Annotated in this window: 43 protein-coding genes, 1 tRNA gene and 1 pseudogene; 20 read left to right on the top strand and 25 right to left on the bottom strand. The window is 64.6% G+C overall.

The annotated features are described in order from the left end of the window. Window positions 1-174: 174 nt before the first annotated feature. The 3 genes from ACG2LG_RS17345 to ACG2LG_RS17335 all read left to right on the top strand — a co-directional run bounded on the left by ACG2LG_RS17345 (window position 175) and on the right by ACG2LG_RS17335 (window position 1,627). A tRNA-Lys gene (locus ACG2LG_RS17345) sits at window positions 175-247 on the top strand. A 583-nt stretch (window positions 248-830) separates the two neighbouring features. Further along, a complete protein-coding gene (locus tag ACG2LG_RS17340; protein WP_396261096.1) occupies window positions 831-1,256 on the top strand; it encodes a hypothetical protein in 426 nt (141 codons plus the stop codon). Continuing rightward, complete coding sequence (locus ACG2LG_RS17335; protein WP_396261095.1) at window positions 1,256-1,627, top strand: DUF5615 family PIN-like protein; 372 nt, start codon at window positions 1,256-1,258, stop codon at window positions 1,625-1,627. Before ACG2LG_RS17340 ends, ACG2LG_RS17335 begins: the two co-directional genes overlap by 1 nt. Before the next feature lie 113 nt (window positions 1,628-1,740). Here ACG2LG_RS17335 and ACG2LG_RS17330 read toward each other — a convergent pair whose 3' ends face one another. Continuing rightward, window positions 1,741-2,142: a hypothetical protein gene (locus ACG2LG_RS17330; protein ID WP_396261093.1), complete on the bottom strand. Its 402-nt coding sequence runs from the start codon at window positions 2,140-2,142 to the stop codon at window positions 1,741-1,743. Window positions 2,143-2,270: 128 nt separating this feature from the next. On the opposite strand from ACG2LG_RS17330, the pseudogene ACG2LG_RS17325 reads away from it, so the two are divergent. Together ACG2LG_RS17325 and ACG2LG_RS17320 are read left to right on the top strand one after the other, a co-directional pair. Further along, window positions 2,271-2,768: pseudogene (locus ACG2LG_RS17325) on the top strand (hypothetical protein); the annotation flags it as partial. A gap of 49 nt (window positions 2,769-2,817) precedes the next feature. Next, window positions 2,818-4,551 (top strand): sulfatase, encoded by a 1,734-nt coding sequence (locus tag ACG2LG_RS17320; RefSeq protein ID WP_396261092.1) that lies wholly within the window; start codon window positions 2,818-2,820, stop codon window positions 4,549-4,551. A 197-nt stretch (window positions 4,552-4,748) separates the two neighbouring features. Here the strand turns inward: ACG2LG_RS17320 and folP are convergent, their stop codons facing one another. The 4 genes from folP to ACG2LG_RS17300 are packed head-to-tail and all read right to left on the bottom strand — an operon-like array spanning window position 4,749 to window position 8,537. After that, window positions 4,749-5,660 (bottom strand): dihydropteroate synthase, encoded by a 912-nt coding sequence (gene folP / locus ACG2LG_RS17315; protein ID WP_396261090.1) that lies wholly within the window; start codon window positions 5,658-5,660, stop codon window positions 4,749-4,751. Further along, window positions 5,657-6,391 carry an alpha/beta hydrolase gene (locus ACG2LG_RS17310; RefSeq protein ID WP_396261088.1) on the bottom strand — a complete coding sequence of 245 codons (735 nt, stop codon included), beginning with the start codon at window positions 6,389-6,391 and terminating at the stop codon, window positions 5,657-5,659. The genes folP and ACG2LG_RS17310 overlap by 4 nt, the downstream gene beginning before the upstream one ends. Beyond that, window positions 6,384-7,268 carry an NAD(P)-dependent oxidoreductase gene (locus ACG2LG_RS17305; protein WP_396261086.1) on the bottom strand — a complete coding sequence of 295 codons (885 nt, stop codon included), beginning with the start codon at window positions 7,266-7,268 and terminating at the stop codon, window positions 6,384-6,386. Before ACG2LG_RS17305 ends, ACG2LG_RS17310 begins: the two co-directional genes overlap by 8 nt. Before the next feature lie 42 nt (window positions 7,269-7,310). Beyond that, window positions 7,311-8,537 carry an alpha/beta hydrolase gene (locus ACG2LG_RS17300; protein ID WP_396261084.1) on the bottom strand — a complete coding sequence of 409 codons (1,227 nt, stop codon included), beginning with the start codon at window positions 8,535-8,537 and terminating at the stop codon, window positions 7,311-7,313. A gap of 98 nt (window positions 8,538-8,635) precedes the next feature. On the opposite strand from ACG2LG_RS17300, the gene ACG2LG_RS17295 reads away from it, so the two are divergent. Together ACG2LG_RS17295 and ACG2LG_RS17290 are read left to right on the top strand one after the other, a co-directional pair. After that, window positions 8,636-10,915, top strand: a complete 2,280-nt coding sequence (locus ACG2LG_RS17295; RefSeq protein WP_396261082.1) for a DUF1592 domain-containing protein — start codon at window positions 8,636-8,638, stop codon at window positions 10,913-10,915. A 36-nt stretch (window positions 10,916-10,951) separates the two neighbouring features. Beyond that, a complete protein-coding gene (locus ACG2LG_RS17290; RefSeq protein ID WP_396261080.1) occupies window positions 10,952-12,256 on the top strand; it encodes a DUF1552 domain-containing protein in 1,305 nt (434 codons plus the stop codon). A gap of 94 nt (window positions 12,257-12,350) precedes the next feature. On the opposite strand, the gene ACG2LG_RS17285 is transcribed toward ACG2LG_RS17290, so the two are convergent. The 9 genes from ACG2LG_RS17285 to ACG2LG_RS17245 form a co-directional block, all read right to left on the bottom strand. Then, window positions 12,351-12,773: a DUF4019 domain-containing protein gene (locus tag ACG2LG_RS17285; RefSeq protein WP_396261078.1), complete on the bottom strand. Its 423-nt coding sequence runs from the start codon at window positions 12,771-12,773 to the stop codon at window positions 12,351-12,353. A 383-nt stretch (window positions 12,774-13,156) separates the two neighbouring features. Next, entirely contained in the window at window positions 13,157-13,468 is a 312-nt protein-coding gene (locus tag ACG2LG_RS17280) for a type II toxin-antitoxin system RelE/ParE family toxin (protein WP_396261076.1), read from the bottom strand. Continuing rightward, window positions 13,456-13,713, bottom strand: coding sequence for a type II toxin-antitoxin system Phd/YefM family antitoxin (locus tag ACG2LG_RS17275; RefSeq protein WP_396261074.1), 258 nt, complete (start codon window positions 13,711-13,713; stop codon window positions 13,456-13,458). Before ACG2LG_RS17275 ends, ACG2LG_RS17280 begins: the two co-directional genes overlap by 13 nt. Before the next feature lie 415 nt (window positions 13,714-14,128). Then, window positions 14,129-15,187: a glycosyltransferase family 4 protein gene (locus tag ACG2LG_RS17270; RefSeq protein ID WP_396261073.1), complete on the bottom strand. Its 1,059-nt coding sequence runs from the start codon at window positions 15,185-15,187 to the stop codon at window positions 14,129-14,131. A gap of 212 nt (window positions 15,188-15,399) precedes the next feature. Then, the gene (locus ACG2LG_RS17265; RefSeq protein ID WP_396261071.1) at window positions 15,400-16,074 is read right to left on the bottom strand and encodes a CPBP family intramembrane glutamic endopeptidase; all 675 of its coding nucleotides are present in this window, start codon (window positions 16,072-16,074) and stop codon (window positions 15,400-15,402) included. A gap of 31 nt (window positions 16,075-16,105) precedes the next feature. After that, window positions 16,106-16,924, bottom strand: coding sequence for a patatin-like phospholipase family protein (locus ACG2LG_RS17260; protein ID WP_396261069.1), 819 nt, complete (start codon window positions 16,922-16,924; stop codon window positions 16,106-16,108). After that, entirely contained in the window at window positions 16,917-17,921 is a 1,005-nt protein-coding gene (locus ACG2LG_RS17255; RefSeq protein WP_396261067.1) for a lysylphosphatidylglycerol synthase transmembrane domain-containing protein, read from the bottom strand. Before ACG2LG_RS17255 ends, ACG2LG_RS17260 begins: the two co-directional genes overlap by 8 nt. A 25-nt stretch (window positions 17,922-17,946) precedes the next feature. Beyond that, window positions 17,947-18,201 carry an acyl carrier protein gene (locus tag ACG2LG_RS17250; RefSeq protein WP_396261065.1) on the bottom strand — a complete coding sequence of 85 codons (255 nt, stop codon included), beginning with the start codon at window positions 18,199-18,201 and terminating at the stop codon, window positions 17,947-17,949. 19 nt (window positions 18,202-18,220) lie between these two features. Then, entirely contained in the window at window positions 18,221-18,946 is a 726-nt protein-coding gene (locus tag ACG2LG_RS17245) for an SDR family oxidoreductase (RefSeq protein WP_396261064.1), read from the bottom strand. 196 nt (window positions 18,947-19,142) lie between these two features. Between ACG2LG_RS17245 and ACG2LG_RS17240 the strand changes: the two genes are divergently transcribed. Continuing rightward, window positions 19,143-19,829 (top strand): FadR/GntR family transcriptional regulator, encoded by a 687-nt coding sequence (locus ACG2LG_RS17240; protein ID WP_396261062.1) that lies wholly within the window; start codon window positions 19,143-19,145, stop codon window positions 19,827-19,829. Window positions 19,830-20,125: 296 nt separating this feature from the next. On the opposite strand, the gene ACG2LG_RS17235 is transcribed toward ACG2LG_RS17240, so the two are convergent. The 4 genes from ACG2LG_RS17235 to ACG2LG_RS17220 form a co-directional block, all read right to left on the bottom strand. Then, window positions 20,126-21,100 carry a hypothetical protein gene (locus tag ACG2LG_RS17235; RefSeq protein WP_396261060.1) on the bottom strand — a complete coding sequence of 325 codons (975 nt, stop codon included), beginning with the start codon at window positions 21,098-21,100 and terminating at the stop codon, window positions 20,126-20,128. A gap of 67 nt (window positions 21,101-21,167) precedes the next feature. Further along, entirely contained in the window at window positions 21,168-22,211 is a 1,044-nt protein-coding gene (locus ACG2LG_RS17230) for an AsnC family transcriptional regulator (protein ID WP_396261059.1), read from the bottom strand. A gap of 253 nt (window positions 22,212-22,464) precedes the next feature. Continuing rightward, complete coding sequence (locus tag ACG2LG_RS17225; protein ID WP_396261057.1) at window positions 22,465-22,890, bottom strand: hypothetical protein; 426 nt, start codon at window positions 22,888-22,890, stop codon at window positions 22,465-22,467. 306 nt (window positions 22,891-23,196) lie between these two features. Next, window positions 23,197-23,544, bottom strand: coding sequence for a hypothetical protein (locus ACG2LG_RS17220; protein WP_396261056.1), 348 nt, complete (start codon window positions 23,542-23,544; stop codon window positions 23,197-23,199). Window positions 23,545-23,739: 195 nt separating this feature from the next. On the opposite strand from ACG2LG_RS17220, the gene ACG2LG_RS17215 reads away from it, so the two are divergent. From ACG2LG_RS17215 to ACG2LG_RS17205, 3 genes are all read left to right on the top strand, one after another. Beyond that, window positions 23,740-24,630, top strand: coding sequence for an EamA family transporter (locus ACG2LG_RS17215; protein WP_396261054.1), 891 nt, complete (start codon window positions 23,740-23,742; stop codon window positions 24,628-24,630). Window positions 24,631-24,711: 81 nt separating this feature from the next. Continuing rightward, window positions 24,712-26,514 carry an adenylate/guanylate cyclase domain-containing protein gene (locus tag ACG2LG_RS17210; RefSeq protein ID WP_396261052.1) on the top strand — a complete coding sequence of 601 codons (1,803 nt, stop codon included), beginning with the start codon at window positions 24,712-24,714 and terminating at the stop codon, window positions 26,512-26,514. A 64-nt stretch (window positions 26,515-26,578) separates the two neighbouring features. Beyond that, window positions 26,579-27,808 (top strand): 4-hydroxy-3-methylbut-2-enyl diphosphate reductase, encoded by a 1,230-nt coding sequence (locus ACG2LG_RS17205; RefSeq protein ID WP_396261050.1) that lies wholly within the window; start codon window positions 26,579-26,581, stop codon window positions 27,806-27,808. Window positions 27,809-27,826: 18 nt separating this feature from the next. On the opposite strand, the gene ACG2LG_RS17200 is transcribed toward ACG2LG_RS17205, so the two are convergent. After that, entirely contained in the window at window positions 27,827-29,497 is a 1,671-nt protein-coding gene (locus ACG2LG_RS17200) for a tetratricopeptide repeat protein (RefSeq protein ID WP_396261048.1), read from the bottom strand. Between the two features lie 197 nt (window positions 29,498-29,694). Here ACG2LG_RS17200 and ACG2LG_RS17195 point away from each other — a divergent pair, with 197 nt between their 5' ends. The 9 genes from ACG2LG_RS17195 to ACG2LG_RS17155 all read left to right on the top strand — a co-directional run bounded on the left by ACG2LG_RS17195 (window position 29,695) and on the right by ACG2LG_RS17155 (window position 41,127). Next, window positions 29,695-30,621 carry a tetratricopeptide repeat protein gene (locus ACG2LG_RS17195; RefSeq protein WP_396261046.1) on the top strand — a complete coding sequence of 309 codons (927 nt, stop codon included), beginning with the start codon at window positions 29,695-29,697 and terminating at the stop codon, window positions 30,619-30,621. A 14-nt stretch (window positions 30,622-30,635) separates the two neighbouring features. Beyond that, entirely contained in the window at window positions 30,636-31,139 is a 504-nt protein-coding gene (gene lptE, locus ACG2LG_RS17190) for an LPS assembly lipoprotein LptE (RefSeq protein ID WP_396261044.1), read from the top strand. A 68-nt stretch (window positions 31,140-31,207) separates the two neighbouring features. Next, complete coding sequence (gene rsmI / locus ACG2LG_RS17185; RefSeq protein ID WP_396261043.1) at window positions 31,208-31,882, top strand: 16S rRNA (cytidine(1402)-2'-O)-methyltransferase; 675 nt, start codon at window positions 31,208-31,210, stop codon at window positions 31,880-31,882. 82 nt (window positions 31,883-31,964) lie between these two features. Beyond that, window positions 31,965-32,888 carry a sugar phosphate isomerase/epimerase family protein gene (locus ACG2LG_RS17180; protein WP_396261041.1) on the top strand — a complete coding sequence of 308 codons (924 nt, stop codon included), beginning with the start codon at window positions 31,965-31,967 and terminating at the stop codon, window positions 32,886-32,888. Between the two features lie 135 nt (window positions 32,889-33,023). Further along, a complete protein-coding gene (locus tag ACG2LG_RS17175) occupies window positions 33,024-36,614 on the top strand; it encodes a class I SAM-dependent DNA methyltransferase (RefSeq protein WP_396261040.1) in 3,591 nt (1,196 codons plus the stop codon). Between the two features lie 139 nt (window positions 36,615-36,753). Then, window positions 36,754-37,536, top strand: a complete 783-nt coding sequence (locus ACG2LG_RS17170) for a hypothetical protein (protein WP_396261038.1) — start codon at window positions 36,754-36,756, stop codon at window positions 37,534-37,536. Window positions 37,537-37,553: 17 nt separating this feature from the next. Next, window positions 37,554-39,500, top strand: coding sequence for a hypothetical protein (locus ACG2LG_RS17165; protein ID WP_396261036.1), 1,947 nt, complete (start codon window positions 37,554-37,556; stop codon window positions 39,498-39,500). Continuing rightward, on the top strand, window positions 39,460-40,341 hold the full coding sequence (locus tag ACG2LG_RS17160) for a hypothetical protein (protein WP_396261034.1): 882 nt from the start codon (window positions 39,460-39,462) through the stop codon (window positions 40,339-40,341). The genes ACG2LG_RS17165 and ACG2LG_RS17160 overlap by 41 nt, the downstream gene beginning before the upstream one ends. Before the next feature lie 12 nt (window positions 40,342-40,353). Then, window positions 40,354-41,127 (top strand): hypothetical protein, encoded by a 774-nt coding sequence (locus tag ACG2LG_RS17155; RefSeq protein WP_396261032.1) that lies wholly within the window; start codon window positions 40,354-40,356, stop codon window positions 41,125-41,127. Between the two features lie 31 nt (window positions 41,128-41,158). On the opposite strand, the gene proC is transcribed toward ACG2LG_RS17155, so the two are convergent. From proC to ACG2LG_RS17125, 6 genes are all read right to left on the bottom strand, one after another. Further along, window positions 41,159-41,965, bottom strand: a complete 807-nt coding sequence (proC, locus tag ACG2LG_RS17150; protein WP_396261030.1) for a pyrroline-5-carboxylate reductase — start codon at window positions 41,963-41,965, stop codon at window positions 41,159-41,161. Between the two features lie 33 nt (window positions 41,966-41,998). Further along, on the bottom strand, window positions 41,999-43,630 hold the full coding sequence (pruA, locus tag ACG2LG_RS17145) for an L-glutamate gamma-semialdehyde dehydrogenase (protein WP_396261028.1): 1,632 nt from the start codon (window positions 43,628-43,630) through the stop codon (window positions 41,999-42,001). Window positions 43,631-43,724: 94 nt separating this feature from the next. Continuing rightward, window positions 43,725-45,629: a DUF455 family protein gene (locus ACG2LG_RS17140; protein ID WP_396261026.1), complete on the bottom strand. Its 1,905-nt coding sequence runs from the start codon at window positions 45,627-45,629 to the stop codon at window positions 43,725-43,727. A gap of 47 nt (window positions 45,630-45,676) precedes the next feature. Further along, the gene (locus tag ACG2LG_RS17135) at window positions 45,677-46,009 is read right to left on the bottom strand and encodes a hypothetical protein (RefSeq protein ID WP_396261025.1); all 333 of its coding nucleotides are present in this window, start codon (window positions 46,007-46,009) and stop codon (window positions 45,677-45,679) included. A gap of 296 nt (window positions 46,010-46,305) precedes the next feature. After that, the gene (locus ACG2LG_RS17130; protein WP_396261023.1) at window positions 46,306-47,184 is read right to left on the bottom strand and encodes a hypothetical protein; all 879 of its coding nucleotides are present in this window, start codon (window positions 47,182-47,184) and stop codon (window positions 46,306-46,308) included. Further along, complete coding sequence (locus ACG2LG_RS17125) at window positions 47,181-47,870, bottom strand: PEP-CTERM sorting domain-containing protein (protein WP_396261021.1); 690 nt, start codon at window positions 47,868-47,870, stop codon at window positions 47,181-47,183. The genes ACG2LG_RS17130 and ACG2LG_RS17125 overlap by 4 nt, the downstream gene beginning before the upstream one ends. Window positions 47,871-48,035: the final 165 nt, after the last annotated feature.

The following is a 48,035-nucleotide window of genomic DNA, read 5'->3' as shown; positions in this document are numbered from 1 at the left end:
CGGATAACCTGCCGGTTTTGAGGGCAATGTCTAGCAAAAAGGAAACATCCCTTGCAACAGAGGCCCCGCAACTCCTGCGACACAAACGCCCTGCGCGAGCCGGGATTCCCAAGAAATTCGTCTTGCCAAGGCTCCGGAGCCTCCCTACCCCCTCCCCGCCCTCTGGCCCAACAAGCGCGGATAGCTCAGTTGGTAGAGCACTCGGCTTTTAACCGATTGGTCCTGGGTTCGAGTCCCAGTCCGCGTACTTTTTCTCCTTTCTAAGCCGTTTTCCCTCGTGAAACAGCTTTTCTCCCACGGGGTCCGGGGAGACTCGAACCCAGCGGGTTCGAATGCAGGAAGCCGTCCGTAACGGCGGCATTCTTCTGCGAACGCAGAGAGCCAAACTGGCATGGACGGATCCCGCGGACGTCGGAGGAGTCAATCCCAGTCCGCGTACTTCCCCCATCTTTTAATCTTTCGGCGGAATCCGCCGCGTCAGACCACCCAAAGTGGGAACAGGAATGGGAACATTACGGGGCAGATTCGGCCTACCCTATGGCTCCTGAGTGTAGGTGCCGCAGCGACTCAACCGAAGCCCATCGTTCTATTACGAGGAAATCTGCCCTTCACGAAGGCAGCATAAGTTGGAGCTCTGCAAGGGTCCCCAAGGACTCCGGTAATCATTAGCACTCTCTGTTCTTCAGGAAGCAGAATCCGTTGACGATGCGTGGCTTACGGGATTCCGAATCCGTTTGCACAGGTGTCTCTCTGATGCGAGAAACCACGGGACGGGAAACGCTTGCAATAATTGAATGAATTTATTACACTCCCTCCAATAGGACCAGTTCATGAGCAAGACCACCACCATCAGCGTCCGGGTCCCGCCGGACACCCGCGCTTGGCTTGAGCGACGTACTCACAAGATGGGAACCGCGGGCTCGGCGGCAGCCCGCATCCTTGAGGAATCGCGCCGAATGGAAACCTACCGGGGCGTCGACTTTCGGGACACGCCCGACGGCCGGCTGGCCTTTGTATCGGAAACCCGGGTGCCGGTGCATCTTTTCGCCCGCACGGTGCGCGATTATGAGGGCAACCTGCGGGAGGTGGCGACCCACTACGGCTGGCCGCTCTGGAAGGTGGAGTCGGCCTGGGCCTATACCGGAGCCTACCATGAGGAAGTCGCCGAGGATGACCGCACCTTCGACGCCCGCGACGACTTCGCAGCCCTCAAGGCGATCCTGCCAACTCTCGAAAAGGCGGTCGCCAGAGAGTGATGAAACTGCTTCTTGATGAACACCTCTCCCCGAAGTTGGTCGAAGTCGTCCGCTCACTGGCACCTTTGCTCGATATCGTGAGCATCCACCAGTGGCAGGACGGCCAATTCACCAACCAGCCGGACGAGCGCATCCTGCGGTCCGCCGCGGCGGAGGGTCGAGTGCTGGTCACCTTCGACGTGCGCACGATCCCGGCCATCCTGTCTGACTTCGCTGTCTGCGGCGAGAATCATGCCGGTGTCATCTTCATCTCTGCAAAGTCGTTTGCCTCCAACGACTTCAAGTCCCTCGCCCGGGCCATCGCGGAACGCGCTGAGCGGGCCGGCGATGAGGATTGGCGCAACCGCGTGGAGTTCCTCACCAAGCCCTGAAGGCCTGGACACGGGATCTGCTCCTCCCGACAGAATCGGCGATTCCCCCGGTCGCCCCCATCGAGACGGGGTTGTCGGGATCGCGAACATACAGGTTGGTGGTTCATACAGAATCACTCCAGGTTCGCCATCGCTCCCCGAATCCGAGTGTAGCCCCAACCCCGGTTCTCCTCCGCCATCCTGATCACCAGATCCCTCAACTCCTCTTGGGTGGGCGGGCGACCGGACCGGCGGCGTTTCCCGCTCGAATCGTACTTCTTCGCGATCAGTTTCCGGTGCCACGCCAGCAGGGTTTGCGGAGTCGCCAGCCCCACGATCTCCTTCAATCGCCCGAAGCGGATCCGCTTTGCCTTGCGCGCCAGGCGCCTCCTCTGGTCGTCAGTAAACCGCAGGCGTTTCTTTCCCTGAAGTTCCTTCAACACCCTGACCTCTTCACGAAGATACTCGATCACGTCCTGCTGCGGACGGTTCATCCAGCCGGTCAACGCCGCCGCGATCAGGGTCATCACATTCATTGGCGCAGTCTGACCGCCCGAAGACACCGGACACGACCAGAAATCGGCCCCAATACTGGCGGCCCAACCCTACTGGGTATCAGCCGATTCGGTTGTAATCCAATTTCCGGACACTACGCGACCTCCGGAGCTGGCGAACCGGCGTTGCCTTCATTCCCAGGCATCCGGTGATGCTTCCAGGAACGCTGCACCAGAACCTGCTCTACGGCATCGATGACCCCGACGGCCTTGACCAAGCGCTTCACGATGCGGCCTTGGATGCATTCATCCGGCAGCTTCCGGCCGGACTCGATACCCGGGTCGGCGAGAAAGGCCCGGCGCTCAGCGCGAGCCAGTGCCAGCATCTCGCGATTGCATCCGCAATGCTCCGGAAGCCCAGGTTGATCTTCTTCGAGGAAGCCGGCGGCAGGCTCGGTGGAGAAGATGCATGGGCATTTCACACCGCCCTGCGTCGCCTGTTCACCGGGCGGACCGTCATGATGATTCCATGCAGGGAATCGACCTTCGAACTTGCTTCCCGCACCCTGATCTTCCGCAACGGCCGGATCGTGTTCGACGGTGACGCGGCGGACGCCCCGCAAGCGAAGCAATGGCCCAAGGGATGCCTTGAAACGGGCGGGGCGTAGCCGAGAGATTGCTCGCCACCTCCGAAGGCGTCCGGCATGTTTCGGCGCCATGCACCGCTCGATCCACCTCATCATCCAGCTCGCAATGCTTGGCGCCTTGCTGCCTGGCACCGAGGCGTCCGCCGCCCGTCGCCCGGACATCCTGTTTATCGCGGTCGACGATCTCAACGACTGGATTTCGCCGCTCGGGGGTCACCCGCAGACGATCACGCCCCACTTCGACCGCCTCGCCGGACAGAGCGTGCTCTTCACCAATGCCCACTGCATCGCACCCGCCTGCGGCCCGGTCCGCGCCGCGATCATGAGCGGCGTCGCCCCGTGGAGGTCGGGCCTCTATCAGAACACCCAGCCGCTGCGTCAGGTGATGCCCGACGTGACCCTGATGCCGCGCCACTTCTCCAACCACGGCTACCACTCGTCGGGGTCCGGAAAGATCCTCCACTACGTGATCGATCCGCCGAGCTGGGACGCCTACTTCCCGGACAAGAAGGACGACGATCCATTCCCCTTCACCCTCTATCCGGAAAAGCGCCCGGTCTCGCTTCCCCGAGGGGGGCCGTGGCAGTACATCGAAACCGACTGGGGACCACTCGATTGCAGCGACGAGGAATTCGGCGGCGACCACGCGGTGAGCGGATGGGTGGCCGAACAACTCGCGCAGCCACCCGAAAAACCCTTCTTCCTGGCCTGCGGCATCTACCGTCCGCACGAGCCGTGGTTCGTCCCGCGCAAGTACTTCGAGCCGTTTCCGATCGACGAGATCCAACTGCCTCCGGGCTACCGCGCCGACGACCTCGACGACGTTCCACCGGCCGGCCGCAAGCTGGCTCGAAACCGCTATTTCCCGCACATCCTCTGGCACGGCGAATGGCGAGCCGGCGTCCAGGGCTACCTCGCGTCGATCCACTTCGCCGATGCCATGCTGGGCCGCGTGCTCGACGCCTTGGAGAAATCCCCGCGCCGCGACAGCACGATCGTGGTCCTCTGGGGCGACCACGGCTGGCACCTCGGCGAGAAGGAACACTGGCAGAAATTCACCGGCTGGAGGGCCTGCACCCGCGTCCCCTTCCTCATCGCGGTGCCACCGGGTTGCCCGGGCCTGCCCGAGGGCACCAGGCCGGGACGTCGCGACCAGCCGGTCTCGACCTTCGACACCTTCCGCACCCTGCTGACCCTGACCGGGGTCCCCGACCGCGAAGACCTGCCGGTCGGCGGCCGCGACCTCACCCCGCTGCTGGCCGATCCCGACACCGACTGGCCGCACGTCGCGATCACCCAACTCGACCACCCCGGCGACTTCGCCGTTTCGGGAAAAGACTTTCGCTACATCCACTATCGGAACGGCGGCGAGGAACTCTACGACATCCGCAACGATCCCTACGAGCACGTGAACCTGGCCGGGGATGCCGCTCACGCCGCCACGCTGGACCGGATGCGCCAACTCGGGCCGCAGGACCCGGAGCCGCTCAATACTCCCGAGGCCCTTGCCCCGGAACTGGCCAAGGCCCCGCGCATCCGCCTGACCCGCGACGTCGAGGCGCCCCCGTCCGTGGCCGAAGGAGCAGCCGTTCCGGTCATCGTCCGCAACATGAAATCCGAGCCGGTCCGCCTGCTGTGGCTCGATCCCGACGGGAGCCGCGAGCCCCGCGGCGAAATGGCGAAGGCCTCGCAACGCCTGCTCCGAACCCATGTCGGCGCGACCTGGTTGGTGGAGAGTGCCGAAGGGAAACTCCTCGGTCACTTCGTCGTCCCACCGAAAGGGGTGCAGGTGAAGGTGGAGTAGGGCGGAGCGGCGAAATCCCGGTCTTGGTTCGGGACGAACGACACTTCTTCAAGCGGGCAACCCGGTCTGAAGGTCGAAGGTCTGAGCCACCTCGAATCGTGAAAGCACGCCTGAAGTAGTGCCGTTCGGGCCAGGACATTCACGACGTCCTTTCACGAGGTCGGCCGCATCACGCGGATGAAAGCCGCCCCGCCCCGTCATGGCGCTTCCCCCTTCGCCAGGGCTTCGGGGGACGGGTGGAAAGCGCCACTCCCCGTCGCCTGCAGCATCCTCACCGCCTGCCACGCCCCGGCGACCTCGTGGACGCGGACCATCGCCGCCCCGCGGCGGACGGCGGCGGCGATGCAGGCCATGGTTCCGGCGTCGCGGTCCGCGGGCTCGGGGAGGTCGAGCACCTCGCCAATCATGGTCTTGCGGCTCACCGGAACCATCAGCGGACGTCCGAAACGGTTCAGCCGCTCGAGTTCGCGATAAATCGTCAGGTTGTCGTCACGCTGCTTGGCGAAATCGATCCCCGGATCGAGCACGATCGCCTCCCTGGGCAAGCCCGCCTCTTCCGCCATGCGGATCTTTTCGTCGAAAAACTCCTCAAGCGCCGCCATCACATCCGGCCAGCGCTGCTCGAGCTGCGCCACCTTCGGCGGGCCGATGGTGTGCATGATCAGCAGCGACGCGCCGGCTGCGGCGCACAAGCGCGCGTTGCGGTCGTCCGGCAGGCCGCCCATGTCGTTGACCAGCTCGACGCCGAGAGGCAGCACCGCCGCGACCACCTCCGGTCGCCAGGTGTTGGCCGAAACGACCGGCGGCCAGAGCTGATCCGCGTCGCGCCGCTTCGTCTTGGCCACCACCTCCGGCCAGGCCTCGAGGAAGCCCGCAAAGCGCCGGACCTCCTCGTCGACGGCAACCGCCTGGCGGTTGGTGCGGGCGCTTTCCGCCCCCACGTCGATGACGTCCGCTCCGGCCTCGGCCTGGGCCCTGGCGATGGCCAGCGCCTCAGCGAGATCGAGCGTGCCGTCGCCGGAAAAGGAATCGTCGTTGACGTTGATGATCCCCATCACCAGCGGGCGGCGGGGAAAGCGGACTTCACGCTGCGGGAGCTTCCAGATCATCCATCGAGGTGCTCGTCGAGCCAGAGCGCGATTTCATCGACGATCTGCTGGTAGCTGCCATCGCTGAAGGAGTGTCCCTCCCCTTCGATCCGCAGGAGCCGCTTCGGCTCCCGCGCCGCCTCGAAGGCGTCGTCGCTGTCCACCGGCAGCACCACGTCGTCGGCGGTGCCATGAATCAGGAGCAGGGGCCGGTCGAGTCCCGACACCTCGTCGAAGAGGTCGCCGATCGACTCCATGTCGTCGACGTAGCTCCGCGACAGCGGGCAGTCCGGCTCGTCCCACATGTTGCCCTCGTCCGGCGTGACCTCGCCGAACTCCGCCTCGCAGAATTCCTCGGTGCGGATCATGCCGGCGAGGTGCACGAGCACCTCGAGGCGCGGATCGGTCTCCGCGGTCATCAGCCCGACGGCCGCCCCCATACTATGACCGCAGTAGGCAAGGCGGACCCCCTCGGGAAGCTGGTCGAGCAGGTCGCGCAGGTCCTCGCTTTCCTTGGTCACGGTCGCCTCGCGGAAGTCGCCTTCCGAGTCCCCGTTGCCGGAGAAGGAAATCCGCAGGCACGGCCAGCCCTTCGCCGCCAGCCCCTCGGCCACCGCCACCAGCAGTGGCCGGTCCTTGTTGCCGGTCACTCCGTGACCGAGCAGCACCAGCCGGTCCGGCCGGGTCCCCGGATGAAACGCCACGTCCAGCCGCTCTCCGCGGCGGTTCCGGAATTCGATGTTCTCAAGCATCGTCCAGCCTCCCGGGAAAGGTCAGTTCCGCCACCGCCGACTTGTCGAGTTCACCACGGCCGAGATCCATCAGGCGCCGATACTGAGCTTCGGTCGCCTTGGAAAGCGGCACGTCCACCTTCGCCGCCACCGCCAGGGCGTTGGCGATGCCGCTGTCCTTGGCGGCATGGGCGGCAGAGAAATAGCAGTCGTGGTCCCTTACCAGCATGTCCCCGGCATCGGTCTCCAGTACCCGCGAGTTCGCGCCGGTCTGGGAAAAGACCTCGCACAGGACTTCCAGGTCGAGACCGAGCGCCTTGCCGAGCCCTAGGCCCTCGGCGAGCGCGGCGGTGTTGATGTTCATCACCATGTTGACCAATGCCTTCACCTGGGCGGCGCGACCCGTTTCACCGATGTAGCGCAGCGACTTCGACAGATCCTTCAACAACGATTCCAGGTCCCGGAACACCGCCTCGTCTCCGCCGACCATCAGATACAGCGTGCCATCGCGGGCCTGGGGAATGCTCGACGCCATGCAGGCCTCCAGCGCCTTGGCACCGACCGCCTCGCAGCTTGCCGCCACCTCCTCGTGCATCGCCGGGCTGATCGTCGCGCAGTTGACGAACACCGTGCCGGCCGCGTCCTTGAGCAGGGCGTCGTCCGCGAAGATCGAGCGCATCGCCTCGTCGTCGGTGACCACCGTGAAGACCACGTCGGCCGCCGCCGTCACCGCCGCGAGGTCCGGCGCGGCCTCGCATGCGAGTTCCGCGGCGAGTTCGTCCGCCACCTCCTTCCGGAGGTCATGCACGACGACGACCTCGTGACCGCAATCCTTCATCCGGCGGGCCATGTTGGCGCCCATCCGGCCGAGTCCGACCAAACCAATCTTGTGAGCCATGCCCCGACCATGAGGCCGGTCCTCCCGGCTGTCCACCCGCCATCACCAACTTCCGCCGGTGAGACGCCGCGCCGCGGATCCGACCCGCCCGGGGTAGTCCCCGGAAAATTCCCATACGCCGTGGATCGGCGATTCACTGAGTCCCCGCTTCGCCGCGGGCGCCCCGGTTCGCAGCGCGAGAATCAGGTCGCTGTTGACCCACGGATGCTTGAACCAATAGCGATGCCCGGTGATGTCAAACCCGCGCTGTTGCTGGCCGAGTGAGGTATCGATCGCCTCCAAGCGTGGCATGGACCGGAGCACCGCCCGTTCCTCGTCGTTCAGATGCCTCGGGGCAAATCCGAGACGCCGGCCATCCCCCATCAATCGCGCCGACCACTTCAGGGCCCCGTCGGCATCCGACATGTAGACCAGCACGTCATCGCTGAGGCCGTGGATCGCGGGCAGCCGGTCGAGGAAATCCTTCACCGGCACGTCCCCCGCGGCAAAAGCCATCACCCCCAGCCGGTAGCGCTTGCGTGCGGCACCGAGGTCCCCCTGCCCGAGTGCCGCGAGTGCACGCGAATGCACCCGCGCTCCGGCGCTCCAGGAGATGATGTGGATCCGCTGCGCGCAGGTGCCGTCCGCCAGCAGGCGGATCGTCTCTGCCAGGCGGTCCGCGGACCGGCGCGCGTGATCGACATCCACGCCGTCGAGGTAGGAGAGGATCTCCTGGTGCGTCGGCCAGTCGAAGGCCACCGGAGTGAAGTCGCGGCCGGCGAAGTGTCCCAGTTCCGCGGCAAAGGCGCAGGAATGCAGGAAGTCGACCTTGGCCCCGTGGACGTAGATGACGACGTCGCGCGTGCTCGTGCGGCGGACGGCCCGATCCACCGCCGCCGCCCATCGCTTCATGACCGCCGGATCCTCGTCCGTGCCGAACTCGTCGAACCCCGCCAGGCGCAAGGGCATCGGCCGAGGCCGCGGATGGATGGTGGAGACTTCGGCGAGGACCTCCCAAGTGTCGGTCTCCTCACCGATCTCCACGGAGGCCTTTCCAAACCGGAGTGTGGCATCCACCCCGTTTCCGTAATGGTCCCCCGAGGGCCGGCGATTGGTGGAGTAGAACACCTCGACATCGGTGCGCTTTTCCGCCGCCGGGAGATGCCCGAAAGGATCCACCTTCCCGTCGAGATACATCACCGGAGTGGGCATCAACCATTGGGGCTTCGGGCCGGAACCGCAGGAAGTCAGGACGAGGGCCAAGGCGACGGCGGAGAGAAAAGAGCGCATGATGAGCGGCGAACCCTGCCCGTTTCCCGCATCGGTGCAACCTCGAAACAAGCCGCCCCTTGCGAAAGCAACCGGCCCGCCCGACGTATCCACGCATCGTGTCTTGTCTCCGCTCCACCCTTCTCGCCTTCACCGCCGGCCCCGCGCTCGCGGCGTCCCCGGGCGCGGGCTGGGAGGCCGAAGTGCTGCCGTGGCTGGAAAACTACTGCTATGACTGCCACGGCGACGGGGTAGACAAGGGGGAGCTGAGCTTCGACGACTACGACAGCATCGAGTCGATGATTGCCGACCGTGAACGCTGGAAACGCATCCGCGGCCACATCGAGCACCACCTGATGCCTCCTCCGGACGAGTTTCAGCCGCCGGTCGGGGACCGGGAAAAGATCATCCGCTGGATCGATTCCACGATCTTCCCCACCGACCCGGACAACCCGGACCCCGGCCGCGTGACCCTGCGCCGTCTGAACCGCATCGAGTACCAGAACACCCTGCGCGACCTGCTCGGGGTGACCGTGGATGCCGGGGAACTGCTGCCGCCCGACGACTCCGGCTACGGTTTCGACAACATCGGCGACGTCCTCACGCTTTCCCCGGCGCACCTCGACCGCTTTCTCGACGCGGCCCGCCTCGGGCTCGACCAGGCGGTCCGGACCACGCCGATGCCGTTTCCGTCGAAACGATTCGCGGGCAGGCAACTCGAGGGGCCGGGCCATCGCAGCGATCAGGGCCACCTGCTGACCACCAACGGCTCGATCCGCGTCCAGCCCCGCGCCCACAAGCCGGGCCGCTACCGGATCGTGGTCGGGGCCGGAGCCAGTCGCGCGGGCGACGAGGCGGCGCGGCTGGAGTTGGCGATCAACGACCGCAAGGCGGCGCTGTGGGAGATCCGTCAGACGATGGAACAACCGGGCCGCCATCATTTCGAGTTCAAGCTCGGGGAGCCGCGGGAGGTGCCGATCACGCTTTCGTTCATCAACGACTTCTACGACCCCGAAGCGGCCGATCCCGCCCTCCGCGACCGCAACGTGATCGTCAGCGAGATCCGCCTCGAAGGCCCGCTCGACGGACCCCGCCTGCCGAAGCCGGAAAGCCATCGCCGCATCTTCGGCGAGCGCCCGGATGGCGCGGATGACGAAGCCTGGGCGGCCGACATTTTCCGGCGCATGGCGCGCCGGGCCTTCCGGCGCCCTCCCCACGACGGCGAAGCCGAGCGCTACCTGCATTTCGTGCGGCTGGCGAAAGAGGAGGGACGAAGCTTCGAGGAAGGCGTGAGTCACGGCCTGGAAGCGATGCTGGTTTCGCCCGCCTTCCTGTTCCGCGAGGAGCCGCAACCCGAACCGGACAACGCCGAGCGCATCCACCCGATCAACGAACACGCGCTGGCCTCGCGCCTGTCGTATTTCCTGTGGTCGACCATGCCCGACGAGCGACTGATGCGGCTGGCCGACGAGGGCCGGCTCCGCAAGGAACTCGACGCCGAGATCGACCGCATGCTCGACTCGGACCGCTCGCGGGCGCTGATCGAGAACTTCGTCGGTCAATGGCTCCAGCTGCGGGACCTCGAGAGCGCCAATCCCTCGTCGAAGGCCTTCCCGAAATTCCGGCACCGGCTTCGCTCCCACATGAGGACCGAGACCCGGATGCTCGTCGAGCACCTCATCCGCGACGACCGGCCGCTCACCGAGTTGCTCGATGCCGACTACACCTTTCTCAACGAAGAACTGGCCCGGCACTACGGCATCGAGGGCGTCAAGGGGCCGGAGTTCCGCCGGGTCTCGCTGCAGGACAACCCGCGTCGCGGACTGCTCGGCCACGGCTCGTTCCTGCTGGTCACCTCCCATCCGCTCCGCACCTCGCCGGTCCTGCGCGGCAAGTACGTGCTGGAGAACCTGCTCGACACCGCACCCCCGCCGCCGCCGCCGAACGTGCCGCAGCTCACGCCGCCCGCGAAGCACGGCAAAGGCCTGAGCCTGCGCGAACAAATGGAAAAACACCGCGACGATCCCGCCTGCTCGTCCTGCCACGCCCTGATGGATCCGATCGGCTTCGGACTCCAGAACTTCGATGCCGACGGGACCTTCCGCACGGAGGAAAACGGTCGGCCGATCGACGCCTCCGGCCGGTTGGCCGAAGGCCAGCGCTTCCACGGACCGGATGAACTCCGGGAAATCCTGCTGCGCGACCACCGCGACGACTTCCACCGTTCGGTGGCATCGAAGCTGCTCACCTACGCCCTCGGACGCGGCACCGACTGGTATGACCGGCCGGCCATCGACGGCATCATCCGGAAAACCGAAGAGGCGGGTGGCCGCACCCGCGCCATGATCCGGGCGGTCATCCATTCCGCGCCATTCCAGTTTCGCCGGGGAGAAGGTTGAAGGATTTCGAAAAGGAACGACGTTTACACTTAGCCGATGATTCATTCCCGCCGCCGATTTCTCAAAGGTGTGGCCGCCACTCTGGCGCTGCCTTCGCTCGACTCCTTCGCCGCCTCGACCCGGGTTGCGGCCGCCCACCCGACCCGGCTGGGCTTCGTTTACATCCCCAATGGAGTGAACCTCGAAAAGTGGCTGCCGACGGGAAGTGGCCGGGATTTTGAGCTTTCCGAGTCGATGCAGCCACTCGCCGGCCTGCGCGACCAGTTCTCGGTGCTGCGCCACCTCGACCACGAAAAGGCCTTCGCCAATGGCGACGGGGCCGGCGACCACGCCCGCGCCAATGCCACCTTCCTCACCGGCTGCCAGGCCCGCAAAACCGCCGGGGCGGACATCGAGATCGGCATCTCGGTCGACCAGATCGCGGCCCGCCAGATCGGCCACCGGACCCGCCTGTCCTCGCTCGAGCTTTCCACCGATCCGCCCCGCCGCTCCGGCCACTGCGATTCCGGCTACTCCTGCGCCTACCAGTTCAACCTTTCCTGGCTCGACGAAAACACCCCCGCCCCCGCCGAACGCGACCCCCGGCTCGTGTTCGAAAAGCTCTTCGGCTCGGGCGATCCGAAGCAGGACGCCCGTCGCCGCTCCTATCGGAAGAGCATCCTCGACTTCGTGCACGAGGACGCCAAGCGCATGCAGCAGCGGCTCGGATCGACCGACCGCGGAAAGATGGACGAGTACCTGACGGCCGTCCGCGACATCGAGTCGCGCATCGAGCGCGCCGAGAAGTTCCGCTTCGAGGTCCCGGAGGAGAACCGCCCGACCGGCGTCCCCGAATCCTACAAGGAGCACATCCGCATCCAGTTCGAGTTGATGGCCCTGGCCTTCCAGACCGACTCGACGCGGATCTCCACCTTCATGCTCGCCCACGACGGCTCGAACCGCCCCTTCCCCGAACTCGACGTCCACAGCGGCCACCACGAGCTTTCCCACCACCGGGGCAACCAGGACCACCTCGAGAAAATCGCCCGGATCGACGCCTTCTACGTCGAACAACTGGCCGTCTTCCTCGAGAGGCTGAGGAACACCCGCGAGGGCGAGGGCAACCTGCTCGACCACTCGATGATCGTCTATGGCGGCGGCATCGCCGACGGCAACCGGCACAACCACGACGACCTGCCCGTACTGCTCGCCGGCGGAGGCAGCGGCCAACTCGATCCCGGCCGCTTGATCGAGGCCGAGGAGGGCACGCCGATGACCAACCTCTACCTCTCGCTGCTCGACAAGATGGGCGTCGAAGCCGAGCGCGTCGGCGACTCCACCGGCGTCCTCGAGTCGATCTGACGGTGGCGGCCCCGGAAAAGGAGCCCCGCTTCGAGCGGTTGGACCGGACCGCGCGTCGACAGAAAACCTTCCCCGAAGGGAGGCCGGGCTTGCGCTACTTGATGAAGTAGCCCGAGACGCGCCAGACGCCATCCGCCTTCATCGGTGTGATCGTCTCGACGGAATCACGCTTTCCTGAGAATGACGTCTTGAACTGGACGACGACATACTCGCCATCGGGCGCGCCCGGAAGCGAAGTCTTGTGCTCCGCAGTGACCAGCTCGCGCGACTCCACCTTGCCAAAGGGCTTCCGAACCGCAGCGATCATCCCGACCCATTGATCCTCCTTCACCTGGTCCTTGAAAAACGGCGCCGCCTGCTGCCAGCTCTTCTTGTATTCCTTGCCATCCACCAGTGCCAGCCACTCCTTTGCGGCGGAAACTGCGGCATCCGTCCTCTCGTCAGCTCTTGCGTTCCCCGGGAACAGGCTGACGGCGCATGCAAGTAGCAGCGCCCCGATCATTGCTGTCTTTTTCATCGGCTTCTCCTTGGTTGGGCTTGTTCATGTTTCGTGCCAGAAGATGAAGACGCGAAGCATGCCAGCATCCGCATCCTCGGCAACGTAGATGCGGGAAAACTCTCCATCCGGAAGGTTCGCGCTGGCTGCCCAACCGCTCGTTGAAGCCATCCACTTCTTCCACGCCTCTCCTCCAAACTTTGTGAGGTAGGGTTCGGGATCGACACTTCCGTCCCCCGATGCACGAGAGGCCTTCACCCTATCCCAAGGAGCCATATCAACGTCAGAGGACAGGCGACCCCGACCCCACGAGGCGCTGGCGCTGTCCCGTTGCTTGGATTGAATCGTCAAAAGCGGTCTGCGACAAGGGCGCTGTAAGGGGTCGTCCTCATCCGGCTTATACACTATTCCTTGTCTCGCTCTTTGAGGTCCGAAATGTCAAGACGACGTTCGGACCTCATGACATACACGATGAATACCTTCTCGTTCTCGACTCGATGGAAGATCCGTAACGGGCCGACAACGAGATGCCGGTATCGCGAATCGGGAAGATCGTGGGGGACTGGGCACATCTCGGGAAAAGTCTCCAGCAAAGCAGCCTTCTCAAAGACGGTTTGAACGAGGCGGCAGGCCGCATGGTGATCATCGAGTGCGACGTAGTCAGCGATCTGTTCGAGATCTTGAAGCGCCGGCTCGGTCCAAATCAATCGAGCCATCGGGACATCCGCTTCTTCGCCTCGGCGTGGGTGAGCACCCGGCCCTCCTCAATCGCCTTCTCACCCTTAGCGATTCCTTCAAGAAGCCCAATCCTCGCCTGCATTGCTTCGTAGCTCTCCACGTCCACAAGGTAGGCTGCCGGAAGTCCGTGCTGGGTGATCAACACGGGCTCGTGGTCGGTCGCAATCTCGGTGATGAGATCCGTCGCCCTCCGCTTTAGGGTCGTAACGAGTTCTGTTCGCACGAAGTGATACTAAAGTATCACTCGGGGCCCGGCAATCTGATTTCTTGCACAACAGTTTTGTTTGATATCCCGAGTGATCTTGTGGGGAGGATAGTCCGTGAAAGCCTGATTTTTAAGGGAATTGTTCCGGACAGGGTGTTGATATCAAGGCCACCGGACGAGAGTGGCGGTCAGCCGCCAAGGTCGGGTGATATCAACGGCTCAACTGCTGCTCCGACGGGCCGGGCTGGGGATTTCAGAAGGTGGATTTCAGATTTTGGATTTTGTGGGTTGCCTGAAGGGCTGCGCCCGACGCGATGAGCCGCCCGAGGGGATGGCGGTCCTTTTGAGAGAAGAGAAGATGCCGGTTTCATCATCGGCGGTCCTTGGGAAGAGGCCGGTTTCGCCACGGAGATCCTCGGGCAAGGCGATCCGGTCAGCGGGTGGCGAGCACCTCGTGGTAGACCGCCAGCACGCGCTCGGCGGCGCGTTGCCAGCTTGCCCGCCCGGTCTCGTCGCGCGCCTGGTTTCCGAGGGAATCACGCAACCCGGGAGCACGCAGCAGTGCCGACACCGCCCCGGCCATGGCGGCGACATCGCCGACGGGGACGACCCGGGCCGACGAAAGGACCTCGGCAACGCCGCAGTGGTCGGTCACCACCGCCGGCACGCCGTGCGCCGCCGCCTCGAGGGCCACCAGCCCGAAGGGCTCGGACTTCGACGGCAGACACAGGACGGAAGCGTCCGCCAGTTCCGCCATCACCGCGCTCCGACTCAGGAAGCCGGGAAAACGGATTCGGTCTGCGATTCCCTCATCGGCGGCGAGCCGCTTGACCTCCTCCAGCAGCTCCCCGCTGCCCACCATGGCAAACTCCGCCTGCGGCAATCCGCCGGCCACGAGCGCGGCCATCCGCACGAAGTCCTGCGGTGCCTTCTGCGGTGTCATCCGACCGACGAACAGGACCTTGCAGCGCCGCCCGGCCGTCCCGGGCCGCGGCGGGGTGCCCACCCCGTTGGGCACCACCGCGATCTTGTGGGCGGGGATCCGGTAGTACCGCTCGCAGCGTGCGGCGGTGTAGCGGCTAACGGCGATCACCCGTTCGGCCGCCCGCATGCCGGCGCGCTCGATCAGGAAGATGCGGTTGCGCTGCTCCGATCGATCGAGTTCCAGCGAGTGGAGGTGCAGCACGATCGGAAGCCCCCGCTTCCGGGCGAGTTCCATCGCCGCCGGCACCGTCAGCCAGTCGTGGGCGTGGATGAGGTCGAAATCGCCGTCGTGTCCGGTGCCGGCGAAGGCCTGCACCTGGCGCAGCAGATCGCCCTCGTAGTCCCGTCCCCCGCCGTAGGCATCGCCCGTGTCGCCGTCGGGAAGGCGGACGGTCAGGTCGACCTTGTCGCGGAGCGCCCCGGCCAGCGCCGCACAGGCCACCCCGAGGCCGCCGGTGATTTTCGGCGGATACTCCCATCCCAGCATCAGCACCTTCGGAAGACCCATCGGCCGAGCAAAACAGGGACGGCACGAACTTCAACGTTGGAGTGCGGTGGCTTGCCGCCGCTTGGGGAACCACCGACCGGCATGGAGAGCTCCCATCATCATCACGAATCCGGGAAAGCCGGTGGAACAGGTCTCACCTCGCAGATTCCGATGGCGACACCATGGATACCGACAACTCGAAAAGCGGAGGCACGCCTCCGCGGTCCAAATCCTCAGAAAATCAGCCACCAGCCGATCACAAAGATCGGGACGTCGACGATCGCGTGGCTGACCCAGCAGGGCCATACCGAACGGTAACGCAGGTAGAGCCAGCTCCACAGCAGGCCCCCGACGAAAACACCGAGCGAGGCCAGCGCCGTGACCCTCCAGTCGAACTGCGCCCACAGCGCGAAGATGTGATGCAGGGTGAAGCCGAAGGCCGATGCCACCACCGCCGCCTTGCCGCCGATCAGCTTCTCGAACTGGCGGAACACGAACCAGCGCCACACGTATTCCTCCACCAACGAATTCACCGTGATCCAGTAGATCGCGGCGCCGATGAACACGACCGGGTTCGCCAGGCCCGTGAGTTCGGCGCGCTCCCGGATCATTCCGGAGTCGATCCAGCCAAACGGGCGGACCAGGAAATAAGCGCCGAAGATCAGCAGGGAAACTGCGACACCGCTGGCCACCGCCGGACCGAAGCCCCCGTGCTCCGCCGGCGACCGGCTCCACGGCTTCCTTTCGACGAAGCGGTACCAGATCGCCGGCAGGGCCACGATCCACAGTTTCGAGAGCCCGAAAAGCACCTGCCCGACCCCCGACTCCGGCCACCAGAACATCCCCGCCAGCACCCCGAGCGACGGCACGGGCAGGAGCAGGAGCAGGGCTTGGAGCGGACGGGACATCACTGGAATTCTCGTGGCGAAACGTCCGGCCTCAATCGGTGGACTTCGCCCACTGCCGCGCCGTTTCCTTCCCCGACTCAATCATCCTCCTCGCCGATTTGGAACCGTGGAGTGCCTTCGGCTGCGGCAAGCGGGTGGTGAGAAAGACGATTTCCTTCCCCGAAGCCTCGGCGTCCTGCCGCCGCCTGCGCTTCAGTTCGGAGTTCGGAATCGTGTGGCAACAGCCGACCACTTCCGCCAGCGACATCCGCTGCGACCGCTCCAGCGGATAATCGATCTCGTGCACCAGGATCCGGTCCACCCCGGGGTCGTCGAGCCAGTGACTGAACGGAATGGCATCGGAAACCCCGCCATCCGCCAGCCATTCGCCGTCGACGAGCCGGGGACGGTAAAGGACCGGCATCGACATGCTCGCCAACACCAACTCGACGAGAGGCCCCTCGCGTCGAACCTCCCCGCTCCGGCGCGAAAGGTTGGCCACCGCCACCTCAAGGGAGGGATCCGTGATCGCCTCCAGACGCCGGTCGCCGATCAGCCGGCCGAGGCGCTTGCGCATCCGGGTGCCGCCGAAGATACCGTTGGCATAGCTCCAGGTCAGGACTCCCGGCAGCCGCAGCAACACGCCCAGATCGAAGAACGCCCGGCGAAACGACAGGCTGTTGATCTCCCTCTCCAGATCCTCGCCGCGCAGCCCCCCCGCCCACAGCGCCCCCGCCAGCGCGCCGGCCGAGGCCCCGGCGATGCGGCACGGGCGGATGCCGTGCCTCCCGAGTTCATTGAGAAATCCGCAGTGGGCGTAGTGGCCGAGCATCGACGAGGCCAGGCAGATCGCGGTGCGCGCTTCAGACATGACTCCCGGCATTGAGTTCCTTGATCTCCGAGACCTTGACCCGATCCCGCGGGTTGAGGAACAGCAACCCGCCGACCAAGGCCCAGACCAGCGAGCAGAAGAATCCGATCAACCCGGCCGCCACCGCGATGTCGGGCGCCATGCCGGTCAGGTCTTCCATCAGCACCTTCAGCGACGCCTCCCGCACCCCGAGACCGGCGATCGAGAGCGGCAGGGCACCGAGCATGTCGCTCACCGGCATCGCCACCAGCACCGGCTCCAGTCCGACTTCCGAACCCGCCGCCCGCGCACCGCACCAGGTGGTGGCGTAGAAGATCGGCAACATCACGATGGCCACCAGCAGCGAGGTCAGCGCGCGCGGCCAGTCCTTCCGATACATGTCGTAGATCTCCGGGAACCGCCGGAGAAACGCAAAGCGCCCCTCCTTCGCCCGGCCGTGGATCCGGGCGTGCACCGACGGATAGGAAAGGACGAACAGCGTGGTGACGAAGAGCATGCCGCCGATGAAGAAGACCCACGCAAACCTCATGATCGCCTTCGTTTCCACGCTCTGGCTCGCCAGCGCGTCGAAACGCCCGGCCGTCAGCATGAAGAAGACCAGCGCCATCGCCACGAAGCCGACCAGGTGGTCGAACATCACCGTCATGGTGACCGCCATCTTCCGTTCCGGGTGATCGCGGATCAGTAGAATGATCCGGGCCGCATCACCGCCGAGACCGCCGACGGCCGCGAGGTTGAAGAGATTGCCGATGAGGGTCAGCTCGGTCGCCCGCCACAAGGACACGCGGACGCCGGCCGCGGCCAGCAGCAGCCACAGGCGCAGGGCGGTGAGAAACACGGTCACTCCGGCCAGCGCGATCCCCGGCACCAGCCATTGCCATCCGAGTTCCGACGGACGGGCGAGGATCGAGTCCCTGAAATTCTCCCCCCTCAACGCCCACCAGAGGCAGGCGGCGGTCAACACCAGCTTGAGGGCGAACAGCAGCCACTTCTTCATCGCCCTCGATCCATCGCCGCGGCGCTCAGCCTTCGATGGCCTTGGCGATGGTTTCGACACTCCGGAGGACCTCCTTCGCCTTCTCCGCGTCGCCGACCTTGAGGCCGAAATGCTTCTCGATCGCCACCACCAGTTGCAGCGCGTCCACCGAATCAAGGCCCAGGCCCTCCGCCCCGAAGATCGGCGTGTCGTCGCCGATCTCCTCGGGTTCGAAGTCGAGCATCAACTCCTCGACCATCACTTCCTTGATTTTCTGCCGCAGTTCCGCTCCGTCTGACATGGTCGTAATTCCGTGATCCTCAGAAAATTCCGCCGTCGATCTTGATGGCGCAACCTGTGACGTAGCCTGCATCCTGACAAGCGAGAAAGAAGACCGCCGCGGCCACCTCCTCCGGCTTGCCGAAGCGCCGCATCGGGATGCCTGCCCGGGCCCGCTTGGCGGCTTCGGCATCCATGTGGCCCAGCGCCTCGGTCTCGATGTAGCCCGGGAGCACCGAGTTGACCGTGATCCCGGCCCGGCCGACCTCCTTCGCCAGCGTCTGCGACAAGGCCAAGACCCCGGCCTTTGCGGCGGCGTAGTTGGTCTGCCCGGCCGGCGGCAGCACGGCGCTCAGGGAGGCGATGTTGATGATGCGCCCGAAGCGGTTGCCCATCATTGGCCGGATGACCGCCCGGCAGCCGAGGAAGACCGAGTCGAGGTTGCTTGAGAGCACCGAATCCCAGGCGTCGTCCTCCATGGTCGCCAGCAGGGCGTCGCGGTGCATGCCGGCGTTGTTCACCAGCACATCGATGCGGCCATCGGCATCGACGATGGTCGCGACGGCCGCCTCCCAGGCCTCGCGCGAGGTCACCTCGAGATCGACCAGGCGGCAGCGTCCGTCGAACTCCGCCGCCAATGCCTCGGCGGCCTCCCGGCGCGACCGCACCCCCAGCCACACGCGGGCCTCGGGATCCTTTTCCAGAAAATACCGCCCGATCCCCAGACCGAGCCCGCCGTTGCCGCCGGTGACCAGAATGCTTCTCACGCCCCCATCCTTGCCGCGATGGACCACTTGGCAAGCGTGGCGCAAAGCTCTGCTTTGCGAGTGATCGCAGAAGCTCCGGCTTCGGCGCAGCGAACGGGATACGACCACCGCCACGCCCACCAATGCCGGCGGGACGCCGGCGCTTCCCTGCCTTTCCGCTTCCCGCTTCCCGATTCTCGCCCGACACTTTGCCCGGATGGAACGCCTCAGCGCCAGCATCGCGACCAAGCTCGAGCGCGAGATCCTCGCCGGCAGGCTCCCGCCGGGCGAGCGCTTGCCCTCGGAAGAAAAACTGTGCCAGCGCTTCGATGCCAGCCGCACGGTCATCCGCGAGGCGATCCAGCAACTCCGGGGCCGGGGCCTGCTGCGCACGCTCAAGGGCTCCGGCACGTTCATCGAGATTCCATCGCTGAAGGCCCTCGGCAGCGCGATTGGCACCTACTCCGCCCTGGCCGAAGACGCCGACTTCCACGAACTCATCGATTTCCGCATCGTCATCGAGAGCGAATGCGCCCGACTCAGTGCCGTCCGGGCGGGTGAACGGGCCTTGGAGAAGGTCCGTGCCGCCTTCGCCGAGATGGAACGGGCCGTCGGTGACCGCGCCGCCTTCGCCAAGGCCGACATCGCCTTCCACCGCTCCATTGCCGAAGGCTCGGGCAACCGGATCTACTCCACCCTCCTCGGGGCCCTCGAGAAGCGCTGCATCGAGTATGCCCAGGCGACCCGCGGCGACGACGACTGGTTCGACGGCGTCATCGACCAGCACCGCCGCATCCTCGAGGCCGTCGAAGCCGGCCAGGCCGATCCGGCCGCCGCGGCGATGCACCGGCACCTGCTCGAGTCGCGGCGTCGCTTCGTCGACGTGAAGTCGGGAGAGCGCTGAGGCCGCATTCCGAACGAGTGGCAAGTTTCCCCGGGAAAACAAGGGCACTCGGAAGGAATTTCGAATGCCTAATTCCCGAATGCCGAATGGAGTGCTTGGAGAAGACGACCGACCGACGAATCCCGGCGCCATCGTCGAGCGTGCCTGCGGCTCACAGCGCACCAGCAGCCCTCAAGGTTCAACAAGGGCCTTCCCCTCTCCCTTTGACACGACATTCGGCATTCGGCATTCGGCATTGCCCCGACCCGTCTGACCAAAAGCTGCAGTGACACCCGCGCACCGACAGGACGCCGTGCTCAGCGGCTTTCGAAATCGGTCCAGTAAATCCACGCCGCCCGCCGGCCATCCCCGTCGGCCTCGATCTCGATCTCACCTGCCGGGGCAAATTCGACGTCGATCCGGGCCTCGTCGTTCTCCCAATCGAGGGTTTTCTCGAACACCTCCTTGCCATCCGCCTTGATCCGCAGGGTCACGGTCACTTCGGGAAAAGCCCGCCGGACCTTGCCGCGGATCTCACGCGCCGGCCGGTCGGGCTTGAACGAGACGCGCGCTGGTGACGGGGTGACCAGGACATCATCCGCATCCTCTTCATCCCCGCCCGTCAGCAGGCGGCTCCAGAAACCGCGTCCGCCCTTGGCCACCTCACTCAGGGTTCCCACCGGATGCATGCCCTGTTTCTCGACCTTCATTCCCTGCTTGAGCAGCAACTCCCACTCCGCAGGCTTGCCCGCCAGCGCCGCACTGGGCTCGGCGACGGCCCGTTCCCGGGCGGCGAGGATGCCGGCATCCTTCGCCAGGGTCTCCCTCATCCGCTCGACCGCGAGCGCATCATCGATCTTCCCCGCCCGGGTCAGCTCCTTTTCCTCGGCCCGCAGTGCCACCTCCATCTTGTCGGAAAGCTCGATCAAGGTCCCGGCGTGCTGGCGCAGCACCCCGTCGCGGGCGGTCGCGTACTTCGCACGCATGGCCTTCAAATCATCATCCGCCCCGTCCTTGAGCGATGGCAATGAATCCGGCGCTGCCTTCATCGCCTCGATCTCGTCCCGCACCGGCACCACGACCTTGAGGTCGCCGCTCGCCTTGACCTTCTCCAGATGCCGTTCCAGCGCACCGAGGTAGCTGGCCTCAAGCTGCTTGAGTTGCTCGTCGCGGGTTGAATTGGCCTCGTCGTAGCGGGCCATGAAGGAGGTCTGGAGTTTCCCGAGATCCGCTCCGAAACCGGGCGTCATCAGGGCGAAAACAGCGAGAAGAAGGCAGCGGATCGGTTTCATAAGGGGAGCACAATGAGAGATAGAACACCGCTCAACACCAAAGGTTGTGCGAAAAATCCGCCCCGGGCTACCTGAAATCCTCCTCCCACGCCCGTTCCTCCCCGGTGAAGTAGCGGACCCGCACCTTCTTGAATTCCTCGGTCGAGTAGAGTGCCATGCGCTCACGGATTCCGGTTTCCGCCGCGATGGCATCGAGCGTGGCCTCGCACTCCCCGGCGCTCTTGCCGTGGACCATGGTGAAGAGGTTGTAGGGCCAGTCCGGGTAGCTCGGTCGCTGGTAGCAGTGGCTCACCGCCTGGAACTCCGCCATCCGCTCGCCGAGGCGCTGCAGGGCCTCGGCATCGTCCGGCGGTCCGGCCCAGACGCCCATCGCATTCGCCCGGAAACCGGCCTTGCGGTGGTGAAGCACCGCCGCAAACCGCCGCATCCGGCCGTTTCCGAGAAAACGGGCGTGCATCGCCGCCGCCTCGTCAAACCCCATCCCGAGGGTCCCGGCCACCGCAACGAAGGGTTCGGGGACCAGCTCCAGATCCCGCTGCATCAGTCGCACGAACTCGATCTCCGCTCCGGTCAAGGGATCGCTCTCCCGCCGGCTGGCCTCGGTGTAGGCGGGTGCCGCGCGGTCATCCGGCTTCGATTCGTTCCCGACATCGAAGCGGACCCCGATCTTGAAGAGCTTGAGGGTCGGCAGCAAGCGGGTCGACTCCGCCCCGGAAAGCTCGTGGAGACGATCCACCGTGCCCTCCAGCCCCAGCCGGCTGTCCGGCGGAACGGCGATCGTGTACCACAGGTTGAAGTCGTGGTTGCGCAGGTAGTTGTGGCTGACTCCGGGATGGGCGTTGATCACCTGCACCGCGGACTCGATCTTTTCCGGCGCGATCCGGGCGGCGACCAGGCTCGACGCGTAGCCGAGGCTGCGGGTGTCGAAGATCGCGCTGATCTGCCGGATCACCCGCTCCTCCTTCAGCGCCGCGATCCGGTTGAGCGTCTCCGATTCGCTCAGCCCGCAGCGTTCCCCGATCGCCGCGAAGGGCCGGCGGACGAAGGGAATCGACTCCTGCAGGGCCCCCAACAGGGCGGCGTCCTTGCTTTCATCGGCGGCAGCGTTCACGAAAAATGATCATTCGCAGCCATCATCCCAGTGCTGCCCACATCCTCCCAAATGTGGCGCAAGGTTTCACCTTGCGAGCTGCTGCCCGCGCCGCTGGCGTGGGCGCGGAGTCCTGGCACCTTCACCACAGACAGCCTCGCAATCCATCCATGGAATCCCAAGGGCCAAGGGCCCGACAGATACCAGCCCAGGCCAACGGCCTGGGTGGGGCATCACCAGATTTCCGAGAGCTGAAAGCCTGATCCATGCTTCTTCAGTCCCCACCTTTCAGCTGAGCACGAAGCGATCCCGCCGAAATAAAGGCACCCTCATGGGTGATCAAATCATCGATCCGCCAGCCCTCAGATTCGTAGACAAGCCGAACTGATGTAGCTCTGCGATTTCCTTCGTACTGAGTCCCCTCGCCCCAATCGTAGTAAACAGCGACCGTGGCAGAATCGCCATCCTCCGCAACCTCTCCCAGCGAGAACGTCGTGGGGAGATCCCATGAATTGAAGATCGTCCGATTGAACCGATCCTGATTCGCCGGATGTGGCCATGGGTGGTTCGGAGGCGGAGTCCACTCAGCCGCATCCGCGAGACTGTCATCGATCGCCTGACGCAGTTCCTTCGAGAAATAGCGCTTCTTGACGGCTTCATCCGTGAGAATATCGCGCTCACTCTTGAACAGGATCCGCATGAAGTCCCTCGAGACTTCACGAGGTGACCTCAAGTCGGATTCGATTGGCAAGGCGACACACCCGTCTAAGAAAACAGCCACTGCACAAGGGAGCATCCAATCCACCTTCACGCCCGCACCCTAGTCCCTTTTGAGCCTAGTAGAAAAGCGCTGAGTCCCTGCTACAGCCTGTTCGAATCCCGCCCTTGGGAGACCCTGCCGCCACCAAAAATGTGTCAGTCCTTCAGCCCTCGGTATCCTCCCCAATCCATACCCGGGCCGCTGCCCCGGGCTGGTATGTCGCAGGCCTTTGGCCCTTCAACCAATTCACCTGCCGGTATCGAAATTGATCGCCGGACTGACCATCTCCCCTGCAAGGAAGATCGCTGCGATCCCCAGCCCAATCAGCAGCAGCCACCCAAACCCGCGCCATCCACGGGTTGTCAACCAGTAGACAGGGAAAATCACACCTGCCGCAAGGAACCCCCAGTCCGAAGGGAACCCGGGGAGACTCTTCCTCGAATCCCAACTGATCCACCACGCCATAATGTAGCCGATCAGCAGTCGTTGGGATTGCACCGCCGACTGGCCATGAAACTTCCCATCCGAAGAGGCAACGACGTTCATCGTCGCAATGGCCAGGCAGGTCGCGAAAAACCAGAATGGAGGGCTCATCAGCAACCGCTTGCACCACCCCCTCTGCTTCATGCCGACCAATCAACCATTTCTTGAACCAAGCAGCAACAAGGCACCGTTACGCTGGCTCCGTAAAGTCGTGCCTCGGTGCTCCACACGCAGCAGTAGTCTGACTCTCGGAGTTCGATCCGAAATCCCGCTTCCCATCGGCGCGATTCCCGCTAACTCCGCCGGGTGTCCTGGCTCTTGTTGTCCGTCGGATCCGCGCTGCTGCTCGGGTTCTACGATTCGCTCAAGAAAACCGCGCTGCGTGACAACGCGGTAATGCCGGTCCTTTTCGGCGGCGTGGCGGCCTCGGCGCTGGTGTGGATCCCCTTCGCCGCCTGGTCGGCGGTTTCGCCCGGCTCCCTGCCCCACGCCTTCTTCGATGTCGCTTCGATCGGTGGGCGGGAGCATTTCCTGTTGTTTCTCAAGGCCGCACTGGTCGGCACCTCCTGGTGGCTCGGCTACCACGGGCTGAAGTCGCTGCCGCTCTCGATCGCCACCCCGATCCGGGCCACCGGGCCGATGTGGACCATCGCCCTGGCGGTGCTGTTTTTCGGCGAGGCACCGACGCCGCGCCAGTGGGCCGGTGTCTCCCTGATCCTCGTCGCCTTCTTCGTCTTCTCGCTGGTCGGGCGGCGGGAGGGCATCCACTTCCATCGCGACAAGGGCGTGTTCCTGATGATCGGGGCGACGGTGACCGGGGCCGTGTCGGCGCTCTATGACAAGTATCTGCTCCAGACCATCGGCATCGCGCCCTCGGCGGTGCAGGCCTGGTTCACCATCGACCTCGCGCTGCTGCTCGTCCCGGCGGTCATCCTTTCCCGCCGCGGACCCGATCCCCAACCCTTCCGCTGGCACTGGGCGATTCCGGTGATCGGTTTCACCCTGCTGGCGGCGGACATTCTCTACTTCGCCGCCATCAGCCAGCCCGACGCCCTGATCTCGCTGATCTCCCCGGTGCGGCGCAGTTCGGTGATCGTCTCATTCCTGCTGGGCATCTTTCTGTTCCGCGAAAGGCACCGCTACTCGAAGGGGCTGTGCGTGCTGGGGATCATCGCCGGGGTGCTGTTGCTGGCGTAGGCTGAGGAGAGCCGGCCCGGGATGTTTCTTCTCCCGAAATGGGCGGGACAGATCTCCCGCGAGCATGTTGGATGAGGCACCTTGAGCATCCGCTGGAAGCTGTTTCTCTCACTCGTCACCCTCACGGTCGGGTCGAGCGTGCTGGCCTTGTGGCTGGCCGAGCAGGAATTCCGCAACCTGATACGGGAGCGGGTCAACGAACGCTTCGAGGCGCAGGTCAAGGGCTTGCTCGATGCGCGCCGTGAGCGTCTCGACAAGGTGCGGGATGTCTGCTCGGAGCTGGCGGCGCACGAGTCGGTCCGACAACGGCTCAAGAACAAGGGGAGTCCACCCCGGGATGGCGAATTCCTGAGATCCTTCGAGGAACTCCGGGGCAAGGGAGATTTCGACCGCTTGCCCGCCGGTCGCCAGAACCCACCCGGCCGAAGCCGGAACCCGAGCCGCGACGTGCCGCTGATGGGCGTGGTGAATCTCGATGGCGAAACGCTCGCCCTGGGGCGCGCCCTTCCCGATCGCGCCAACCGGCGCCGCCGATCCCCCGAACAACTCCGCCGGCTCGCCCGCCAGCCATCCCAGGAGGTCGCCTACGTGGTGGTTGAGAAGGATCGGGGCGGCCCATCGTCCCGGCATGTGCAGGAGGTGGTCGTCACCCCGGTCACCGACGGGAGCGGCACCGCCCTCGGCTGGTTCTTCATGGGCGTCGACGCCCAGACCCGCGACGAGCAGATCTTCGAGCGTGCCGAGTCCCTCTCGGGCCGCGAGGCCCGGGCCGGGCTGGTCGTCGAGGACGAGTGGTTCGTTCCGAGGCTCTCCGAATCGGACAGGAACACCCTCGCCGCCCTTCGCAGCGAGGAGACCTGGACCGACGACCAGCCGGATCTCGTGGAGCTGAATGGCGAGCCCTTCCTTCTCGCCACCGCGAGCCTGAATCCCGACTCACCTCTCGGCCGCGGCTATCAGGTCACGCTGTTTCCGATCGGTTCACTGCTCGACGCCGTGCATGAACTGCGCTGGAAAATCGCCGGGCTCGGACTGCTGGCGACGCTTGCCGCCTCACTGGCCGCGCTGTGGCTCTCGGCCCGCTTCAATCGTCCGATCGCGGCACTGGTCGACGGCACGGAGCGGCTTCGGCGCGGCGAGTTCGACCAAGCGGTCGAGGTGCGCTCGAAGGACGAACTCGGCCACCTCGCCGAGGCCTTCAACCTCATGACCCGCGACCTCGAGCTGAAGGAACGCTATCACGAGGTGCTCGGAAAGGTCAGCGACCCCGCCGTCGCCCGGCGATTGATGGAGGGCAAACTCGAACTCGGGGGCGAAGTGGTCGAGGCCTCGGTCCTGTTCTGCGACATCCGGGGATTCACCGCCCTCACCGACGGCATGCCTCCGGGCGAGGTGATCGATTTCCTCAACGAGCACATGACCGCCCTGACCCGGACGGTCTACGAGCATGGCGGGGTGGTCGACAAGTTCGTCGGTGACATGGTGATGGCCCTCTTTGGAGTTCCGCGGTCCGGCGGTGACGATGCGCTGCGGGCGGCCCGCTGCGCCATCGCGATGCTCGAAGAGCGGCGGGCGCTGGATGAGCGGACCGGGCGCCACGTCGGGATCGGGATCGGGGTGGCCCACGGCCCCCTGGTCGCCGGCTGCATGGGTTCCAGCGACCGACTCAACTACACCGTGCTCGGCGACCGCGTGAACCTCGCCGCCCGCCTCTGCAGCGCGGCGGGCGACGGCGAGGTGCTGGTTGATTCAGCCGTCGCCGGGGCGGCGGGATCGGAATTCGGGGTCGTCGGGCACGAGCCGGTGACGCTCAAGGGCTTCGCCCGACCCGTGGCCGTCCATTCGCTGCGGACTTCCGGCACCACCCCGGAAGCTTCCGGCTGAAAAGCCCGCGCCGGACCGGGCTTTCTCCCCTTGGCAGCGGGACCTTGCGCCCTACATTGCCGGCATGCCGCAACCCGCCGGAAAGGAGAAACGAAAGCGCGTGAACGTGCGCCGACCCGATGTGATGGAAAAAGTCACCGCCGAGGTCGAGAAGCACTACCGCTCGTCAATCGTCGAGAAGATCCGCAACCACGGGGGCGAGCTGACGATCGACAACACCACCGTGCGCCTCGCCCAGCAGTTCGGTTTTTGCTACGGCGTCGAGCGCGCGATCGACCTCGCCTACGCCGCCCGCCGGGTCTTCCCCGAACAGAACATCTACCTGATCGGGGAAATCATCCACAACCCGGAGGTCAACAAGCAGCTCAGCGACATGGGCATCGTCTCGCTGCCCTGGCAGGAGCTGTCCGACGACTACGACAAGCTCGATGCCGAGGACGTCGTCATCGTGCCCGCCTTCGGCGCCCCGACCCACTTCATGGAGAAGATCGCCGACCAGGGATGCTACGTGGTCGACACCACCTGCGGCGACGTGATGAAGGTGTGGCGGCGGGTGAAGACCTACGTGAAGGAGGGCATGACCTCGATCATCCACGGCAAGGCCGGCCATGAGGAAACGGCGGCCACCGCCTCGCGCGCGCTGGGCGACGACGGCAGCGGCCACTACGTCGTGGTGCTCACGCTCGACGACACCGATTTCCTGTGCGGCTACATCCGCGAGGGCGGCGACCGGGAGGCCTTCTACAAGCGCTTCGAGAACGCGCTTTCGCCCGGCTTCGATCCGGACCTGCACCTCAAGCGCGTGGGCGTGGCGAACCAGACGACCATGCTCAAGAGCGAAACCGAGGAGATCCAGCGCCGGGTGAAACAGGCGGTGATCGACCGCGACACCGAGGAGACGAACTTCAAGTTCTTCGACACCATCTGCGGGGCCACCCAGGAGCGCCAGGACGCGCTCTTCGAAATGCTGCGCAAGCCGATGGACCTGCTGCTGGTGGTCGGCGGCTACAACAGCTCCAACACCACCCACCTGGTCGAGATCGGCGAGCAGGAACTGCCGACCTTCTTCATCCGCAACGCCAAGTGCCTCGACGACCTCCAGCAACTGGTTCACTTCGATCTTCACCGGAAGACCGAGATCCAGAGCGACTATCCCTCCGCGCTGCTGGGCGACGGCCCGGCCAGGATCGGGGTCACGGCCGGCGCCTCGTGCCCGAGCAACCTCATCGAGGACACCATCCTGCGCGTCTTCGAGATGCGCGGCATCGCGGCCGAACGGGTGCGGAGTGCCTGACGGCTCCGCCGGTCCAGTCTACTCGTCGGCAAGCCGCTCGATTTGCCCGCGCACCGTTTCGGCATCCTCCTCCATGCCCTTGCGCTCGAAGATGGCCAGCAACCGGCCCAGCAACTCGAAGTCGTTGGGATACTCATCGAGGCCCTCGAGCAGCACCTCGACGGCTCGCTCGTCATTCCCGGCGTCGACGTAGTACTCGGAAAGCCGGCATTCCATCGGCAGCAGCACCGATGGCGGCATCATCAAGGTCGCCCGGACCTGGCGGTCCGCGGCGGAACGATACCAGTTGTAGGCCCCACCGCGCTCGCCCGCCGGCAGGGTCATCGTCAGCAGGCCGCGGAACTCGCTGACCATCACCTCGAAGGCCTTGAAGGCACGCAGCCAGTGGGAAACCTCGCCGGCCGCCTGGGCCACACCGCGGGTCTTGACGAAGTTCTCGCCGATGCGGGTCAGATCGCGGGAGACCTCGCGTGCCGCATCGAGTTCACCCTTCTCCAGGGCGAACCGCCCGGCTGCGAGCGACGAATGAACCTGGTAGGACCACAGCGCGAGCGACTTCCTGCCATGCTCCGCGACCTCGTCGAGGGGAGGCAGGACCTTGGTCGCGCGACGCATGTCCCCGGGATCGCCCCGCCGCATCAGAATTCGGATCGGCAGGCTCTTGCCCTCCCACATGAGCATCCGGGCCCCGTTGGAAGTGGCCAGATCGAGCGGCACCTCGATCGCGGAGATTCCATCGGCAATCGCCAGCGCCGTCTCGTACTCGCCCTTCGATGCCAGGGCCACGGCGCGGTAGGCCTCCGATTTCGTCCACGACGGGCAATGCACCGCCTTCTGGCCATTGTCGCGCATCCAGGTCGAGTACAAGTCCGCCGCGTGGCCGAAGGCATTGGCCGCGCGGGTGTGATTCCCGCAGCGCCACTCGTAGTGGCCCAGCAAATGAAAATAGGGCGGATACTCCGGCGCGTCGGCAGCCAGCTGACGCGCCATCTCGAGGTCCTTTTCAAGCGAAGCCGCCTCGGCCCGCATCGCAAGATAGGCGTACCGCAGCCAGGTCAGCTCCGGGTTCTTCTCGATAGCCTCCGCCACCTCGGCCTCGGAGCGTTGCTGATCCGGAGTCGGCTCACCGGTCAGGTCGTAACCGCCACGGTTGAGCAGACTTTTCAGGAGCGTGAGTTGCGGGTCGCCGGGAAATTCGCGGGACGCCTTGGCAAAGGCATCCCCGGCCGCGACCGCGCCCTCGGTGAGCAACTTGGTCAGGGCGAAGACGTAGCGTTTCTCCAGGTCGGTGCCGACGCCCTGGTCGACCAGCGCGAGCATCCGGTCCAGCGCCGCGCGGCGCTGCTCGTCCATGTCCAGATTGCCGTGCACCAGGGAGAGGGCGATGCCCCAGTGCGCCATCAGGCAGTCCGGGTCCGCCCGGAGGGCCATGCAAAAGTGCCGGTAGGCCTCGAAGTCCCAGCCGGTGTGCAGGCAGACCATCCCGTGGCGCACCGACTCCTGCGCCCGTTGGTCGGTCGAACTGATCGCCATCACCACTCCCTTGGGCACCGCCGGTGGCGTCGGCGGCGGCAGCAGCGCGCGCTCGGAAATCAGGTCCTCGGCCGTGGGCAACTCCACCGGTTCCTGCTTCGCCTCCTGCGCAAGGCAGGCGGTGGCGAGGATGGACGCAATCAGCACGGGGCGCATGGCCAGACGATGCGAGCACCCGTCTTCCGGACCAAGCAAAATGAACGCTCCCCCGCCGCCGCCCGAGCCGTCGCATGGCCGGGACCGGGGCGGGCCGGCCAGGACCGCCCGGTGCCGGGCGGTGCCTGAAACGCGGGATTCGACCGGGCCCCGATTTTCGCTTCCCGCACCCGCCCGACCCCCTTAGCGTTCCGTCCATGCGCCAAATCCTTTTCCTGCTCCCGCTGGCGGCATTGCTCGCCGCGTGTGGCGGCAACGACGACCTGCCGCCGATGGTCGGCTCCGGAGCGACCGACAACACCCGGGCCGAGGCCCTCTACCAGCAGGCGAAAACCGCGGAAGATGCCGGCAAAACCAAGAAGGCGATCAAGCTCTACGAGGAGTTGGCCGACGAGATCGCCTACTCCGACCGGGCCGCCGAGGCCCGTTTCCGGCAGGCCCAGCTGCTCGAGCAGCAAGGCGAGACCCTCGATGCCTTCGACGCCTATCAGAAGCTGATCGCCCAGCGCACCGGCAGCGGCTATTACAAGCAGGCCTTTGATCGCCAGAGTGCCCTGGCCTTCTCCGCCGCCGACGGCGACATCTCCGACAGTTTCTTCGGCATCAAGTCCGGGCTCGCGGCCAACAAGGTCATCGGCATGCTCCAGAAGGTCGCCGACAATGCGCCCCGGTCACCGGTTGCCGCCGAAGCCGACTACCGGATTGGTGAAATCCACGTGCGCGACGGAAAGGTCAACGAGGCGGTGGTCGCCTTCCGCGAAGTCGTCGAGAACTACCCGACCTCACCCCAGGCGCCCGAGGCCCAGTTCCGCATCGGTGAGATCCTGCTGGAAGAAGCGAATGAAGGAAACCAGGACCAGGCCAACCTCAACCGCGCCAAGGAGGCGCTGCAGGATTACCTGAGCCAGTTCCCGGGCCACAAGCGCAATGCGGAAGCGCGCCGGATGATCTCGAACATCGGGGGACGCGACTTGCAGAACTCCTACGACATCGGCGTCTTTTACGAGAAGAAGGGCGAATACAGCTCGGCCCGCTACTACTACGAGGAAGTGATCCGCAGAACCAAGTCGGGCGAGCTTCACGACAAGGCGCAGGCGCGCCTGAATGCCCTCAACTCCAATTGATCCCCGGTTCACCCATGCGCCTTCTCGCCTCCCTCCTCGCCCTCGCCCTCGTCGGCTGCGCCGGCTACACGCTGGATGGCGCCAAGCCCGCCGCGATGAGCGGGGTCGAATCGATCTCGGTGAAGATGTTCGCCAACGACACCCTTCATCCGCGCGCCGAAGTGATCGCCACCTCCGCGGTCAACGCCGCCTTCGTTCAGGACGGCACCTACCGCATCGCCTCGATCGACGATGCCGACGCCGTGCTCGAGGGCAGGATCGAGGAGATCAAGTACGCGCAGAACCGCGCGACCCGCCTCGACACCCTGCGCCCGGAGGAATTGCAGAACACGGTGACGCTGCAGTGGACCCTGCGGGATTCCAGCGACCCCAGCCGGGTCCTCGCGACCGGCCGCTCGGTGGGGGTGTCGCGCTTCTTCGTCGACTCGAACCTGCAGACCGCGCGCAACAACGCGCTGCCCGATGCCCTGCGCCGGGCCGGCGAAGCCCTCGTTTCCCGGCTGGCGGACGGTTTCTAAGGAGCGCCGGTCATGAAACCGGCTTCGCCTCTCCACCCCAACCCCACCGCTTCGGGAGAATCCCCGCGATGATCTCCCTCGTTCCCACACCGATCGGCAACCTCGGCGACATCACCCGCCGCTCGGTCGAGATCCTCGAAAACGCCGACCGCATCGCCTGCGAGGACACCCGCCAGACCGGCAAGCTGCTGGCCCACCTCGGCATCCGGGGAAAGCCGCTCGTCTCGCTCCACGAACACAACGAGGTCCGGCGCATCCCCGAGCTCATCGCCGCCGCGCAATCGGGTGAAGCGATCGCGGTCGTCAGCGACGCCGGCATGCCGGGCGTGTCCGATCCCGGATACCGGATCGTCCAGGCCTGCCTTGAAGCCGACGTCGAACTCGAGGTGCTTCCCGGACCCTCCGCCGTGCTCACCGCGCTCGTTGGCTCAGGCCTGCCGGTCCACGCCTTTCACTTCCACGGTTTTCTTCCGGTGAAAAAGGGCAAACGCCTCAAGGCGCTTGAGAGTGCCCTCGATGCGGAGGGAACCACGCTCTTCTTCGAGTCCCCGCACCGCATTGTCTCCACCCTCGAAGTCCTTGCCGGTGCCCGTCCCGACGCCCGCTGCTGCGTCGCCCGGGAACTGACCAAGAAGTTCGAGACCTACCACCGCGGGACCGCCGCCGAGTTGCTCGCCCATTTCCAGGCCCACCCGCCCAAAGGCGAAATCGTCTTCCTGCTCAGCGGCGATGCCAAGGGCTGAAACCCAGCCGCCGCGATCATGGAACCCCGGCCATTCGACATTTGGCATTTAACATTCGTCATTTGAGGCGCAGCCTCGCGCCATGCCCGCCTTTTCCACCTGTTGGAACAACTCGCGCCATCACGATGGCGAGGCGATGGTGGACGAAATTCTCGAGCTTGGATTTTCCGAGCTGGAACTCTCCCATGGCATGACCATCGCCAAGCTGCCCGGGCTGCGGAAGGCCTTCGCCGACGGGCGCTTCACCTGCGTCGGGGTGCACAACTACTTCCCCTCGCCCGTCGAGGTCATGATCGACGCGCCCGACGCCTACGAGTTCACCTCGCACCGTTCGTCGGATCGCGAACGGGCGATGGACATGACTTTCAAGACGCTCGAGATCGCCGCCGAGTTCAAGGCTCGCTACGTGGTCCTGCACATGGGATCGGTGCCGATGAAGCCGAAGAAGTGGACCAAGGCCCTGACCGCCATGCTCGCCGACGGCGAGGGCACCTCCCCGGCCTTCGCCAAGCGACGAATCGCCTTCATCAAGAAGCGCGAGAAGGTCGCCCCCCTCTACTACCAGCGGGCGATCGACGCGCTGGAAGCCCTCGCGGAAAAAGCGTCGGAACTCGACCTGGTGCTGGCGGTCGAGTCGCGGTCGCGGTTCGAGGACATGCCGACCGAGCGCGAAATGCTGCGGCTTCAGGAGCACTTCAAGGATCGACCACAGGTGCGCTACTGGCATGACTTCGGCCACGTCCAGCTCAAGCACAACCTCGGACTGCTGGATCACGCCGAATGGCTCGGGGAGGTCTCACCCTACCTCTTCGGCGCCCACGTTCACGACGTCCAATGGCCGGCCCGCGATCATCGCGTCCCGTTCACCGGCGAGCTCGATTTCAAGAGCCTGATTCCGCTTTTCCCCGACGACTGTTCCCTCACCTGGGAACTCTCCCCCACCCGCAAGGCGGAGGAAATCCGCGAGGCCTTCACCGTCTGGAAGCACCTCTTTCCGGGGCGATAGGGACTGTTCAACAGATTGAACCGCGGATTCAGGACTCTCTCGACAGATCGACTGTAGCGGAGACCGGTCGGCGCTTCCGGCTGGTCGGAGGTGGGAGCTTCGGATAGATGAAGCATCAGCATCTCGCCGCCATCCATGCCCGACGACCTCACGCCCGCCGCCATCGACGCCTTCATCCAACGCTGGGAAAGGTCGGGTGGGCACGAGCGGGGAGCCGGCCAGCAGTTCCTTCTCGAATTCTGCGACCTCCTCGGCCTCGACAAGCCCGACCCGCCCGGGCCGGAAAACGAGCTCAACACCTACACCTTCGAGCGTCGCGTGGACCGCCGCAAGCCGGACGGCACCACCACCCCGAACTGGATCGACCTGTTCCGCTCCCTCCACTTCGTCCTCGAAACCAAGCAGGGCGTAAACCCGCGCCGCGACAAGTCCGACCCCGACCAGCCGCTGCTCCCCGCCCTCGATGCCGCCCCGGCCGCTCCCTCCGCCGGCCACGGCCAGCGCGGATCGACCACCTGGGACAAGGCGCTCGACCGCGCCCACGCCCAGGGCGAGCGCTACATCCACCTGCTCCCACCCGGCGAACCCCGCCCACCGTTCCTGATCGTCTGCGACGTCGGCCACTGCTTCGACCTCTACGCCGAATTCTCCGGCACCGGCGGCCAGTACGAGGCCTTCCCCGATCCACGCTCACGGCGCATCGAGCTGAAAGACCTGCATCGCCCGGAAATCCGCGACCTGTTCCAGGCGATCTGGACCGATCCCCATTCGCTCGACCCCTCGAAGCACGCCGCCAAGGTCACCCGCGAAGTCGCCCGCGCCCTCGCCGACCTCGCCCGCTCGCTGGAAAAGGACGGCCACGACCCGCAGCACACCGCCGGTTTCCTCCAGCGCTGCCTCTTCACGATGTTCGCCGAGGACGTCGGCCTGCTGCCCGAAGACGCCTTCCTCGGCATGCTCGAACGCGTCCGCGAGCAACCCGCCGGCCTCGTCACCATGCTCCAGGCGCTGTGGACGGACATGGCCACCGGCAGCGAGTTCTCGGTCGCCATCCAGCACAAGATCCCGCACTTCAATGGCGGCCTGTTCAAGGAAACCAGCGCCCTGCCGCTGCGGCCCGACCAGATCGCCTACCTCATCCACGCCGCCCGGCAGGACTGGTCGGCGGTCGAGCCTGCCATCTTCGGCACCCTGCTGGAACGCGCCCTCGACCCCCGCGAGCGCCACAAGCTCGGCGCCCATTACACTCCTCGCAGCTATGTCGAACGCCTCGTCCGCCCGACCCTCATTGAACCGCTCCGCGCCGAGTGGGAAACGGTGAAGGTCACCGCCGCCCAACTCGACGAACAGGGCAAGACGCCCAAGGCCCGCGAGGCGGTCGAGACCTTCCACCACAAGCTCGCCCGCACCCGCGTGCTCGACCCCGCCTGCGGCTCCGGCAACTTCCTCTACGTCTCGCTCGAACTCCTCAAGCGCCTCGAGGCCGAGGTCCTCGACCTGTTCGAGAAGCTCGGCGGCAACCGGGCGCTCGAAATGGACACCGTCCTCATCCGCCCGTCGAACTTCCTCGGCATCGAGATCAACCCGCGGGCCGCCGCCATCGCCCAGCTCGTCCTCTGGATCGGCTACTTCCAGTGGCACAAGCGCACCACCGGCAAGGCCGATACCAACGACCGCCCGCTGCTGCCGAAGCACAACTCCATCGAATGCCGCGACGCCGTGCTCGCCTACGACGAAAAGATCCCGCGCCGCGACCCGGAGACCGGCGAAGTCGTCACGATCTGGGACGGCCGCACCACCAAGCCGCATCCCGTGACCGGAAAAGAGGTGCCGGATGAAAGCGCGAGGATTCCGTTGTTCGATTACACGAATCCACGAAGGGCGGAGTGGCCCGAGGCGGATTACATCGTGGGGAATCCGCCGTTTATCGGGAAACATCGTATGCGGGAAGCGCTTGGGGACGGCTACGTCGAGGCCTTGCGCGCCGCTTGGCAAAAGCACAAGCCCGCCGCTTGGGACTTCGTCATGTTCTGGTGGCAGCATGCCGCCGAATGCCTTCAGGACGAGGAAATCGAACGCTTTGGATTCATCACCACGAACTCGATCAGTCAGACCTTCAACCGCCGGGTGACCGAACCGTTCCTCACCCACAAGAAGAAGCCCCTGCATCTCTCATTCGCCATTCCGGATCACCCGTGGGTTGATTCCGCGGATGGTGCCGATGTTAGAATTGCAATGACTGTCGCAGGACTTGGGGCAGGATCCGGATGGCTGGAACAGGTTGTTCGCGAAGCCAAGATGGAAGACGGCGAGATTGATGTCATTCTTGAGCGCATCGAGGGTATTATTGCTGAAAATCTCAAGCTCGGAGCCAACGTTTCATCAGCCATTCCACTGACTGCCAACTCGAAATTGAGCTGTCCCGGCGTCAAATTGCATGGCTCGGGATTCATCGTCGATCATCAGACTGCGATAGACCTCGGCCACACAGTCATCGACGGCTTGGAGACGTGGCTGCGTGGATACCGCAACGGTCGGGACCTTACCAGCCATCCACGCGATGTTCGCGTCATCGATCTCTACGGACTCACGGAAGAGGAAGCACGCGACCAATGTCCAACGCTTTACCAACATGTCATGACGACGGTGAAGCCGGAGCGTGACGCGAAGGCTCACACGAAAGACGGGAAAGGCTATGCAGAGAAATGGTGGCTGTTCGGCAAACCTCGCCAAGAGCTCCGTGTGGCACTAAGCGGTCTCCGGCGCTACATCGCCACCGTCGAGACAAGCAAACACCGGTTCTTCGTCTTCCTCGATCAGGAGATTCTTCCAGACAACAAGCTCATCGCGATCGCATCCGACGACCCCTTCAATCTCGGCGTGCTCTCGTCGTTAATCCACGTTGCCTGGGCGTTGCAAACAGGAGGTCGCCTCGGTGTCGGAAACGATCCTGTTTATGTGAAGACCCGCTGCTTCGAAACCTTCCCATTCCCCGCCCTCGACGAAGGCCCGCTCAAGCAGCGCATCCGGGACCTGGGCGAAAAGCTCGACGCGCACCGCAAGGCGCGGCAGGCGGCGCATCCGGAACTGACGCTCACCGGCCTCTACAACGTCCTCGAAAAGCTCCGCACCGGCACCTCACTCACCGACAAGGAGCGCAAGATCCACGACCAGGGCCTCGTCACCATCCTCAAGCAGATCCATGACGAACTCGATGAAGCGGTGCTGGAGGCGTATGGGTGGCAGGACTTCGGGAGGTGCGACACTCCTGTCGCACACGCGCCGGTCCAACCGCACGACAGGAGTGTCGTGCCTCCCCTCGCCGACCGCCTCGCCGCCGGCGACGAAGCTGCGCAACAACTCGGACAGGAACTCCTCAAGCGCCTCGTCGCCCTCAACCACGAACGCGCCGAAGAAGAGAAGCGCGGCCTGATCCGCTGGCTGCGTCCCGAATATCAGTCTCCCGACGACACCGGCGTTCCCGCCTCCGAACAAAAGCAGATCGAACTCGAAGCCGAGTCCGCGAGCGGCAAGCCGATCACGCCGTCCGAGAAGCTCAAGTGGCCCGCCTCCATGCCCGATCAAGTCGCCGCGATCCAACGACTCCTCCCCGCCACCGGCCCGGATCCGTCAGAACTGGCGGCCTGTTTCGGCAAGCGCACCCACGCCCGTATCCGAACCATCACCGAGATCCTCGACACCCTCACCGCCCTCGGGAAGCTCTGATGCCGGCTCCTCAGCACCGCTGGGCCGGGGTTCAGAACTCCGCAAATCTTGACATGGCGTGTCCTGTTGAATCGTATCAGCGGCAATGAAAGCCCCGATTGGCCTCGGCTTGATTCTTTGCGGGTTGAGCATGTCAATCATGGGGCAGACGGAGGCCGAGCCGGACTCGTTGGCGTCCGAGTCGGCAGACAAACTCGAAGTTCGCTCCGGCACCCTCGATCCGTCGGCGATCCGGTTCGTGCCCCCGGCCCCGCCGGAGCCCCTGCCGCCGGTTCCGGTCCAGAAGGCGACGGCCGTTCACCGGCCCACGCACACGATCACGGTGGTCCGTGGGACCCCTTCCACCCTGCCGGACCTGCCGCCGGTCCCTGAGCCAAGGGAGGTGCCACCCGCACCATTCCTTGAGCCGGGGCCGCCCCACTACCTGCTCGGACTGTCGGTCACGATCTATGACCGGACTTTCAGCCACCTGAAATGGCAGGACCCGGAGACCAAGGAGTCCTTGGAAGCATGGTGTGGCTGGGACTGGGGCTTGCTGGCTCCGATGCAGGAGGTTTCGTCCGATAACGTCACCTACAGCGTCTTCTTCTCACCTTGGCGCATCGACACCACCCGGCTCCACCCACTGGCAAAGCAACGACTTGTGCCCGACCATCCAAACGTGGCCCCGGGTGAAATCGTCTTCACGGGTGGCCCGGATGAAGCCATGGCAGGAAGAGCGTTCCTCGAAGCGGTGCGTGACTACTGCGCCAAGCATCGGTCTGAGCTGGAGGCGATGGAGGCGGCTCGGGAGAAATACCGGGCGGATGCGGATGCATGGAAAGCTGCGAATCCGGACCGACCCCGGGATCACACGATCATCCTCCGACCTCACCGGGGTAGCCGCTACCTCAAACCCGCGATGGAAGGAGGTGACCGATGAATCGGGCAGCCTTTCTGATGGCGGCGACCTCCGCCCTGCTCGCGGCGGTCGGAATCGTCGAGGCTTCTCCCGACCCAGAGAACACGGAGGTCATCATCGTCCCGGCGGGCGACAAGTTCCTCCGCTGGGATGGCCAGGTGGGCCGGACCTATTTCGTCGAGGCGTCGGATCCAAACTTTCCGCTGAAGGAGTGGCTCTGGATGCCGGTCATTGAATCGGGCACCGGTGTCGAGATCACCCATGAGATCCTCACCACCGCCGACAAGGCGTTCTTCCGGCTCTGGTTCACTGACAACCAGCCTCCCGTTGGAACCACCCTGGAGGATTGGGATGCGGATGGAGACGGCCTGTCGAATGAAGACGAGATCGAGTTCTATCAGACCAACCCTCTTGACCCGGATACGGACGATGACGGGCTGCTCGACGGTGCCGAGGTCTCGGGTGGAACCGACCCGAAGGACGCGGACTCCGATGATGACGGCCTGACCGACGGAGAAGAGGTCAGCCTCGGAACCGACCCCAACGACCCAGACAGCGACGACGACGGAATCACGGATGGCGGGGAGAATGATCAGGGGACTGATCCGAATGACCCGGGCGAAACGCCCGACGCCGAGTGGTTCATCGTTTCGGGGAATCTCTCGGCTGGCGAGACCCTGACTCGCTCGAGGACCATTACCATCCCGGCCGGTGAGAAGCGCGTCGTCCTGGTGGCGGTCGCGAGCGCAGAATACCCACAATACACCGGCGATTCGTCTGAGTTCAACGACCAACTCAGCTGGACAATCACCCCGGCGTCAGGCTCTGGTCTGTCTGGATTGCTCAATGTCAACTCACGGCACGGCGAGTGGGAAGCAGCGGCTCAGGAAAGCTTCACGCTGGACTCCTACTTTCCTGCATCTGTGGGCCCCACACACGTCGAGGATTCCGAATGCTACGAGGCACCCGAGAGTCAGGATCTGTCCGTTCAGATCGACCTCTCTGCCACCAACATTGAAGACGGCGCGCTTCCCAGCACGGTCATCGTCGCAGTGTTGCCCGTTGATATTACCGCAGCCTTTGGCATTGGTCCAGATCCAGTCTTTGGTGACAACGCGGACCAATCGAGCCGTGACCTCCTTGAAGAGTATCTTGATGGAGTCAAGGCGAGGAGAAATGGAGACACATGGACCGTGAAAGGCAAGGATGATGCGGATAACCCCAAGCTTTACGTCGTCGATGTCGTGACGAATGAGGATGGGACATTGAAAGCTCTGAGTGCTGACGGTCGCATTGTCGTCTACGACGGCCACTCAAACTTTGGGATGGGGCCGAACTTTTTGAAGTCGACCCATAAGCAGATCGCGGACTTCACGAATTTCGGAGTGGGATACACAGACATCGGCCTCAGCTATCGTGGTGACGGCACGGAGTTGGACGTTCACACGTTAAATGAGAGCGGACAAGGTGTTCCTGCCAACGATCCTGAGGCAACTGCCGCCTTGGATAGACTGGGGATCGAGGGATTCGCATACATTGTCCCGCAAGCCGGCGAGATCCCGGCGGCACCGACAAACTACAAGCCGCAACCGCTGAATGAGCTCCGCTTCAAGAGCACCGACCCCGTAGCGGCGGATGGACAGGTCTTCAACAAGCAGGGAAATGGGTTCAACAATGAGTTCCATTTCAAGATCGATACCGCGAAGCGATTAATGATTGATGCTCCTGAGTCGGATCTTCCGCTTCTCAATTACTCCGAATTCTTCTACAACGTCTGCAATAGCGGCCTGGACTACATTGAGAACTTTAGTCACGGAAAATTCTTCTACACGACGGATACCTGCTTCATTGGTCTTGCCACGAAGATCTTCGTGCAAGGCAAGGTGGAGTCAAAGACGGATGCTCAGATTTTGAGCGAGCTGAACCAAGTTCCGGTCGGAACAAATGATCCGGCTAAAGTTATATATGCCAAGCACGACTTTTAGACTGGTTGCATTGATCTGGGCAGCTGCTTTATGCACGTCATGGGCTGTCAGCGATGAAGAACTGCTCGCGAGAGCGGATAATGCTTTCGCCGAGAGAAACAGACTTAGGGAAGATCGCGATCCCAGATTCAAGACAGCGGTTTGGGATAGCCTGTCTGAATTGAGCGCCGACGAGCGGACGCGAGCCGTTCTGTTGTGGATGCTGAGCTTGGATGAATTCAAGCCCGACAGCCCGAGAACGACCCAACCGCTGTCTTATGCGATCTTCGACGACCCGAGGCTGGTTGAGAACGAGGATGGGTTTAGAAGAATGCTTCAACACGAAGACGATCCGAGACGGTTTTACCTGATTTCATCAATAGCGAACATGGCAGTTCAGAGATTCGGGTATGATTTCGTCTCATGTCGAGCAAGGATGCTCCTTCGTGATGGTGCGGTAGCCAAGCCGGAGGGCGAACTTAACCCTGATCATATCCACGACGTTTCAATCTCTACCTATGGCTCAATCGTCTACAATCTGGAGCAGCTTGGAGCCGATTATGAAGCGCCAGAGGAGGACCTTTCCCATGAAGCCAAGATCGACCACCTTGTCCGTTGGTTGAGGGAGAACTGGCCCGGTTGCGAGAAAATTGGCCTTGAAGCAGCTTCATCGTCGCGTCACCAAGACAGGCAACAGCTTCGGAATGAATCCCATAGAGGGCGTCCGACGGTGCCTGATGCGGAGACCAGTGAGAATGCGGGCGGGATGCAGTTTCCGAAATGGGTGCTGTGGATTTCAGGCGGCATTTTGGCCGCAGCTCTGATCGCCTACTTTGCGAACTTATGGCCGAGGGGCCGTTGATCAGAGCATGTTATGCAGATCCATGGTGCACTGCCTTCGAGGAGAACGATTTCTCCAGGGAGGGCGGCTTTCCTTGCAGTGTTGGTGGTCTTTCAGCCAGCCCTCTTTGCCGAGGGCGACCCGCCCAGTGACCCCATAAGCGCTAGGGTTCTCGAATCATTCAGAGAGCACGGGCACTACGTGGATGCTCCAGGGTATCCGAAGGATCATCCCTACTGGAAGGAGCTTCAGTGGTATCGGGATCAGGGAGCTGCGGTCCGGCCGGCATTGATGTATTTGCTGACCGATGAGTATCGGGGAGACTACGGAAAGATGTCCGACGTGGTGATGGCTTTAAAGACTGCTCCGGGGGATCAGACGAAACTTCTCGATTTCTTGCGCTCCGAACTGGCAGAACAGCCCGACCCCCGTTCGGACGACTACTATTTGCTGGTGAATGCCGCCTTGCCCGTCTTCAGCGCCTACGGGAACCGGTCAGATCTTAACTTGATCCGGCAATACCAAGCGGACGACGACGTCCGCGTGAGAGTGAATGTCAAGAGGCACATCGAAAAGCTGGAGGAGAGACTTGCAGAGCAATCGAACAACCCGCTTCGGCAGCGCAGAACAACCGAGGGAAAAGCGAACGAAACGGAACCCGGCAGCAAGGCCCCGTCCGAGGATGTTCCAGCTTCCACCGCTGATGGTGCTGAGGGTGCCGGCCACAACTGGGCTCTTTGGTCTGCCGGATGCGTGCTTGTGGTCGCGCTTGTGGTCTTTTTCGTGTCTCGGCGTCAAAACCCGTGAAGTTGCTCGCGAGCTCCGCTCTCTCGTAATCCTACTTCCCGAGTTCGCGGCTGCGCTCGGTGGCGGCGCTGATGGCTGCGGCGATGCTGTCGCGGACCTTGTGCTCGTCGAGGTGGTTGACGGCCGCCTCGGTGGTGCCGCCCGGGGTGGTCACCATGCGCCTCAATTCGGCCGGCGTTTTGCCGGTCTTCCCGATCAGCTTGCAGGCGCCGATGCAGGTCTGGGTGGCCATCATTCCGGCGATCTCGCGATCGATGCCCTCCCGCACGCCGGCCTCGGTCATGGCCTCGATCAGGTAGAAAAGGTAGGCCGGTCCCGACCCGCTGAGGCCGGTCACCGCATCGAGCATGGACTCATCCATCACGACGGTGAGCCCCGAGGCCGCAAACAGTCGCTGGACCCAGTGGACATCGTCGGGAGTCGCCCGGGGCCCGCCGGCAATGGCGGAAACCCCCGAGCCCACCAGCATCGGGGTGTTGGGCATCACGCGCACGATGCGGCCCTTTCCGCCGAGCTTGCGGTCGATGTGTTCGGTGGTGATGCCGGCGGCGATGGAAATGACCGTCGTCTCGTCGCTGACCTTGTCGGCAATGGCCTCGAGCACCCCGTCCATGACCTGCGGCTTGACGCTCAGCAGGACCCGCGGGCAGGACCCGGGCGTGTTGAGCGACTGGGCGCAGAGAATGCCGAACTCAAGCGCCAGCAACTGCTCGCGCTTGGCGTCCGGATCGTAGGCCACGATCGCATTCTTCGGCAGGCATTCGGTTTCGATGACACCCCGCAGGATCGCGGTCGCCATGTTGCCGGCGCCGATGACACCGAGTTCGTAGTCGAGCATGATGGGTCGGGGTTGGTGGGAGAGATCAGGCTCTCATTCTTCGCCCATGAAAGGATAGCTCGTCTCGGTCGGCGAAACGAAGGTTTCCTTGAGGGTGCGGGGAGAGACCCAGCGGATCATGTTCAGGGCACTGCCGGCCTTGTCGTTGGTGCCGCTGGCCCGGGCGCCGCCGAAGGGCTGCTGGCCGACGACCGCGCCGGTCGGCTTGTCGTTGACGTAGAAGTTCCCCGCCGCATTCCGCAGGGCGTTCATCGCCTCCAGCACGGCCGCCTTTTCCCGGGCGAAGATCGCGCCGGTGAGGGCATAGGGGCTGGTGGTGTCGCAGAGCTCGAGCACCTCGGAGTAGTCGGCGTCCTCGTAGACGTAGATGGTGAGCACCGGGCCGAAGATCTCCTCCTCCATGGTCAGGAACCGTGGATTGCTGGTGAGGATGATGGTCGGCTCGATGAAGTAACCGGTGCTGTCGTCGCACTTGCCACCGACGAGGATCTCGGCGTCGTCGGCCGCGGCGGCGGCGTCGATGTAGCCCTTGATGCTGTCGAAGGCGGACTTGTCGATGACGGCATTGACGAAATTCCGGAAGTCGGTCGGCGGTCCCATTTTCAGCGCGCCAACCTCCTCGACGAGCGGAGCCTGCAGGTCTTTCCAGATCGACGCCGGAATGTAGGCGCGGCTGGCGGCCGAGCATTTCTGACCCTGGTATTCGAAGGCGCCGCGGACCAACCCGGTCTGCAGGGCCTTGGGGTCGGCGCTCGCGTGGGCGACGATGAAATCCTTGCCGCCGGTTTCCCCGACGATGCGCGGATAGGTCCGGTAGTTCTCAATGTTGTCGGCCACCTGTTTCCACAGCCGCTGGAAAATGGCGGTGGATCCGGTGAAGTGGACGCCGGCCAGATGCTCGCTGGCCATCACCGGGTCGCCGACGTCGGAACCGCGGCCGGGGAGGAAATTGATCACGCCCGGAGGCAGCCCGGCTTCCATCAGCACCTGCATGACGATCCACGCGGGGTAGATCGCCGACGACGCCGGCTTCCAGAGGACGACGTTGCCCATCATCGCCGGGGCGGTGGGAAGGTTGCCGCCGATCGCCGTGAAGTTGAACGGGCTCACCGCGAAGACGAAGCCTTCGAGGGGACGGTAATCCAGGCGGTTCCACATCTGCGGGCTGCTGATGGGCTGCTGGGCGTAGATCTCGGTGGCGAAGTAGGCGTTGAAGCGCAGGAAGTCCGACAGTTCGCAGGCGGCGTCGATCTCGGACTGGTAGGCGTTTTTCGAAACCCCGTGCATGGTGGCGGCATTCACGCGGTCGCGCCAGGGTCCCGACAAGAGGTCGGCGGCCTTGAGGAAGATGGCGAGGCGATCGGCCCAATCCATGTCGGCCCAAGCCGGAGCGGCCCGCCGGGCGGCCTCGATGGCGGTCTCGACCTCCTGGCTCCCGGCCAGCTGCGCCCGGCCGAGCACATGGGCGTGATCGTGGGGCATCACGCAGTCGACGGTCTTGCCGGTTTCGACCGCCTTGCCGTCGATGATCAGCGGGATCTCGGCCTTGGTGCCCGCCAACTCCTCGAGGGCCTGCTTGAGGCGCGCGCGCTCGGGGGTGCCGGGCGCATAGGAATTCACAGGTTCATTGCTCGGAAAATCGATGCGGTGGCGGGCGTTGGACATGGGCCTCTGGTAGGAGCAACGGCCACTATCTGCAAGTCCGAAGGCCGAGGCACCTGGAACCGTCGCAGGTGGTGGGAGCCTGCGCGGGGAAGCGTCACGACGTTTCGGTCCGATACGCCACGAAGGCTGTCGACGGACTGGTTTCGGTCAGTTTCAACGCCCCTTGAGGTGCCGGGGCCGAGATCGGCAGGATCGTCAGCGCGGTGGTCCCCGGTCGTGGGGCGAAACGATCCAGCTCGACCGCCACCCGGCCCATGGTGAAGCGGGGATTGACCTCAACCACGGGTCGAAAGCGGAGTTCTCCCGCCGCATCCCGGAAGAACATGGCGTCCACTCCCAGCGGGCCGCGGTGTTCCCCGAGCCAATCGTTCAAGAGCGGCTCGAAGACGTCCTCAAGCCAGGCCGCCAGATGGCCCCGGCTTCCTCCTCCCTCGAAGACCCGCCGGCGGTCTCCCGGCGAAAGAAAATCGGTCACTCGGGTGGTCACCCGGGCACGGCGAAACTGCCCGCCTCTCGTGTTCTCCAGCACCACGAAGCCACGGCGGACCAAGCGCCCGTCGTCGAGCCGGTCATACTGGATCGAAAGGTCCAGCACCCGGTCCAGCCACGGCTCCAGCACTCCCGCGCCGGTCTCGAGAAAACCCGCCTCGACCGGGTCGCCGGCCCGGAAACGCAGCCGCTCCCGCCCTGCGGTCGCAAATTCGGCCTTCACCACCCACTCCCCTTCTCCATCCGCCCACGCCGCCGCCTCGGCCGCAGTGGCGACCGGGCGACCGGCCACCGAGGGATCCGCGAGCATCGACCAGCCTCCCTCAGCAAGCACACGCCGCAGCAGCCCGGCATGCTCCACTTTGGAGAACAGCCGGGGCTGCGTCAGCTCGAGCCGAAACCCCATCTCCGCGGCCAGACCGGATTCCGGCCCGGTCGCCGCCCACGGCCGGGCACCGCCCAACTTGCGCTCCGACAAGCTCCCGGCACTCCGCCGCGGCACCAACTCCGGCATCTCGAGACCCGCTTCCTTCAAGCTGAGGAGATGCCCCGTCGAGGGCAGCTCATCCACCAGCGCGACATCGTCCCCGCGCGCGACAAAGGCCATGAGTAGGTCGAGATCCCGGCGGACGCGGTTCATCGCCCGCCCCGGCGGACGTCCCGCCAGCGAGTCCTCGGCCCCGGGGTTGAACCAGTGCACCCGCGGCGTGCGTCCCCGCGAGCGCGAGAAGGCCTTGAGCTCGCGGATGAATTCCTCGTCGAGCCCGGCCTCGCGCCGCCCGGCCTCGTTGAACTCGAAGCTCCCCTTCGCCCGAGCCGGCGACAGGGGCGCGCCGAGCAGCGAGCAGAACGACTTCCAATCCGAGCTTCCCCGCCGCCATTTGCGGAACCACTCGAGCCCGTAGTGCACGTGCCCGATCTCGTCGCGATAAATCCGGTCCAGAATCGCCGCCGTGTCCGGGTCCCCCGCCTCGTCGAAGACCCTGGCATAGCCCCGCGAGTAGTCGAGGTTCGCCTGCTCGAAGGTCAACGACAGCCGGGTGACGTAGTCGAGCGGCGTCGCCATCGGCGCGACCAGCTTCCAGAAAAATCCGTTCACCGGCAGCTCGCCGAACTCCACCCCGCAGGACTCCATCCGCCGCAGGTAGAGCTTGGTGTGCATCTGCTCCTCCTTGAGGGTTCGCAGCACCCCGGCACGGAACTCGTCGGGCGCGTCGGGGAACTTGAGCAGCACCAGCGCCATCAATTCGGTCGCCAGCAGCTCGTGATTGGCGAAGAAGTGCAGCAGGCGCCCCCGCTCGCGGTCATCCTCGACCCGGGCCAGCGAGGGAAATCCGGCCCGCACGCCGGAATCGGACAGGGCCAGCCCATCCGGTCGCCCCGGCACGCGAGGCGCCGCCAGAGCCGGACCCCGGGACAAGTCCTCAAGATCCGGCGCTGGCGGCGCCAGCTTGTCAGCCAACGAGTCCGCAAAGAGCACTCGCTCGGCGAACTCGCGGACCGTCGTCATGCCGGCAGGCTACCGCCCGCCGGCTTCACGGCAAGTCAGGGAGTCACCTACTGCATCTGCATTTCCTGCATGGTCGAGAACATGCTCGCAAACATGGTCCCGTAGAGGATGGCGAAAACAACAAACAGGATGGTCCAGATTAGCATAATCTTCTGGATTCCCCATTTCTTGGCGTGAATCCAACCGATGATGATCGGCACCAGGGGCGTACAGATGAGCCCGCCGACAATAGAAAGGATGCCCATCAGGGGCTTCTCCTCCTTCTTGAAGGCAGCGATGATCTCCATGATCCAGCAGACCAGCATGCCAATGCCGATGAGAAAGACGAGGATGCCCAGCACGGGATTGACGGCAACTTCGGGTGGCGCGACTTCGTTCATAATTATTGTTGGGGTTGTGGATGTCCTCTTCTGCGAGGTTGTCGTATCCTCCAACAGAATCCGGCGCCGTGGCAAGCCCGCGATTGGAGTGGCGCTGCCTCAAGCCACTTCGATTCCTTCCGAGGTCGGCTCCGGCATGGCAGCATTGGAGGCAGGCCGCCCCCGGCCTGCGGGCCTGCGGGCCTTGGCCACCGCGAAGGGTCGCGGGACGGGGGCGCCCCGCCTCCGGTAGTTGGGCGACTGCGTGGCACTTCGGCATGTTTCCCGAAGAGTTGCCTTAAGGAAGCGCCACTCCCCTACGGCAGCTCCACCCGCAGCCGCAGGAAGCGTCGCACTCCCGGTCCCGCCGCCACCGAATCGGTCGCAACCAGCATCCCGGCGGACCATTCGAGCGCGACGCCCGAGGCGCTCCACCCGCTCAGGTCGTCGCTCGCCTCGACGCTCGCGACCGCCAGGCTGCCGGGATCGGCCGGATACTCCACCCGCAGGAACGGCCCGCCCGGACCGGCGAAACTCCATGCCACCGCAGGCCGCGAGGCGGCGTCGGCCGGATCCGTGCCGCAGAAGAACTCGACGATATTCGCCACCCCGTCGAAGTCCGCATCCTGGTCGGTGGCGATCAGGGACTCGCCCGCCAGCTCCGATGCCTGCCACTGCCCGTAATCGCGGATGCGCTCGGACTTCATCAGAAACGGCGATCCGCTGCCATTCACCTCGCCGGCCAGCACGATGCCGGCATCGGCGGTGTTCCATTCCAGCGGCTCGGGAGCCAACGGATCCGCCAGAGGCCAAACCCACGAGGCGGCTCGGAAAATCACCCACTCGCTCCCGGTCGCGTCATTCCGACGACCCAAAATCCATGCCTCCGCATCGACCACGAACGGCGAAGCATTACCTTCGACCCGGAACTCGCTGCCGAATCGACCATTGCCCGACTCATAGTTCGTCGTCTGTGCGACGTGCCAATGATCAAGCCACTGGCTTCGATTCGCCATCGTAGGAGTGAATCCCGGAGAAAACACACCCAGCTCGAACTGAAAGCCGGCGCCCATCGGCGCTCCGTCGCTTTCCCGGTTCACCGATGATGGATCGCAGGACCACTGGATGGTCTCCGCTTCCGCCACCGCGGCCAGCAGCACCGCGGCGCAGCACCACGACGCGGAAAAGCCTTTCATGCCGCGCGTTTGCGCCTGACCGCCCACAGCATGCCGCCAAGGCCGACGAGCATCGCGATCGACGGCTCGGGCACGAAGGTGAAGGTCTGCTGGGTGTAGATCCCCGTCACCGAATACACCCCCGGCCCCTCGATCCCGCCCTGCGAACCCCACAGCGGCGTGTCTCCCGATGTGAGGTCGCTGCTCGACCACTCGAGCGGCAGACTGCTGCCGCAGCACCCGCTGTCGGCGGTCGGATAGACCCATGAGGAGGTGGTGACCACGAACCACTCGGTGCCCGGCTCCGGATTGTCGCCGTTGCGGATCCAGATGTAGGCCTGCCGTCCCTCGAAACTCGTCGCACCCGACGACTCTTCCGGGCTGTCGCTGGTGCCGTCCGGCTCCATGTTCGCCGTCGAGGTGTAGTACCCCCAGACGCCGTCATCCACGGGCTCCTCGATGCCGTTGTAGGCCGCCTCGTCGAAGACCTGCCAATGGTTCAGCCAGTCCCCAGGCTCGTAGTCCGCAGGGTTGTAACCGGCATCGAAAGCCCCGAGCTGGAAGACGAAAGTGTTGTCGAGCACCTCGCCTTCGCTGTCCACCAAGTCACTGAAAATTTCACTCCCCCAGTCGATCTGCTGGGCGTGGAGAACCGTGCCGACGCAAAGCAACACGGCCGCCGCACAGGAGTGAGCCAGAGGTTTCATCGGTGGAAAAAGTAGGGCGATCAGCGGGTTATTACGATAATCTTGAAGATCAAACAAGCCGAATGATTGACTCACGGCGACCAAGGCCGGGGCATGGTGTAGCCGTCGAATCCGGCCTGCGAGCGCACGAACACCGCACGACCGCTCAGGAACAACACCTCGCCG

Origin of the sequence: Haloferula sp. A504 (assembly GCF_044385805.1) — a bacterium.
Taxonomy (GTDB): domain Bacteria; phylum Verrucomicrobiota; class Verrucomicrobiia; order Verrucomicrobiales; family Akkermansiaceae; genus Haloferula.
Note: the sequence above shows the minus strand (reverse complement) of the source record. Positions and strands in the feature narration are given on the sequence as shown.

Excerpts from the sequence above, each read along its gene's own strand:
- ACG2LG_RS17340 (WP_396261096.1), top strand. The coding sequence starts at position 831 with ATGAGCAAGACCACCACCATCAGCGTCCGGGTCCCGCCGGACACCCGC.
- ACG2LG_RS17335 (WP_396261095.1), top strand. The coding sequence starts at position 1,256 with ATGAAACTGCTTCTTGATGAACACCTCTCCCCGAAGTTGGTCGAAGTC.
- ACG2LG_RS17330 (WP_396261093.1), bottom strand. The coding sequence starts at position 2,142 with ATGAATGTGATGACCCTGATCGCGGCGGCGTTGACCGGCTGGATGAAC.
- ACG2LG_RS17320 (WP_396261092.1), top strand. The coding sequence starts at position 2,818 with ATGCACCGCTCGATCCACCTCATCATCCAGCTCGCAATGCTTGGCGCC.
- folP (WP_396261090.1), bottom strand. The coding sequence starts at position 5,660 with ATGATCTGGAAGCTCCCGCAGCGTGAAGTCCGCTTTCCCCGCCGCCCG.
- ACG2LG_RS17310 (WP_396261088.1), bottom strand. The coding sequence starts at position 6,391 with ATGCTTGAGAACATCGAATTCCGGAACCGCCGCGGAGAGCGGCTGGAC.
- ACG2LG_RS17305 (WP_396261086.1), bottom strand. The coding sequence starts at position 7,268 with ATGGCTCACAAGATTGGTTTGGTCGGACTCGGCCGGATGGGCGCCAAC.
- ACG2LG_RS17300 (WP_396261084.1), bottom strand. The coding sequence starts at position 8,537 with ATGCGCTCTTTTCTCTCCGCCGTCGCCTTGGCCCTCGTCCTGACTTCC.
- ACG2LG_RS17290 (WP_396261080.1), top strand. The coding sequence starts at position 10,952 with ATGATTCATTCCCGCCGCCGATTTCTCAAAGGTGTGGCCGCCACTCTG.
- ACG2LG_RS17285 (WP_396261078.1), bottom strand. The coding sequence starts at position 12,773 with ATGAAAAAGACAGCAATGATCGGGGCGCTGCTACTTGCATGCGCCGTC.
- ACG2LG_RS17280 (WP_396261076.1), bottom strand. The coding sequence starts at position 13,468 with ATGGCTCGATTGATTTGGACCGAGCCGGCGCTTCAAGATCTCGAACAG.
- ACG2LG_RS17270 (WP_396261073.1), bottom strand. The coding sequence starts at position 15,187 with ATGGGTCTTCCGAAGGTGCTGATGCTGGGATGGGAGTATCCGCCGAAA.
- ACG2LG_RS17265 (WP_396261071.1), bottom strand. The coding sequence starts at position 16,074 with ATGTCCCGTCCGCTCCAAGCCCTGCTCCTGCTCCTGCCCGTGCCGTCG.
- ACG2LG_RS17260 (WP_396261069.1), bottom strand. The coding sequence starts at position 16,924 with ATGTCTGAAGCGCGCACCGCGATCTGCCTGGCCTCGTCGATGCTCGGC.
- ACG2LG_RS17255 (WP_396261067.1), bottom strand. The coding sequence starts at position 17,921 with ATGAAGAAGTGGCTGCTGTTCGCCCTCAAGCTGGTGTTGACCGCCGCC.
- ACG2LG_RS17250 (WP_396261065.1), bottom strand. The coding sequence starts at position 18,201 with ATGTCAGACGGAGCGGAACTGCGGCAGAAAATCAAGGAAGTGATGGTC.
- ACG2LG_RS17240 (WP_396261062.1), top strand. The coding sequence starts at position 19,143 with ATGGAACGCCTCAGCGCCAGCATCGCGACCAAGCTCGAGCGCGAGATC.
- ACG2LG_RS17235 (WP_396261060.1), bottom strand. The coding sequence starts at position 21,100 with ATGAAACCGATCCGCTGCCTTCTTCTCGCTGTTTTCGCCCTGATGACG.
- ACG2LG_RS17225 (WP_396261057.1), bottom strand. The coding sequence starts at position 22,890 with ATGCGGATCCTGTTCAAGAGTGAGCGCGATATTCTCACGGATGAAGCC.
- ACG2LG_RS17220 (WP_396261056.1), bottom strand. The coding sequence starts at position 23,544 with ATGAGCCCTCCATTCTGGTTTTTCGCGACCTGCCTGGCCATTGCGACG.
- ACG2LG_RS17205 (WP_396261050.1), top strand. The coding sequence starts at position 26,579 with ATGCCGCAACCCGCCGGAAAGGAGAAACGAAAGCGCGTGAACGTGCGC.
- ACG2LG_RS17200 (WP_396261048.1), bottom strand. The coding sequence starts at position 29,497 with ATGCGCCCCGTGCTGATTGCGTCCATCCTCGCCACCGCCTGCCTTGCG.
- ACG2LG_RS17195 (WP_396261046.1), top strand. The coding sequence starts at position 29,695 with ATGCGCCAAATCCTTTTCCTGCTCCCGCTGGCGGCATTGCTCGCCGCG.
- lptE (WP_396261044.1), top strand. The coding sequence starts at position 30,636 with ATGCGCCTTCTCGCCTCCCTCCTCGCCCTCGCCCTCGTCGGCTGCGCC.
- rsmI (WP_396261043.1), top strand. The coding sequence starts at position 31,208 with ATGATCTCCCTCGTTCCCACACCGATCGGCAACCTCGGCGACATCACC.
- ACG2LG_RS17180 (WP_396261041.1), top strand. The coding sequence starts at position 31,965 with ATGCCCGCCTTTTCCACCTGTTGGAACAACTCGCGCCATCACGATGGC.
- ACG2LG_RS17175 (WP_396261040.1), top strand. The coding sequence starts at position 33,024 with ATGCCCGACGACCTCACGCCCGCCGCCATCGACGCCTTCATCCAACGC.
- ACG2LG_RS17170 (WP_396261038.1), top strand. The coding sequence starts at position 36,754 with ATGGGGCAGACGGAGGCCGAGCCGGACTCGTTGGCGTCCGAGTCGGCA.
- ACG2LG_RS17165 (WP_396261036.1), top strand. The coding sequence starts at position 37,554 with ATGGCGGCGACCTCCGCCCTGCTCGCGGCGGTCGGAATCGTCGAGGCT.
- ACG2LG_RS17160 (WP_396261034.1), top strand. The coding sequence starts at position 39,460 with ATGATCCGGCTAAAGTTATATATGCCAAGCACGACTTTTAGACTGGTT.
- ACG2LG_RS17155 (WP_396261032.1), top strand. The coding sequence starts at position 40,354 with ATGCAGATCCATGGTGCACTGCCTTCGAGGAGAACGATTTCTCCAGGG.
- proC (WP_396261030.1), bottom strand. The coding sequence starts at position 41,965 with ATGCTCGACTACGAACTCGGTGTCATCGGCGCCGGCAACATGGCGACC.
- pruA (WP_396261028.1), bottom strand. The coding sequence starts at position 43,630 with ATGTCCAACGCCCGCCACCGCATCGATTTTCCGAGCAATGAACCTGTG.
- ACG2LG_RS17140 (WP_396261026.1), bottom strand. The coding sequence starts at position 45,629 with ATGACGACGGTCCGCGAGTTCGCCGAGCGAGTGCTCTTTGCGGACTCG.
- ACG2LG_RS17135 (WP_396261025.1), bottom strand. The coding sequence starts at position 46,009 with ATGAACGAAGTCGCGCCACCCGAAGTTGCCGTCAATCCCGTGCTGGGC.
- ACG2LG_RS17130 (WP_396261023.1), bottom strand. The coding sequence starts at position 47,184 with ATGAAAGGCTTTTCCGCGTCGTGGTGCTGCGCCGCGGTGCTGCTGGCC.
- ACG2LG_RS17125 (WP_396261021.1), bottom strand. The coding sequence starts at position 47,870 with ATGAAACCTCTGGCTCACTCCTGTGCGGCGGCCGTGTTGCTTTGCGTC.